This is a genomic window from Actinoplanes auranticolor (assembly GCF_018332655.1).
GTDB classification, from domain to species: Bacteria; Actinomycetota; Actinomycetes; order Mycobacteriales; family Micromonosporaceae; genus Actinoplanes; species Actinoplanes auranticolor.
Window position 1 is genome coordinate 1 of sequence record NZ_BOQL01000044.1, and the last position, 56,780, is coordinate 56,780.

At 72.5% G+C, this 56,780-nt stretch carries 49 protein-coding genes and 1 pseudogene (1 of these 50 running past the window's edge); 27 read left to right on the plus strand and 23 right to left on the minus strand.

What is annotated here, in order from left to right; translation table 11 throughout:
• Positions 1–20: 20 nt before the first annotated feature.
• Entirely contained in the window at positions 21–599 is a 579-nt protein-coding gene (locus Aau02nite_RS27320; protein WP_212991451.1) for a TetR/AcrR family transcriptional regulator, read from the minus strand.
• Positions 600–697: 98 nt separating this feature from the next.
• On the opposite strand from Aau02nite_RS27320, the gene Aau02nite_RS27325 reads away from it, so the two are divergent.
• Both Aau02nite_RS27325 and Aau02nite_RS27330 read left to right on the plus strand, forming a co-directional pair.
• A complete protein-coding gene (locus tag Aau02nite_RS27325; protein ID WP_212991452.1) occupies positions 698–1,906 on the plus strand; it encodes an FAD-dependent monooxygenase in 1,209 nt (402 codons plus the stop codon).
• A complete protein-coding gene (locus tag Aau02nite_RS27330) occupies positions 1,866–2,375 on the plus strand; it encodes a DUF309 domain-containing protein (protein WP_212991453.1) in 510 nt (169 codons plus the stop codon). The genes Aau02nite_RS27325 and Aau02nite_RS27330 overlap by 41 nt, the downstream gene beginning before the upstream one ends.
• A 12-nt stretch (positions 2,376–2,387) precedes the next feature.
• Here the strand turns inward: Aau02nite_RS27330 and Aau02nite_RS27335 are convergent, their stop codons facing one another.
• Complete coding sequence (locus Aau02nite_RS27335; protein WP_212991454.1) at positions 2,388–4,097, minus strand: methyl-accepting chemotaxis protein; 1,710 nt, start codon at positions 4,095–4,097, stop codon at positions 2,388–2,390.
• Positions 4,098–4,407: 310 nt separating this feature from the next.
• On the opposite strand from Aau02nite_RS27335, the gene Aau02nite_RS27340 reads away from it, so the two are divergent.
• The 9 genes from Aau02nite_RS27340 to Aau02nite_RS27380 all read left to right on the plus strand — a co-directional run bounded on the left by Aau02nite_RS27340 (position 4,408) and on the right by Aau02nite_RS27380 (position 11,628).
• The gene (locus tag Aau02nite_RS27340) at positions 4,408–4,974 is read left to right on the plus strand and encodes a chemotaxis protein CheW (RefSeq protein ID WP_246595474.1); all 567 of its coding nucleotides are present in this window, start codon (positions 4,408–4,410) and stop codon (positions 4,972–4,974) included.
• On the plus strand, positions 4,974–5,816 hold the full coding sequence (locus Aau02nite_RS27345) for a CheR family methyltransferase (protein ID WP_212991456.1): 843 nt from the start codon (positions 4,974–4,976) through the stop codon (positions 5,814–5,816). Before Aau02nite_RS27340 ends, Aau02nite_RS27345 begins: the two co-directional genes overlap by 1 nt.
• Positions 5,809–6,333, plus strand: coding sequence for a hypothetical protein (locus tag Aau02nite_RS27350; protein WP_212991457.1), 525 nt, complete (start codon positions 5,809–5,811; stop codon positions 6,331–6,333). The genes Aau02nite_RS27345 and Aau02nite_RS27350 overlap by 8 nt, the downstream gene beginning before the upstream one ends.
• A complete protein-coding gene (locus Aau02nite_RS27355) occupies positions 6,330–7,415 on the plus strand; it encodes a protein-glutamate methylesterase/protein-glutamine glutaminase (protein ID WP_212991458.1) in 1,086 nt (361 codons plus the stop codon). Before Aau02nite_RS27350 ends, Aau02nite_RS27355 begins: the two co-directional genes overlap by 4 nt.
• Positions 7,408–8,460, plus strand: coding sequence for a methyl-accepting chemotaxis protein (locus Aau02nite_RS47480; RefSeq protein WP_281421037.1), 1,053 nt, complete (start codon positions 7,408–7,410; stop codon positions 8,458–8,460). The genes Aau02nite_RS27355 and Aau02nite_RS47480 overlap by 8 nt, the downstream gene beginning before the upstream one ends.
• Positions 8,461–8,468: 8 nt before the next feature.
• Positions 8,469–8,837, plus strand: a complete 369-nt coding sequence (locus Aau02nite_RS27365; protein WP_212991459.1) for a response regulator — start codon at positions 8,469–8,471, stop codon at positions 8,835–8,837.
• Positions 8,834–9,115: an STAS domain-containing protein gene (locus Aau02nite_RS27370; protein ID WP_212991460.1), complete on the plus strand. Its 282-nt coding sequence runs from the start codon at positions 8,834–8,836 to the stop codon at positions 9,113–9,115. Before Aau02nite_RS27365 ends, Aau02nite_RS27370 begins: the two co-directional genes overlap by 4 nt.
• A complete protein-coding gene (locus tag Aau02nite_RS27375) occupies positions 9,115–11,259 on the plus strand; it encodes a chemotaxis protein CheA (RefSeq protein WP_212991461.1) in 2,145 nt (714 codons plus the stop codon). The genes Aau02nite_RS27370 and Aau02nite_RS27375 overlap by 1 nt, the downstream gene beginning before the upstream one ends.
• Before the next feature lie 90 nt (positions 11,260–11,349).
• Positions 11,350–11,628 carry a hypothetical protein gene (locus Aau02nite_RS27380; protein ID WP_212991462.1) on the plus strand — a complete coding sequence of 93 codons (279 nt, stop codon included), beginning with the start codon at positions 11,350–11,352 and terminating at the stop codon, positions 11,626–11,628.
• Positions 11,629–11,721: 93 nt separating this feature from the next.
• Here the strand turns inward: Aau02nite_RS27380 and Aau02nite_RS27385 are convergent, their stop codons facing one another.
• The 3 genes from Aau02nite_RS27385 to Aau02nite_RS27395 all read right to left on the minus strand — a co-directional run bounded on the left by Aau02nite_RS27385 (position 11,722) and on the right by Aau02nite_RS27395 (position 14,753).
• Entirely contained in the window at positions 11,722–12,732 is a 1,011-nt protein-coding gene (locus tag Aau02nite_RS27385; protein WP_212991463.1) for a polysaccharide deacetylase family protein, read from the minus strand.
• A gap of 280 nt (positions 12,733–13,012) precedes the next feature.
• The gene (locus Aau02nite_RS27390; RefSeq protein ID WP_212991464.1) at positions 13,013–13,378 is read right to left on the minus strand and encodes a hypothetical protein; all 366 of its coding nucleotides are present in this window, start codon (positions 13,376–13,378) and stop codon (positions 13,013–13,015) included.
• A 100-nt stretch (positions 13,379–13,478) separates the two neighbouring features.
• Positions 13,479–14,753 (minus strand): hypothetical protein, encoded by a 1,275-nt coding sequence (locus Aau02nite_RS27395; RefSeq protein WP_212991465.1) that lies wholly within the window; start codon positions 14,751–14,753, stop codon positions 13,479–13,481.
• Between the two features lie 233 nt (positions 14,754–14,986).
• Between Aau02nite_RS27395 and Aau02nite_RS27400 the strand changes: the two genes are divergently transcribed.
• The 3 genes from Aau02nite_RS27400 to Aau02nite_RS27410 are packed head-to-tail and all read left to right on the plus strand — an operon-like array spanning position 14,987 to position 21,022.
• Entirely contained in the window at positions 14,987–17,713 is a 2,727-nt protein-coding gene (locus Aau02nite_RS27400) for a helix-turn-helix transcriptional regulator (RefSeq protein WP_246595475.1), read from the plus strand.
• 7 nt (positions 17,714–17,720) lie between these two features.
• Positions 17,721–20,795, plus strand: coding sequence for an NACHT domain-containing protein (locus tag Aau02nite_RS27405; protein WP_246595476.1), 3,075 nt, complete (start codon positions 17,721–17,723; stop codon positions 20,793–20,795).
• Entirely contained in the window at positions 20,741–21,022 is a 282-nt protein-coding gene (locus tag Aau02nite_RS27410; RefSeq protein ID WP_212991467.1) for a hypothetical protein, read from the plus strand. Before Aau02nite_RS27405 ends, Aau02nite_RS27410 begins: the two co-directional genes overlap by 55 nt.
• Here Aau02nite_RS27410 and Aau02nite_RS27415 read toward each other — a convergent pair.
• The 3 genes from Aau02nite_RS27415 to Aau02nite_RS27425 all read right to left on the minus strand — a co-directional run bounded on the left by Aau02nite_RS27415 (position 21,008) and on the right by Aau02nite_RS27425 (position 23,032).
• On the minus strand, positions 21,008–21,586 hold the full coding sequence (locus Aau02nite_RS27415; protein WP_212991468.1) for a GNAT family N-acetyltransferase: 579 nt from the start codon (positions 21,584–21,586) through the stop codon (positions 21,008–21,010). The two genes, Aau02nite_RS27410 and Aau02nite_RS27415, sit on opposite strands and share 15 nt — an antisense overlap.
• 239 nt (positions 21,587–21,825) lie before the next feature.
• Positions 21,826–22,227, minus strand: a complete 402-nt coding sequence (locus tag Aau02nite_RS27420) for a nuclear transport factor 2 family protein (protein ID WP_212991469.1) — start codon at positions 22,225–22,227, stop codon at positions 21,826–21,828.
• Between the two features lie 22 nt (positions 22,228–22,249).
• Positions 22,250–23,032 carry an IclR family transcriptional regulator gene (locus Aau02nite_RS27425; RefSeq protein WP_212991470.1) on the minus strand — a complete coding sequence of 261 codons (783 nt, stop codon included), beginning with the start codon at positions 23,030–23,032 and terminating at the stop codon, positions 22,250–22,252.
• 105 nt (positions 23,033–23,137) lie between these two features.
• Between Aau02nite_RS27425 and Aau02nite_RS27430 the strand changes: the two genes are divergently transcribed.
• Both Aau02nite_RS27430 and Aau02nite_RS27435 read left to right on the plus strand, forming a co-directional pair.
• A complete protein-coding gene (locus Aau02nite_RS27430) occupies positions 23,138–24,010 on the plus strand; it encodes a shikimate dehydrogenase (protein WP_212991471.1) in 873 nt (290 codons plus the stop codon).
• Between the two features lie 33 nt (positions 24,011–24,043).
• On the plus strand, positions 24,044–25,468 hold the full coding sequence (locus Aau02nite_RS27435) for an Nramp family divalent metal transporter (protein ID WP_212991472.1): 1,425 nt from the start codon (positions 24,044–24,046) through the stop codon (positions 25,466–25,468).
• A gap of 7 nt (positions 25,469–25,475) precedes the next feature.
• Here the strand turns inward: Aau02nite_RS27435 and Aau02nite_RS27440 are convergent, their stop codons facing one another.
• Both Aau02nite_RS27440 and Aau02nite_RS27445 read right to left on the minus strand, forming a co-directional pair.
• Positions 25,476–27,323: a bifunctional sugar phosphate isomerase/epimerase/4-hydroxyphenylpyruvate dioxygenase family protein gene (locus Aau02nite_RS27440; RefSeq protein WP_246595477.1), complete on the minus strand. Its 1,848-nt coding sequence runs from the start codon at positions 27,321–27,323 to the stop codon at positions 25,476–25,478.
• A gap of 3 nt (positions 27,324–27,326) precedes the next feature.
• The gene (locus Aau02nite_RS27445) at positions 27,327–27,986 is read right to left on the minus strand and encodes a TetR/AcrR family transcriptional regulator (RefSeq protein WP_212991473.1); all 660 of its coding nucleotides are present in this window, start codon (positions 27,984–27,986) and stop codon (positions 27,327–27,329) included.
• A 125-nt stretch (positions 27,987–28,111) separates the two neighbouring features.
• Between Aau02nite_RS27445 and Aau02nite_RS27450 the strand changes: the two genes are divergently transcribed.
• Positions 28,112–28,591, plus strand: coding sequence for an SRPBCC family protein (locus Aau02nite_RS27450; RefSeq protein WP_212991474.1), 480 nt, complete (start codon positions 28,112–28,114; stop codon positions 28,589–28,591).
• A 384-nt stretch (positions 28,592–28,975) separates the two neighbouring features.
• On the opposite strand, the gene Aau02nite_RS27455 is transcribed toward Aau02nite_RS27450, so the two are convergent.
• Entirely contained in the window at positions 28,976–29,272 is a 297-nt protein-coding gene (locus Aau02nite_RS27455; protein WP_212991475.1) for a hypothetical protein, read from the minus strand.
• A 248-nt stretch (positions 29,273–29,520) separates the two neighbouring features.
• Between Aau02nite_RS27455 and Aau02nite_RS27460 the strand changes: the two genes are divergently transcribed.
• Entirely contained in the window at positions 29,521–30,474 is a 954-nt protein-coding gene (locus tag Aau02nite_RS27460) for a sensor histidine kinase (protein WP_212991476.1), read from the plus strand.
• A 538-nt stretch (positions 30,475–31,012) separates the two neighbouring features.
• On the opposite strand, the gene Aau02nite_RS27465 is transcribed toward Aau02nite_RS27460, so the two are convergent.
• From Aau02nite_RS27465 to Aau02nite_RS27500, 8 genes are all read right to left on the minus strand, one after another.
• Complete coding sequence (locus Aau02nite_RS27465) at positions 31,013–32,269, minus strand: PP2C family protein-serine/threonine phosphatase (RefSeq protein WP_212991586.1); 1,257 nt, start codon at positions 32,267–32,269, stop codon at positions 31,013–31,015.
• 43 nt (positions 32,270–32,312) lie between these two features.
• Positions 32,313–32,720, minus strand: a complete 408-nt coding sequence (locus Aau02nite_RS27470) for an SRPBCC family protein (RefSeq protein WP_212991477.1) — start codon at positions 32,718–32,720, stop codon at positions 32,313–32,315.
• Positions 32,721–33,072: 352 nt separating this feature from the next.
• Positions 33,073–33,297 (minus strand): hypothetical protein, encoded by a 225-nt coding sequence (locus tag Aau02nite_RS27475; RefSeq protein ID WP_212991478.1) that lies wholly within the window; start codon positions 33,295–33,297, stop codon positions 33,073–33,075.
• Between the two features lie 72 nt (positions 33,298–33,369).
• The gene (locus Aau02nite_RS27480; protein WP_212991479.1) at positions 33,370–33,873 is read right to left on the minus strand and encodes a GNAT family N-acetyltransferase; all 504 of its coding nucleotides are present in this window, start codon (positions 33,871–33,873) and stop codon (positions 33,370–33,372) included.
• A gap of 69 nt (positions 33,874–33,942) precedes the next feature.
• Entirely contained in the window at positions 33,943–35,085 is a 1,143-nt protein-coding gene (locus Aau02nite_RS27485; RefSeq protein ID WP_212991587.1) for an ABC transporter permease, read from the minus strand.
• 47 nt (positions 35,086–35,132) lie between these two features.
• Positions 35,133–35,789, minus strand: coding sequence for an ABC transporter ATP-binding protein (locus tag Aau02nite_RS27490; protein WP_212991480.1), 657 nt, complete (start codon positions 35,787–35,789; stop codon positions 35,133–35,135).
• On the minus strand, positions 35,786–36,826 hold the full coding sequence (locus Aau02nite_RS27495) for an efflux RND transporter periplasmic adaptor subunit (protein ID WP_212991481.1): 1,041 nt from the start codon (positions 36,824–36,826) through the stop codon (positions 35,786–35,788). Before Aau02nite_RS27495 ends, Aau02nite_RS27490 begins: the two co-directional genes overlap by 4 nt.
• Positions 36,823–37,488, minus strand: a complete 666-nt coding sequence (locus Aau02nite_RS27500) for a hypothetical protein (RefSeq protein ID WP_212991482.1) — start codon at positions 37,486–37,488, stop codon at positions 36,823–36,825. The genes Aau02nite_RS27495 and Aau02nite_RS27500 overlap by 4 nt, the downstream gene beginning before the upstream one ends.
• A 6-nt stretch (positions 37,489–37,494) precedes the next feature.
• Between Aau02nite_RS27500 and Aau02nite_RS27505 the strand changes: the two genes are divergently transcribed.
• From Aau02nite_RS27505 to Aau02nite_RS27520, 4 genes are all read left to right on the plus strand, one after another.
• The gene (locus Aau02nite_RS27505) at positions 37,495–38,151 is read left to right on the plus strand and encodes a response regulator transcription factor (RefSeq protein WP_212991483.1); all 657 of its coding nucleotides are present in this window, start codon (positions 37,495–37,497) and stop codon (positions 38,149–38,151) included.
• Positions 38,148–39,260 (plus strand): sensor histidine kinase, encoded by a 1,113-nt coding sequence (locus tag Aau02nite_RS27510; RefSeq protein ID WP_212991484.1) that lies wholly within the window; start codon positions 38,148–38,150, stop codon positions 39,258–39,260. Before Aau02nite_RS27505 ends, Aau02nite_RS27510 begins: the two co-directional genes overlap by 4 nt.
• A 138-nt stretch (positions 39,261–39,398) precedes the next feature.
• Positions 39,399–40,412, plus strand: coding sequence for a terpene synthase family protein (locus tag Aau02nite_RS27515; RefSeq protein ID WP_212991485.1), 1,014 nt, complete (start codon positions 39,399–39,401; stop codon positions 40,410–40,412).
• 185 nt (positions 40,413–40,597) lie between these two features.
• The gene (locus Aau02nite_RS27520) at positions 40,598–41,146 is read left to right on the plus strand and encodes a DUF1062 domain-containing protein (RefSeq protein WP_212991486.1); all 549 of its coding nucleotides are present in this window, start codon (positions 40,598–40,600) and stop codon (positions 41,144–41,146) included.
• Positions 41,147–41,210: 64 nt separating this feature from the next.
• Here Aau02nite_RS27520 and Aau02nite_RS27525 read toward each other — a convergent pair whose 3' ends face one another.
• Complete coding sequence (locus tag Aau02nite_RS27525; protein WP_212991487.1) at positions 41,211–46,697, minus strand: ATP-binding protein; 5,487 nt, start codon at positions 46,695–46,697, stop codon at positions 41,211–41,213.
• Between the two features lie 217 nt (positions 46,698–46,914).
• Here Aau02nite_RS27525 and Aau02nite_RS27530 point away from each other — a divergent pair, with 217 nt between their 5' ends.
• The gene (locus Aau02nite_RS27530) at positions 46,915–47,679 is read left to right on the plus strand and encodes an SAM-dependent methyltransferase (protein WP_212991488.1); all 765 of its coding nucleotides are present in this window, start codon (positions 46,915–46,917) and stop codon (positions 47,677–47,679) included.
• Between the two features lie 341 nt (positions 47,680–48,020).
• Here Aau02nite_RS27530 and Aau02nite_RS27535 read toward each other — a convergent pair.
• A pseudogene (locus Aau02nite_RS27535) lies at positions 48,021–48,155 on the minus strand (ATP-binding cassette domain-containing protein); the annotation flags it as partial.
• A 62-nt stretch (positions 48,156–48,217) separates the two neighbouring features.
• A complete protein-coding gene (locus tag Aau02nite_RS27540; RefSeq protein WP_212991489.1) occupies positions 48,218–50,839 on the minus strand; it encodes an ATP-binding protein in 2,622 nt (873 codons plus the stop codon).
• 206 nt (positions 50,840–51,045) lie between these two features.
• Here Aau02nite_RS27540 and Aau02nite_RS27545 point away from each other — a divergent pair, with 206 nt between their 5' ends.
• From Aau02nite_RS27545 to Aau02nite_RS27555, 3 genes are all read left to right on the plus strand, one after another.
• Positions 51,046–52,623, plus strand: a complete 1,578-nt coding sequence (locus Aau02nite_RS27545) for a HAMP domain-containing methyl-accepting chemotaxis protein (RefSeq protein ID WP_246595478.1) — start codon at positions 51,046–51,048, stop codon at positions 52,621–52,623.
• Between the two features lie 22 nt (positions 52,624–52,645).
• A complete protein-coding gene (locus tag Aau02nite_RS27550; RefSeq protein ID WP_212991491.1) occupies positions 52,646–53,206 on the plus strand; it encodes an AAA family ATPase in 561 nt (186 codons plus the stop codon).
• Positions 53,207–53,329: 123 nt separating this feature from the next.
• The gene (locus tag Aau02nite_RS27555) at positions 53,330–55,831 is read left to right on the plus strand and encodes a hypothetical protein (RefSeq protein WP_212991492.1); all 2,502 of its coding nucleotides are present in this window, start codon (positions 53,330–53,332) and stop codon (positions 55,829–55,831) included.
• A gap of 158 nt (positions 55,832–55,989) precedes the next feature.
• On the opposite strand, the gene Aau02nite_RS27560 is transcribed toward Aau02nite_RS27555, so the two are convergent.
• Positions 55,990–56,565 (minus strand): hypothetical protein, encoded by a 576-nt coding sequence (locus Aau02nite_RS27560; RefSeq protein ID WP_212991493.1) that lies wholly within the window; start codon positions 56,563–56,565, stop codon positions 55,990–55,992.
• Between the two features lie 160 nt (positions 56,566–56,725).
• On the opposite strand from Aau02nite_RS27560, the gene Aau02nite_RS27565 reads away from it, so the two are divergent.
• Positions 56,726–56,780, plus strand: the start of a protein-coding gene (locus Aau02nite_RS27565; protein ID WP_212991494.1) for a sensor histidine kinase. It continues 1,898 nt past the right edge of the window; the window shows 55 of its 1,953 coding nt (coding positions 1–55); the start codon lies at positions 56,726–56,728; its stop codon lies beyond the right edge, outside the window.

The window sequence follows — 56,780 nt, forward strand, 5'->3', positions numbered from 1 at the left end:
CAGTGCCGCCCAGCCGTACCTCACGGGACCTTCGGCCCCCCGGGTCGCGGGCCGAGCAGGTACTGCCGCACGGTCGGGGCGAGCCAGGAGATGAGGTCGGCCCGGTCCATCGCGACCACGGGCGGAAGCTCCAGCACGTACCGGCACAGCGCCAGCCCGAGCACCTGGCTCGCCACCAGTCCCGCCCGGGTGTGCGGCTCGTCCGGGGCCAGCCGCTCGGCCAGCGGCCCCAGCTGGGTCGCGAAGATCTGCCGCATGCGCTCGGCGGCCGCCGGGTTGGTCACGCCGGCGCGCAGCAAAGCCATCAGCGTCTCGTCGCCCTCCCAGCGGTCGAGGAAGTGCCCCACCAGCACGGCCGGGATCTCTTCCTCCGGTACGCCGGACAGCGCCGGCAGCCGCAGGTCGAACTCCGCTGCCGCGGCGAACAGGCGTTCCTTGTTGCCGTAGTAGCGCATCACCATCGACGGATCGATCTCCGCGTCCGCCGCGATCGCCCGGATGGTGGCCCGCTCGTACCCGTCGGCGGCGAACCGCTCCCGGGCCGCCCGCAGGATCGCCGCCCGGGTGCCGTCGGACCGCCGTGGCCGTTCTTCGCTCATGCCAACAAGTGTAGGCCAACACATGTTGACCCGCACGGCCCCGAGGGCTACCTTCAGGTCAACAGATGTTGGCAAACGAACGTTGGCAGGTGACTCCGATGCTCCCCGCTACCACCGATGTCCTGATCGTCGGCGCTGGACCCGTGGGCCTGGCCACGGCCGCCGCTCTCACCGGAGCCGGGGTCGGCGTCACGGTCGTCGACCGCGCCGCGACCGCCGCGCACACCAGCCGGGCCGCCGTCGTGCACGCCCACACTCTCGAGGTGCTCGACCGCATCGGCGCCGCGGCACCGCTGGCCGCCGCCGGTATCCCGGCGCCGCGCTTCACCATCCGCGACCGCGACCGCACCCTCGTCCCGATCGCGTTCGACGGCCTGCCCACCCGCTTCCCGTACGCGCTGATGGTGCCGCAGTCCACCACCGAGGCCGTGCTCCACGACCGGCTGGTGGCCGCCGGCGGCCGGGTCCTGCGCGGTTACGAGGCGGTCGGCCTCACCGGCGGCACGGTGACCTTCGCCAACGGCGAGAGCGTGACCGCCCGCTACGTGGTCGCCGCCGACGGCATGCACAGCACGATCCGCCGGCTGGCCGGCATCGGCTTCGGCGATCCGTCCACCGGCGGCGAGTCGTTCACCCTCGCCGACGTACGGGTCGACGGCGGACCGGCCCGCGACGAGGTAGTCCTGTACTTCTCCGGCTCCGGCATGCTCGTCTGGGCGCCGCTGCCCGACGGCACCGTGCGGATCGTGGCCGCCGTCGACGACGCCCCCGAGCATCCCGACATCGCCTACGCGCAGTCGCTGCTGGACCAGCGCGGGCCGGCCCGCTCCCCCGCGCACGTCACCGAGGTGGTCTGGGGCTCACGGTTCCGCGTCCATCACCGCGTCGCGGACAGCTTCCGCGCCGGCGCCGTGCTGCTCGCCGGCGACGCCGGCCACGTGCACAGCCCGGCCGGCGGCCAGGGCATGAACCTAGGGCTCAAGGACGGCCTCGCGCTGGCCGACGCCCTCACCGAGGCGTTGCGCTCCGGCTCCGAGGCACCCCTGGACCGGTACGCGGCCGAGCGCCGTCCCGTGGCCAGGGCCGTGGTCGGTTTCGCCTCGCAGCTGACCCGGCTGGCCACCGTGCCGGCACCGCTGCGCCCGGTGCGCAACGCGCTGCTGTCCACGCTCGCCCGCGTCCCGGCGTTCCGCCGCCGGCTGGCGTACCGGCTCTCCGGCCTCGACCAGCGCCGCGCCGGGCGGGCGGTTGGGGAACAATCGCAGCATGGAACCGAGCGAACCGGCCACCGAGCCGCACGCACGTGATCGGGACGCCGCCGGTCGGCCCCGCAACGCCCGGCCCCGCGACGGGCTGGGCCGGCCGCTGCCCAAGGGGATGCCCGGCGTGCCGACCACGCCCGACGACCTGATCCTGCCGCCCGACGAGGCGCTGCGCGAGGCCCAGCGCCTGCTCGACGCCGGGCGGCCGTTCCACGCCCACGAGGTGCTCGAGGGGGCCTGGAAGGCGTCCGGCCCGGCCGAGCGGGAGTTCTGGCGGGGCATGGCGCAGCTCGCCGTGGGTCTGACGCACGCCCGGCGCGGCAACACCGGGGGCGCGGCCCGGCTGCTGCGGCGATCGGCGGACCGGATCGAGCCCTACGCCGCGGCACCGCCGTACGGCGTACCCGTGGCGGCGCTGACCGCCTGGGCGCGCAGCACGGCGCAGCTCATCGACGGTGCCGGCGGCCTGTCCGAGCAGGCGCTGACGCCGGACCTGCTCGCCTCCGGCTCCTGACCGCCGCCCGGCTCAGAACCGCTCGAACTTGCTCTCCAGGTCGGGGACGCCGACCTCGCCCCGGTGGTGGCTGACCGCGGGCAGCTTGTTCTCGTTGTGCACGCCCCGCGCGTAGCTGTCATTGGTCCACCCACCGCCGCGCGCCGGCGCCTGCACGGTCCCGGTCATCACCGGCCGCCGGGCGGAGTCCGTGACGAAGAAGTCCATCAGCTGCTTGAGCTGGGCGGTCTGCGCGGACATCTGCTCGGCGGTGGCGGCCAGCTCCTCACTGGACGAGGCGGTCTGCTCGGTCACCTTGCCGATCTGCGTCATCGCGACGTTGATCTGGCGTACCCCGGTGGACTGCTCCCCGCTGGCCGCGGCGATCTCCTGCACCAGGTCGGACGTGCGGATGATGCTCGGGATGATGGTGTTGAGCAGCTCGCCGGCCCGCTCGGCGGTGTGCACGCTGCCCGTGGCGAGCTCGCTGATCTCCTGGGCCGCGACCTGGCTGCGCTCGGCGAGCTTGCCGACCTCGGTCGCCACCACCGCGAAGCCCTTGCCGTGCTCGCCGGCCCGGGCCGCCTCGATGGTGGCGTTGAGCGCCAGCATGTTGGTCTGGAAGGCGATGTCGTCGATGATGCCGATCTTACTGGTGATCTCCTTCATCGCGGCCACCGTGCGCTGAACGGCCTCGCCGCCCTCCTGGGCCTCGGCCGCGGCCTTGGCCGCGATGCCCTCGGTGGCGACCGCGTTCTCACTGTTCTGCGAGATGCCGGCGGTCATCTCCTGCATGCTGCTGGTGGTCTCCTCCACGCTGGCGGCCTGCTCGGTCGCCGCCTGCGACAGGCTCTGCGAGGCACCGCTGATCTGGTTGGACGCCGAGTTCAGCTGCGCGGCCGAGTCGACCACCGTGCTGACCGTCTCCCCCAGCCGGTTCATCGCGCTGTTGAGCGCGGTGCCCATCCGTCCGACCTCGTCGCGACCCCGGACCGTGAGCCGCTGGTCCAGCCGCCCGTCAGCCAGACCGGTGAGGACGTTCACGGTGTCCCGCAACGGCCGGGCGATCGCCGCGGTGATCAGCTGCACCACGACGAAGGTCACCAGGATCGCGATCACGATGAGGGCGATCAGCAGCATCCGGGACGTGTCGTACGCCGACCTCGAGGCGTCCAGAGACGCCTTGGCCTGGCTGTCCTCTTCGTCGGCCAGCCCGTTGATAGCCGTGTCGATGGCCGCCGAGACCGGCTCCACCTCGGTTCTGCTGACCCGGTTGAACCCGGCGAGGTCGCGCGCCGCGGCGGCCGGCTTCAGCTTCTCCGTCGCGACGGACTTGTACGAGTTCCACGAGGTCAGGAAGGTCTGCCCGAAGCCGCCGGCGGCGCTGGGCCGGCCCTGGGAGAAGGTGGTCCAGACGTCGTCGAGGGCCGCGACGGCGGTGTCCAGCGACCGGTTCGCGTCCGTGGTCTCGGCGGCGTTCTGCGCCATCGCCAGCTTGCGCATGTCGATCCGTACCTGCTTGAAGCCGGCGCTCACGTCGCCGAGGAGCCGCACGTCGTGCAGGTTGCTGTGGTACAGCTGGTTGAGCCGTTCCTGGGTGTTGCCGAGCCCCACGATGCCGACCAGCCCGACGGTGAGCAGCAGGACCCCGGAGACCAGCGCGAGGATGCGCAGTTTCCAGCCGATCGAGATATCGCGGAACGAGAATCCGCTGCGATGCCGCCGCGTTTCCGTCTCGGCCATTTCCAGGCTCCCTTTGTCCCCCGCCTCGCCGCGTGCGGAACTCGCCGCCCACAGCCCCATGACGGGGCCAGCCTATCGGCGCCTGACGAGGGAGAACGCGGAATGCGAAGCCCGCCGGAAATGGTTCGCCTAATGCGGACAACGGGCCGGGAAAGGGATGCTGGGAGCAGTCGGGCGCAAGTGCCTGAGCTGCTGCGCGGGCGAGGTGCGATCTGGTCGAATAGCACCCGTCAGACAGTTCGCTCAGGTGGGAGGACCGGCGGTGGCCAGCAATTCCGCGACGTCTGCGGCCGGAACGCGCGGTGCCGCCGTGGCCGCCGAAACGGCCCGCTACCTGACCTTCACGCTCAACGGCGAGTCGTACGCGCTCGACATCTTCCACGTCAAGGAGATCCTCGAGTACCGCAGCCTGACCGTGGTACCGATGATGCCCGACTTCATCCGCGGCGTGATCAACCTGCGCGGGCGCGCCGTGCCCGTCATCGACCTGGCGATCCGCTTCGCGCGCGGCACCACCACCGTCAAGCGCCGCACCACCATCATCATCGTGCACATCCGCGAGACGGCGCTGCCCGACAACGAGGACGGCACCCCCGCGCTCACCGAGTCCGGCGGCGGCCAGGACATCGGCATCCTGGTCGACGCGGTCAACAAGGTGGTCACCCTCGACGAGGGGGCGATGGAACCCGCCCCCGCGTTCGGCGCCGGCATCCGCGCCGACTACATCAGCGGCATGGCCCGCCGCGACGACGACTTCCTCATCGTGCTGGACGTCAGCCGGGTCCTGTCCATCAGCGACATGGTCAGCCTGGGCGACCTGGCCCGAGGTGAGACGCCCGCCGACGTCGATGCCGGCACCGTGCCGGAGCCGCGCTGATGCTGCCGCTCGCGGCCGTCCGCAAGCTCACCGGCGAACAGTTCCGCCAGCTCACCGGCCTCTTGCACGAGCACACCGGGATCGCGCTGACGCCGGGCAAGGAGGCACTGGTGGCCGGCCGGCTCGACAAGCGGATCCGGCAGCTGGGGCTGGGCGGCTACGGCGAGTACGTCGCCCTGCTGCGCGACGGCCGCGACGAGGTCGAGCTGCACCGGATGATCAACCTGCTCACCACGAACGAGACGTTCTTCTTCCGGGAGCCACGGCACTTCGAGTTCCTGAGCCGGACCGTCGTACCGGCCCGCAACTCCGGCCGGGCGCTGCGGATGTGGAGTGCGGCCAGCTCCACCGGCGAGGAGGCGTACACCGCCGCGATGGTGCTGGGCGACGCGCTGCCACCGGCGCAGTGGGAGATCGTCGGCAGCGACATCTCCACCGAGGTGGTGGAGACGGCCCGCAAGGCGCTCTACCCGATCGACGCCGCCGAGCGGATCCCGCCGCCGCTGCTGCGGCGGTACTGCCTGCGGGGCCGCGAGGAGTACCAGGGCCTGCTGACGATCTGCCGGGAGCTGCGGGCCCGCGTGGAGTTCCACTGCCTCAACCTCATGGAGGACTTCCGCCGGCTCGGCCGCTTCGACGTCATCTTCCTGCGCAACGTGATGATCTACTTCGACCTCGCGACCAAGCGCGACCTCGTGCGCCGGATGCAGGATGTGCTCCTGCCCGGCGGCTTCCTGGTCATCGGCAGCTCCGAGTCGCTCAACGCGATCCCGTCGGAGCTGCGGATGGTCGAACCGTCGATCTACCGGCTCGCCGGCCCGGCGGCGGTGGGCCGTGCGTGAGCCCGCCGACGTGCACCTGCATCCCGGCGACTTCCGCTTCGCCGGTAACGGCATCCGCATGCACACCCTGCTCGGCTCGTGCGTGGCGATCACCGTATGGCATCCGGACCGGCGGATCGGCGGGATGTGCCACTACCTGCTGCCGGGCCGGGACCCCGCCGGCGCCGGGCCCGGCCTGGACGGACGGTACGCCGAGGACGCCGTGGTCATGTTCCGCCGGGAGACGGACCGGCACCGCACCCACCCGGGCGAATACGTGGTCAAGGTCTTCGGCGGCGCGGACCAGTTCCCGGGCCTCGCCGGCCCGCAGCCCAGCATCGCGGACCAGAACGCCCGCGCGTGCCTGGCGCTGCTGGCCGCGCACGGTTTCACGGTGACCACCCGCCAGCTCGGCGGCCAGGGCTCCCGGCGGCTCATCTTCGAGCTCGCCACCGGCCACGTGTGGCTGCGTACCCTGCACGCCCTGGACGAGCGGGCCGGCGCGCACGCGGGCCCACGGCCGGCGGTGCGGTCATGACCGGCGCGCACGGTGCCGCGGCCGCCCGGACCCGGGTGCTGATCGTCGACGACTCGGCCGTGGTGCGCCAGGTGCTGGCCGCCCGGTTGCGCGACAGCCCCGGGATCGAGGTCATCGGCGCGGTGCCGGACCCGATCTTCGCGATGGAACACATGAACCGGTCCTGGCCGGACGTCGTGGTGCTGGACATCGAGATGCCCCGGATGGACGGGCTCACCTTCCTCCACAAGATCATGTCGGTGCGGCCCACGCCGGTGGTGATCTGCTCGACCCTGACCCGCCGGGGTGCCGAGACCACCATGGAGGCGCTCGCCGCCGGCGCCGCCGCGGTGATCGCCAAACCGGCCACCGGGCTGAAGAAGTTCATGGAGGACGACTCCGGCGCCCTCGTGGCCGCGATCCGGGCCGCCGCGGCCAGCAACGCGAGCCGGCTGCGGCCGGTGGCGCGCGTCCCGGCCTACACGGCTCCGCCGCCGGCTGTGGGCTCCGGCGTCGCCGCGGGAACCCCCGTGACCGGCACCGAGCGGGTGGTGGCGGTGGGTACGTCCACCGGCGGCACCCAGGCGCTCGAGGTGGTGCTGCCCGCCCTGCCGGCCGGCTGCCCCGGCATCGTGCTCGTGCAGCACATGCCGCCCAAGTTCACCGCCGCCTTCGCCGAGCGGCTCGACGCCATGTGCCGGGTCCGGATCCGCGAGGCCCAGGACGGCGATCCGGTGCTCCCCGGCCAGGTGCTGGTGGCACCCGGCGGGCGGCACATGGAGCTGCGCCGCCAGGACCCGGGCTACCGCGTACGGGTCTTCGACGGGCCGCCGGTCAACCGGCACATCCCCTCGGTGGACGTGCTGTTCCGGTCGGTGGCCAAGGTGGCCGGGCGCAACGCCGTCGGCGTCATCATGACCGGGATGGGCGACGACGGCGCCCGGGGCCTGCTGGAGATGCACCGGGCCGGGGCCTACACCGTCGCGCAGGACGAGGCCACCTGCGTCGTGCACGGCATGCCGCGCGAGGCCGTCCGGCTCGGGGCCGTCGACCGGGAGAGCCCGCTGGGCTCGATCGCGGAGGTGATCCACCATCATGGTTGAACTCATCGGCATCGTCGTGGCGCTGCTCGCCGGGGCCGCAGGCGGTTACGGGTACGCCCGCAGCCGCGGCGCGCAGCCCCCGGCCGGTGGCGGGTCACCGGAGCTGACGCCGGACGACCCGCTGCGGGGCATGACCGAGTTCGCCGGGGCGGTGGCACCGGTCTGGTCGGCCCAGATCGACTCCTCCCGCGTGCAGATGGAGTCGGCGGTCGGCCAGCTGGCCGAGAAGTTCGCCGGCATCGTCGACAACCTGGACTCGGTGCTGGCCACCTCGTCCGGTGCGCTGCACGACGAGAACGCGGTGGCCTTCGACCGCAGCCGCCGGCGCCTCGGCGAGGTCGTCGGCACGCTCAACCACGCCCTCACCGCCAAACGGGCGGCGCTGGAGGAGCTGCAGACCCTGCTGGAGCTCAACGACGAGCTGCGGCAGATGTCCGGCGAGGTCACCCGGATCGCCGCGCAGACCAACCTGCTGGCGCTCAACGCGGCCATCGAGGCCGCCCGGGTCGGCACGGCGGGCGCCGCCTTCGGCGTGGTGGCCCTGGAGGTCCGCGAGCTGGCCGAACGCTCGCACAGCACCAGCGAACGCATCTCGGCCAAGGTCGAGGGGGTCGCCTCGGCGATCGGCTCGGTGCTGGCCAGCGCCCGGGACAGCGCCGGACGCGAGGACCAGGCGGTGACCTACGCCAACGAGGAAGTGCAGGCGGTCCTGGAGGATCTGCGCACGGTGCTCTCGGGCCTGCAGGACTCCTCGGCCGAGCTGGAGCAGGCCGCGGTCGGCATCCGCACGGACATCGGCCAGTCGCTGGTCAACCTGCAGTTCCAGGACCGGGTCGGGCAGATCCTGGAGCACCTGCGGGACAGCATCGACCAGTTCCCCGGCGTCGTGGCCGAGGCCGGCGAACAGGCCGGGCAGGGCCGGCCGCTGGACCCGCAGGCGCTGCTGGACACGCTCGCGGCGAACTACACGATGGCCGAGGAACGCGAGGCCCACAAGTCCGGGGCGCTCGCGGCGCCGTCCGCATCCGAAATCACGTTCTTCTAGGGGAGACGATGGCCAAGACCATTCTGATCGTCGACGACTCGGCCTCGGTCCGGCAGGTCGTCAGCATCGCGCTCAAGGGCGCGGGCTACGACGTGATCGCGGGCGTCGACGGCAAGGACGCCCTGGCCAAACTCAACGGCCAGCGCATCCACCTGATCATCTCCGACGTCAACATGCCCAACATGGACGGGATCACGTTCGTCGCGGAGGCCCGCAAGCTGCCGGCGTACAAGTTCACGCCGATCATCATGCTGACCACCGAGTCGCAGGAGGAGAAGAAGCGCCAGGCGCAGGCCGCGGGGGCCCGGGCCTGGGTGACCAAGCCGTTCCAGCCCGAGCAGATGCTCAGCGCGGTGGCGAAGCTGATCGCGCCGTGACCACGCGTGAGCTGCGCCGGGTCGCCCTCGACGGGGAGCTGACCATCATGACGGCCGCCGAGAGCAAGGAACGGCTGCTCACGGCCCTGCCGGGCAGCGGCGGGCTGCGGGTGGACCTGGCCGGCGTGGAGGAGATCGACACCGCGGGGCTGCAGGTGCTGCTGCTGACCCGGCGGGAGGCCGAATCGATGAGCCTGCCCTTCGAGCTCACCGCGCCCGCCCCGGGCGTCGCCGCGGTGCTGGCGCTGGCCGGGCTGACCACCGCCGAGGAGCAGTGATGTCCGCCGACGACGACATGCGTGAAGCCCTCGACACGTTCGTGACCGAGGCCCGTGACCTGGTGCAGCAGCTCGAGGACGGCCTGCTCGAACTGGAGGCGCACCCGTCGGCGGCCGAGACGGTCAACACCGTGTTCCGCGCCGCGCACACGCTCAAGGGCTCGTCCGGCCTCTTCGGTCTGCGGCACCTGGTCCAGTTCACCCACGTGGTGGAGACGGTGCTGGGCTCCGTACGGGAAGGGGATCTGGGGGTGTCGCCCGGGCTGGTCAGCAGCCTGCTGCCGTGCGCCGACCACATCGGCGCGATGATCGAGGGCCTGGCCGCCGGACGGCTGGAGCCCGACGCCGCCCAGGCCGCCGAGGGCGCCCGGCTGCTCGCCGCGCTGGAGCCGTACCTGCCGGACGGGCAGGGTGCGCTCGCCACCGACGGCGCCGACCCGGCCGGCGGTGACCCGGCGCCGGAGCGGGCCTGGCGGCTGAGCCTGCGGTTCGGACCCGACAGCCTGCGCAACGGCATGGACCCGCTGTCGTTCCTGCGCTACCTGGCCAGCATCGGCACCGTCTCGCGGGTGAGCACCGACGCGGCGGCGCTGCCGGCCGCCGAGGAGATGGATCCCGAGACCTGTTACCTGGCCTTCGAGGTGGAGCTGCTCAGCGGCGCGCCGAAGGAGGAGATCGAGGCCGTCTTCGAGTTCGTGCGCGAGGACAGCGACATCCGGATCGTGCCGGCCGACCATCAGCTCGACGCGTACGTGTGGGCGATCCGGGCCATGCCGGAGAGCGACCGGGTCGGTGACGTGCTCATCGGCAGCGGCGTGGTGACCGAGCTGGAGATGACCGAGGCGCTGCGGATCCAGCAGGAGCAGGCGGCACGCAGCGGGACCCAGCCGGTGCCGATCGGCGAGATCCTGGTCGAGCACGGCATCGTGCCCCGCCCGATCGTGGACGCGGCACTCAACCGCCAGCGCAAGACCACCGAGTCGCGCTCTCAGGACACCACCACCATCCGGATCGACGCGGCCCGCCTGGACCGGCTCATCGACCTGGTCGGCGAGCTGGTCATCGCCCAGTCCAGCACCGGGCTGCGCGCGGGCGCCGGCGAGGCCCAGGGCGAGGTGATGCGCCTGGTCGACGAGGTCCGCCACAGCGCCCTCGCGCTGCGCATGGTGCCGATCGGGACCACCCTGCGCCGCTTCGAGCGGGTGGTCCGCGACGTGGGCGTGGAGCTGCACAAGGAGGTGTCGCTGGTGATCACCGGCGGCGACGCCGAGATGGACAAGGCGCTGGTGGAGAGGATCAGCGACCCGCTGCTGCACCTGGTCCGCAACTCGCTGGACCACGGTATCGAGGCGCCGGCCGAGCGGCAGCGGCACGGCAAGTCGGGGCAGGGCACGCTGCGGCTGAACGCGTACCACGACGCCGGCAGCATCGTGATCGAGGTGAGCGACGACGGCCGCGGCCTGGACCGCGAGCGCATCCTGGCCAAGGCGGTCGAGCGGGGCGTGGTCGCCGCCGGGGCCGTCCTGAGCGACCAGGAGGTCTACGACCTGATCTTCGAGCCGGGGTTCTCCACCGCGGAGACCGTCTCCAACCTGTCCGGCCGCGGCGTGGGCATGGACGTGGTACGCCGCAACGTCACCGCCCTGCGCGGCAGCATCGAGGTGGACACCGCCCGCGGGGTGGGCACCACCATCCGGATCCGGCTGCCGCTCACCCTGGCCATCATCGACGGCTTCCTGGTCGGCGTCGGCTCCGCGTCGTTCATCGTGCCGCTCGACCGGGTGACCGAGTGCGTGGAACTACCACCCGGCCCGCTCGGGCGCGACTGCATGAACCTGCGCGGCGAGGTCCTGCCGTTCATCCGGCTGCGGGAGCTGTTCGACATCCCCGGCGAGCCGGCCCGGCGGCAGAACGTGGTGATCGTGGAGCAGTCCGGGCAGCGGACCGGGCTGGTGGTGGACGCCCTGCTCGGCGAGCTGCAGACGGTGATCAAACCGCTGGGTGTGCTGTTCAGCAGGCTCAAGTGCATCAGCGGGTCGACCATCCTGGGCAGCGGCGAGATCGCCCTGATCCTGGACGTCGGGCCGCTGGTGGCCGACCACTCCGAACGCGAGCACCTGCTCCGCGCCCGGCCAGCGGCCTGAGACCGTGACGGCCCGGCACCCACCTTTAACCATCGTTCACCCACCATCCCGTGGGTACCGCAAATGCGGCGAGCCGCTACGGTTTACGACATGACGACCTACTCGGGTCCGGCAACGCTGATCCTCGCCGACGGCGCACGCGTCACCGGCATGGCCTCACTCGGTACCAACAACCGGGGGAACCTCAACGGCTGGAGCGGCACGTTCCGTCCCAACGAGGTCAGCACGGACATCCGCAACGCGACCGAAGGGCTGCAGCTGGAGCTGCCCTACGACCAGATCGGCGAGGTCGCCGTCACCGGCGTCCGCAAGCTGCTGGCCACCCAGGTGCTGATGTCACTGGTCGGACGCGGGCCCGCACCCTTCTGAGGCCGCCTGCGCGCCGGGCGGACAGCGTGGGCTGCGGGCCACGCAAGCCAATGGCGACGCAGCGGCTGGTGAGCCGCCGCGCCGCCACCGGGGTCACGCCACTCGACAGGAAACTGTCGGCCAGGTGGCGCTGCCGTTCTTCTGGATCGTCACGCCGAAGGAGTTGCCGCTGCCGTTCGGCCTGGCGACGAGCTGCTGGGCAGTCGGGAAACTCGCGGTGACGTTCCAGGTGGAGAGGACCTTCTCCGGGGCCGGGATGTCCATCGTCACGGTCCAGGTGCTCGACCCGCTGACGGCGACGTTCAGGTTGTACCGGTCATTCCAGTTCTGACCGGCCGACAGGGTGGCGGTGCAGTTGCCGCCGCCGGCCGGTGGCGGTGTCGCGGTGGCCGTCGGGCCCGGGTCGGTGCCACCGGTCGGGGCCACGGCCCGGCCGGTCGACGGTGAGATCATCCCGGCACACAGGTTGCGGCTGGCCAGGTTCTGGGCGATGCGCGGGATGGCCGCCAAGGTGTTGGCCGGCCAGTCGTGCATGAGGATCACCTGGCCGTTGGTCAGCCGCGCGTTGGCCGCCACGATGGCGTCGGCGCTCGCGTTGTTCCAGTCCTGCGAGTCGACATCCCAGATGATCTCGGTCAGGCCGTACTTCTGCTCGACCGCCCGCAGGGTCGCGTTGGTCTCGCCGTACGGCGGGCGGAACAGCTTGGGCGTGCCGCCGCCGGCGTTCGCGATCGCCGTCTGCGTACGGCTGATCTCCGAATCCATGCTCGCCTGGCTGCCCTGCGTCAGGTGCGCATGGGTGTAGCTGTGGTTGCCGACCCACATACCGGCGTCGACCTGGGCGCGGACCAGTCCCGGGTTCTGCGCGACCTTCTGGCCCTCGTTGAACATCGTGGCGCGCAGACCGTTCTGACGCAGCGCGTTCAGCAGAGCCTGGGTGTTGCCCGACGGCCCGTCGTCGAAGGTCAGTCCGACATAGCCGTTGCAGGCAGCCGCCTGCGACGGTGTGGCCTGGACAGTGATGGCGACGGCGCCCGCCGTGGCCAGAGCCGCGACGGCCAGGCCGGTCAGTGGCTTCCTCCACCGGCGTGATGGGGTTCGCATACGACGTGCCTCCCTCTCGGGACGGTGGGCCTCCGGCCCGGCGGACGTCCGCGGGTGATGGCGCGCCGACGCCCGTGCGGATCGGTCGATCGATGGCACGAGTATCGATGGCTGTCATTGCCGAAGTCAACAACTTCCGGAAACACCCCGGAATTACGCTCGGCGATTCAATACCGGCCACGACGCAGATCCGCAGTTCAGCGCCCTTCACTTCGGAGGCCAGAGCGCATCGACCAGCACCGGAAGCACCCATCAACAGGGGCCGGAAACTCCGAAAGTTTCAGGCACTCTCGTTGAGGCTGACGTACTGGGGCACGTCGTTGCGGAGCTGCTCGTGAATCGCCCGTGCCTCGTCGGCGGACACCCCGCGCAGGCAGGCCGGCAGGCCGCGCAGCACCTCCTCCAGCCCCAGCCCCCGGTTGGCGTTGTGGTGGTAGAAGCGCAGCTCGGCCAGGAAGTCGGCCATCAGCACGGTGGCCTTGGCCGGGTTCTCGCGCCACAGCCAGGCGAACACGGAGCCGAACGAGTCGCTGAGCACTGCCGCGGTGCCGGGCTCGGAGTGCTCCAGGGTCAGCTCCGCCTCGTGGAACACGACCCCGATCAGCAACTGATCGAGGATGTGCTCGGGTATCTCGCGAGTGTGCACATACGCATCCTCTCTGGTGCAGGCCACCCGTAGTGACCCGCCGCCCGGCGGTTGTTCTGTCGGATCACGGCACCGGGGCGATCTTCGGTCACCCGCACCGTCATCCGCCGGCCGTCACCGGCTCCGGCTCACGTCGGCGGGGAATCAGCGCGGCGGGTGTGCCGACCGGCTCCGGCACAACCGGCGGCTCCGGCCGGCGACTGACGGCCAGGGCCGCCGCGTAGCCGAGCGCAGCCGCGACGGGCAACCAGATCGGCGCCATCAGCCGGTCGTACTCGGTGCCGGCCGGATGAGCCAGCAGCATCATCACCCCGGTCAGGCCGGTGAAGATCCACAATGCTGCCACGGCACGCATCCGCAGCACGAGCACGGTGCCGGCGAACAGGAAGGCGGCGAAGGTCACCGGCTGGGCCAGCTCCAGGGCGAGCCGGTCCGGCCAGAAGCCGAGGTTGCGCTCGATCAGCCAGCCGATCGGATCAGCCACGTCCGGGCGGGCCTTGAAGTGGGAAGTCGCGAAGTCCTGGATCGTCTCGTACAGGCCCGGCAGGTGCAGCACCCGGCTGATCACCTGCCAGACCAGCACGGCCAGCATCCCTACGGCGCCGGTCACCAGGCCGGTCCGCCGGTGCTGCCGCCCGAGGGCGCTGAGCAGGCCCGCGGCGAACAGTGTCAGGGCCATCGCCATCCCGCTGGCCGACCGGACCGTGAACAGCCAGGCCAGCGCGACGACGATGATGATCAGTCCGGAACGGCGGCCCCGGACCAGCAAGGTGGCACCGAGCAGAACCGCGAGGTAGCCCGCGAAGACGCCACTCTCGGTGAGCATCCTGGTCATGGCGAACCCCGTCGGGAGCACGAAGAGCGCGGCGGCGGCCAGCACTCCGGCCAGGCGCAATCCACTGGCGAGCCACACGGCCAGATACGCCAGTACCGCCGCCAGCAATGCCAATATCAACGTGGCCGCCATCATGCCGGGCCACAATCCCAGCGTCACGACGAAAGGCGCGGCGAACAACGGATAACCCGGACGGCTGTGGAAGATCGCGGCGTAGCGCGGGGAGAATCCGGCAGTCGTGTATGTCCGGCAGCCCGCACGCTGGTTCTTCGCCCGCGCCGCGCGGTTCTGGTCGCGGCACACCTGCTCACCGGCCCGGAGCCGGGCCTCCTCCGGGTCCACCCCGGTGAAGATCAGAGCCTGGCGCATGTACCAGAAACTGTCTCCGGAGGCGACGCGCCGGGGGTCCTCGTAACGCGTGAGGAACAGCAGGGTGGCGAGGACGACGACGAGCAGCAGCCAGGCCGTCTCGGTCCGGCGGCGGCCGGCGCGGGACGCCGGTGGACGTGCCGCGGCGCGATCAGTGAATGCGGTTTCCACGTGTGCACCCGATCCCCGTGATTGAGCATGATGATCAGCGGTCGCGCGTTGTCCGCGACCGCATTCCACGGCCCGCCATCGGTGTTCGCGCCGCTATTGCATGGGACGCCGGAAAGGGCGCCGCCGGGCGACAGCAAGCGCGAAATCAATGCGCGTTTCCGATCCGGCCCCACGGCCCGTCGCGGCCGGACCGGCGGGCCGGCCCGGTGTAGCCTCCGGCCGGGAGGACAAACGTGCCGAGGAACGCCGAGAACCCCGCGCTGCTGGGCCGCCTGCGTGAGCGGGACCAGCTCGACGGGCTGCTGCGCGACGTCCGGGCGGGACACAGCCGAGTGCTGGTGCTGCGCGGGGAGGCCGGGGCCGGCAAGACCGCCCTGCTGGACTACCTGAGCGAACACCCCGGCGGTGGGCGGGTCGTCCGGGCGGCCGGAGTGGAGCCCGAGTCCGAGATCGCGTACTCCACGTTGCAGCAGCTGTGCGCTCCCCTGCTGGGGCACCTCGACCGGCTCGCCGAGCCGCAACGGGCCGCGCTGGCCACCGCCTTCGGGCTCAGCGCCGGCCAACCGCCGCAGGCTCTGCTGGTCGGACTGGCCGTGCTGGGGCTGTTCGCGGAGGCCGCCGCCGAGCAACCGCTGGTCTGCGTGGTGGACGACGTGCAGTGGCTGGACCGGATGTCCGAGGTGGTGCTCACCTTCGTCGCCCGCCGGCTGGAGGCCGAGTCCGTGGCGCTGATCTTCGCCGCCCGCCGGCCCGGTGACGAACAGCTGCTCCGGGGCCTGCCCGAGCTGAGCGTCGAGGGGCTGCCCGACGCGGAGGCCCGGGCGCTGCTGGACTCCGTACTGCCGGGACCGGTCGACGCCCGTGTCCGCGAGCGGATCGTCGCCGAGACGCACGGCAACCCGCTCGCCCTGCTGGAACTGCCGCGCGGTCTCACGCCGGCCGAGCTGGCCTTCGGCTTCGGTGCGCAGACGGCGATGCCGCTGGCCAGCCGGATGGAGGAAGGCTTCCAGCGCCGCATCGCCGCGTTGCCGCCGGACACCCGCCGGCTGCTGCTGGCCGCCGCGGTCGAGCCGGTCGGCGACGTGACGCTGCTGTGGCGCGCCCTGCAGCGGCTGGGCGTCGGCCCCGAGGCCGCCGCCCCCGCACAGGCCGCCGGACTGGTCGAGTTCGCCGCCCGCACCCGCTTCCGGCACCCGCTGGTCCGCTCGGCCTGCTGGCGGTCCGCCGACGCCGCCGACCTGCGCGACGTGCACCGGGCCCTGGCCGAGGTGACCGATCCGGCGCAGGAGCCCGATCGCCGGGCCTGGCACCGCGCACACGCCGCCGCCGGACCGGACGAGGAGGTCGCCGGCGAGCTGGAACGGTCGGCCGGCCGGGCCCTGTCGCGCGGCGGCCGGTCCGCGGCCGCGACGTTCCTCGAACGCGCCGCCGAGCTCAGCCCGGACCCCAAGCCCCGCGCCGAGCGGGCGCTGGCCGCGGCCCAGGCGCGCTTCGACGCCGGAGCGCCGGCCCGGGTGCCCGACCTGCTGGCCGCGGCCGAGCTGGGCCCGCTCGGCCCGCTGCAGCGGGCCCGGGTCGAGCGGCTGCGGGCCCAGGTCGCGTTCGCCCTCAGCCAGGGACGGGCCGCCGGGCCACCGCTGCTGGCCGCCGCCCGCCGCCTCGAGGAGCTGGACCTCGCCGCGGCGCGTGAGACCTACCTGTCGGCGCTGGGCGCCGCCGTGCACGCGGGACGGCTCGGCGGCGACGATCTGCGGCACGCGGCCGAGGCCGCCCGCGGTGTCCCGGCCGGGGAGGACGCGGCCGGTCTGCTGCTGACCGGCCTCACGACCTGGAGCCTGCAGGGGTACGCGACGGCCGTACCGCAGCTGCGCCGGGCCCTGGCCGCGCTGACCACCGAGGAGGACCCGCGCCTGCTGTGGCTGGCCGTACCGGCCGCGCAGCTGCTCTGGGACGACGCGGCCTGGCAGCGGCTCACCGAGCAGGCGATCCGGGCCGCCCGGGCGACCGGCGCGCTGGCGCTGCTCCCCACGGCGCTGGTCCTGCGCGCCGGTGCGCTGCTGCCGGCGGGCCGGTTCACCGACGCGTCGGACCTGCTCGACGAGGCCGCCGCCATCGGCCAGGCCACCGGGCTGCCCACGCCGCCCTCCGCCGCGCTCACCCTGGCGGCCTACCGGGGCCGCGAAGCCCCGGCGTCGGACCTGATCGCCGCCACCGTCCGGGACGCCGACGCGCGCGGCGAGGGCCAGCTGCACGGCCTGGCCCACTTCGCCACCGCGGTGCTTCGCAACGGATCCGGCCGGTACCAGGAGGCGATGCGGGCGGCGCGCCAGGTGATCGCGTACGAGGATCCGGGCGTGTTCGCCTGGGCCCTGGCCGAGCTCGTCGAGGCGGCCACCCGGGCCGGCGAGCCCGCGGTCGCCGCCGAGGCCCGCGAGCGCCTGGCCGAACGGACCGGGGTCGCCGCCACGCCCTGGGCCCTCGGCTCCCAGGCCGTCGCCGACGCGCTCGCGGGACCCGCGGGCAAGGCCGAGGACTGCTACCACGAGGCGATCGAACGCCTGACCGCCGCCGGGCAGGAGCTGCACCTGTCCCGCGCCCGCCTGCTGTACGGCGAATGGCTGCGCCGGGCGAACCGGCGTACCGACGCCCGCACCCAGCTGCGCACGGCCCACGAGTCCTTCACCGCGATGGGGGCGGAGGGCTTCGCCGAGCGGGCCGGGCGTGAGCTGGTCGCCACCGGCGAGACCGTCCGCAAGCGCAGCCCCGGCGTCCCCGCCGAGCTCACCGCGCAGGAGGCCCAGATCGCCCGCCTGGTCGCGGCCGGGCGCACCAATCCGGAGATCGGCACCGTGCTGTTCCTCAGCCCGCGCACCGTCGAGTGGCACCTGCGCAAGGTGTTCGCCAAGCTGGGCATCGGCTCCCGCCGGGACCTGGCCGCGGCCCTGCGCGATGGTCCATAGTGGGCGGGTGCCGCAGGGTCTGACGTATGCCAGCGCGGTCAAGCTGCTGGGCGGGTCGAGCCCGCTGGTCACCGTGGCCGACAACCTGCTCGGCGGGGCGCTGAGCCTGGCCACGGCCGGCGGCAGCGAGGTCGCGCTCAGCCTGTTCGACGCCAAGGCCGAGGCGATCCGGCTCGGCCATCTGGTGGCCGGCAAGCTGACCGAGACGGTACGGGGCCTGAGCCGCTACGACCGCAACCTGCGGCTCCAGGCGGCGCACGGCGTCCTGGTGGTCACGGCGTTCTTTGAAGCGCTCGACGACTGCCTCGGCACGGCCGGCATGCCGTCACCCGGCTTCACCCGCGACGAGCAGATCATGCTGGCCGCCGGCACCAAAGTGACCGGTGACTGGCCCGGCCGGCTGCTCGCCGGGACCATCCCGGTGCCGTCGCCGGACCGTACCTATGACGACCTGCTGAGCGACCTCCAGGACTGGTACGAAACGCTGGCCCTGAAGATGGTCGACCACCTCGGCCGTCTTGCGGTCTGGGACAACTCCGACGTGCGCACCCAGCGCCAGGTCGACATGCTGCTGCCCAGCGAGCTGCCGGACCGGGCTCTCGATCGCTACGAGGAGGCGGCCCGGCGGCTGTCCGGGGAGCTGCCGGAGTTCGCGATCTGGATGCGGCGGCTGGAGGACCGGGCGACGGCCCGGGGGCTGCAGGCCCTGGAAGAGGCACTGCTGCGGGTCACCTCCGGCCACGATCCCGTACGGCTGCGGGCCGCTCTCGCCGCCGCGTACCGGGCGGAGCTGGACCGGCCGATCCTCGGCGGTGACGCCGGCGACCTGACCATGCCGGCCCTGGGCGCCGCCTACGTCGATCCGCGCTTCCGGGTGCAGGCCGCCGGCCTCGGGTCGCGCCCGGCCGAGCAGGACTGGTGGCAGGCCGAACCGCGCGAGGACCTGGCCGGCTTCCTGGCCACCTATGTGACCACCCCGCAGGCGGCGGACGTGCCGATGCTGCTGCTCGGCCAGCCCGGTGCCGGCAAGTCGTCGCTGACCCGGGTCCTGGCCGCCCGGCTGCCGGCCGCGGACTTCCTCGTCGTCCGGGTCGCGCTGCGCGACGTGCGCGCCGAGGCCGAGATCCAGGACCAGGTGGAGCAGGCGCTGCGCGACACCGTCGGCGAGACCGTGGCGTGGGCCGAGCTGACCCGCGCGGCCGGCGGCGCGATGCCGGTCATCCTGCTCGACGGCTTCGACGAGCTGCTCCAGGCGACCGGCATCCACCAGTCCGACTACCTGCAGCGGGTGGCGGCCTTCCAGCAGCGCGAGGCCGTGCTCGGCCGGCCGGTGGCGGTGCTGGTGACGACCCGGGAGGCGGTGGCCGACCGGGCCCGGTTGCCCGCCGGTGGCCTGGTGGTGCGGCTGGAGCCGTTCGCGGAGCCGCAGCTCGAACGGTGGCTGGCGGTCTGGAACGGCACGAACGCCGACCGGCTGGCCGCGGCGGGCCGGCGACCGCTGCCGCTGGCGGTGCTGCGCCGCTTCCCCGACCTGGCCTCCCAGCCGTTGCTGCTGCTGATGCTGGCGCTGTACGACGCCACGGGCAACGCCCTGCAGAGCGACGAGGAGACCTTCGACACCGGCCAGCTCTACGAGCGGCTGCTCAGCGAGTTCGCCGACCGGGAGGTCCGCCGGGTGCACGCCGGGCGCCCGGAGACCGCGATGCCCGAGCTGGTCGAGGCGGAGCTGCTGCGGCTGTCCGTCGTCGCCTTCGCGATGTTCCACCGCCTGCGGTTGTGGGCCACCACCGAGGAGCTCGATGCCGACCTGGCCGGGCTGGGCCTACGGGCGTCACGGGAGGCCGGCAGCGAGGGCTTCCGGGCACCGATCACGGCCGGGCAGGAGATGGTCGGGCGGTTCTTCTTCATCCAGCGGGCCCAGGCCCACCAGGACGACCGGACCCGCCAGACGTACGAGTTCCTGCACGCCACCTTCGGCGAGTACCTCGTGGCCCGGCTCGTCGTGCAGGCACTGCGCGACGCCGCCGCCCGGGCCCGGGCCCGTACCCTGCAGCTCGGCCCGTCCGACGAGGACGATCTGCTGCAGTCGCTGCTCGGTTTCACGCCGCTGAGCGCCCGCACCACCGTCCTGCCGTTCGCCACCGACCTGCTGCGCGGCCCGGACAGCGCGCAGATCCGGGAGTGGCTGGTGGAACGCCTACGCACGGCGGTCACCCGCCCGCAGTACGTCCCGCGCCGTTACCAGCCGGTGGACAAGCGCGTCGACCACTGGATGGCGACGTACTCGTTCAACCTGATGCTGCTCACGCTGGCCTGCGGTGGGACCGTGCGGGCGTCCGAGCTCTTCCGGCGGGCCAAGGACCCGGCGGACTGGCTGCGCGACTCGGCCCTGCAGTGGCGGGCCGCCGTCCCGGCGAGCATGTTCCTCGACGCGCTGGAGCCGCTGGCGGTCACCCGGGGCTGGGCGGCCGACGGGCGCCGCGACCTGATCCTGGAGCACTCACCCGGAGCCGGCGTCGACGACGTCGATCCGTTCTGGTCGCACGGCTTCGGCCCGGACTGGTTCCTCCGCGACTCGGAACCTGGCAGCAGCTTCCACGACGGCTTCCCCCTGCGTGCCGCACTCAAGTCGATGCAGCTCAGCAACGCGATCAGCGACGACACCTTCCGGCACGCCCTCGAGCCCCTGCTCGACCACCTTCCGGAGGCGGTGGTGACCTTCGCACTGCACGGACGCGACGACACGGATTCGTTCGCCCGCATGCTCGTCCAGGTGTGGGTGACCTCGGCCCTGAGCGAAGAACCGGCACGCCTGCTGCCCGTGTACGACCGCGTCGCCTCCGCGCTGGCTGCTACGGGCTGGGGCCGGCCGGCACTGCCAACAGCTCGCCGGGTCGCGCCATCCGCATGGTGTTGCGCTCTCTCGCCGCGGACGCGCACCGGCTCCCCTCCGCCGACGTGGTCCGTCTGGCGCTGCAGCTGCGGTCGAGTGAATGGTTCGACTACACCGAGCACCTGCTGCCGTTGGTGGAGTGCCTGCTCGCGGACCCGACACCAATCGACGACGAGCGCGAGGCGCTGATCGCCGAGATGGTGCACGTCCTCGACGCCCAGGTCGACGAAATGGCGCCGGAGGACTGCCTACGCCTGCTGATCGCCTTGTCGGGCGCCCGGTTCGAGCCGTCGCTGGGTACGGTGGCCGCGATCGACGAGCGCCTGGCCACACCGTCGGTCCGGGAACGGATGCGGGCCACTCCGGACCTCTTCGCCCGCCTGATGGAAGCCCGCCGGCGGCTACCCCGCCCCTGACGCACTCTCGGCCTGGTCGTGCGCCGCTTCGCGGAGCCCGACGCAGTCGTACTCCCAGAACGTAGAGGGGTAGACGAACGTGCCGGTCATCCAGGGCTCGTAGGCCGACAACCGCACGACCTGGAAAGCCGCGTCGGGGATGCGCAGCGAGGGCTTGCCGAAGCCGTGTTCCCCGGCCGGGCGGAAGCCGTGACGCGAGTAGTAGCGGGGATCGCCCTCCAGGAACACCAGCGGGACGCCGCGCTCGTTGAGGTGCAGCAAAGCGGCGCGGATCAGCGCGGCGCCGAGGCCGCGGCGCTGGAACTGCGGCCGGACGGCGAGCGGGCTCAGCGACTGCACGTCGACCAGCCGCCGCGGGGCGTCGAGCCAGGCCCGGCTGACCATGACGTGTCCCACGACGTCGCCGGCCTCTTCGTCGGCGACCAGGGAGAGCGCCGAGGGGTCATCGCGGCGCAGGGCTTCGACCAGCCGGACCACCGTGTCCCCGTGGTCCGCGCCGAACGCACTGCGATGGACGGACGCCACCGCGGCATGGTCACGCGGCTGCTCACTACGAAGGGACATGGCGGCAAGTTAACGACACCGGGCAGAGCCGCCAAACGATTAACCGCGCACCGCCCGTCGCCGTAGGCTGCCGGCCATGGTCCACACCCATGAGCTGGTGTCTGCCCGGGGCCGGCTGACGAAGCGGTACACATCGTGGGCGCGGGGCGAGCATCTGCGGGAGTGCTCGGTGCTGCGGCGGACCGCCAGGCCGACCGGAGCCTGCACCTGCTGAGCCGCTGAACGGTCCTCGCCGACGTTCAGGGGTGCAGGGGCCGGCGGCGGGGACGGACCACCCGGTGGGAGATCCGCCAGCCGGCGGCCGTGCGCTCGACGGTGTCGTCGTAGGTGACGCTGCCGGCCGACCCGTCCGCCATGATGCCGAGGCCCTTGGAGGTGGCGTGGACGGTTCCGTCGGTCACCTCGTGGAGCACGATGTTGGTGACGTGGTGTGCGACCGGGTTGCCGTCGCCCAGGGCAAGGGCGGCCTCGTGGATCGCCGCCGGGCCGGCCAGCACGCCGCCGCCCAGGGCGGTCACGTCGTAGGGGGCGTCCTCGGTGAACACGGCGGCCAGGCCGGCGAAGTCGCCGCGGTCGATCAGGTGACCGTGCTGGTTGATCAGGTCGGTGATGGCGAACCGGTCGTCGGCGGTCAGGGCCATGCCGGCACGGTACCGCAGCCGGTCATCGGCACCGGCGGCAGTGGGCGCTCGTCGACGGGCAGAATTCGCGGCCGACGGCCAGGGCCACGGTGCGTACGGCCGGGCCGAGCGCGCGCGGGTTGAGCCGGCCCGACCAGCCCGTGACCGCGACGGCCGCGACCGGGCGCCCGTCGGCGTGCAGGATCGCGCAGGCGACGCCGCCGACTCCCGGGCCGGACTCCTCGCTCTCGTAGGCCAGGCCGGATTCGCGCACCAGGTTCAGCTGCCGGCGCAGCGACGCCGGGGTCAGCACCGTGCGCGGACCGATCGCGGTCAGCGGCCGGGCACACACCAGCGCGACGGCCGCCTCGTCGCTGCATGCCAGCAGAGCTTTGCCGGGCGCGCACGCGTGCGCGGGCAACCGGCCGCCGGCCGCAAGCGGCTCCGGGGTGTTCGGGCCGCGCAGGATCTCCAGGAGTACGACGTCAGTCCCGTCCAGAACCGCCAGCTGCACCGACTGCCTCGTCGCCTCCCGCAGGTCGACCAGGTACGGCAGCGCGACCGCCCGCAGATCACGGCGGCCCATGCCCAGCCGCCCGAGCTCGGACAGCCGCCGGCCCAGGTGCAGGAGCGTGCCGCTGCGCTCCAGGAAGCCGTAGACCACCAGCCCGGCCACCAGCCGGGACGTCGTCGACTTGGGCAGCCCGCACCGGCGGCTGATCTCGCTGAGCCGCAGCTCCCGATGGTCCGCGTCGAACGCGCCGAGCACCGCCGACACGCGGGCGACGGCCACGTCGGGGATGTTCCGCTCAGCGGCACGTTCCATCGCAGCTCCCTTGACAGGCCCGCACCCTCGTCGCTTACTAACGTACCAGTTCGTACATCGAGATTCGCAGATCAGCGTGCGCGCGACGACGGGAGCTTCACGCCCATGAAACCTTGCCGGTACGGCCTGATCGGTGCGGGGATCGGGGCTTCGCTGTCACCGTCGCTGCACGAGACCGAGGGCCGGCGACACGGGCTCGACCTGTCGTACCAGCTGATCGACATCGCCGAGCCCGGTACCCCGGACGACCTCGGCCACCTGCTGGCCCGCGCCCAGGCCGGCGGCTTCGCCGGCGTCAACATCACCCACCCGTTCAAGCAGCGGGTGGTCGGCCTGCTCGACGAGCTCTCCCCGCAGGCGCGCGACATCGGCGCGGTCAACACGGTGGTCTTCCGGCACGGCCGGCGGCTGGGTTTCAACACGGACGCGTACGGCTTCGACGAGTCGTTCCGCCGCGGCTTGCCCGGCGCGGCGGTCGGCCGGGTGGTGCAGCTCGGCGCCGGCGGCGCCGGGGCGGCCTGCGCGTTCGCCCAGCTCGGCGCGGGTGTCGAGCACCTCACCGTGGTCGATCCGGACGCCGACCAGCGGGGGCTGCTGGCCGAGGCGCTGAGCATGCGGTTCGAGGTCGAGCGCATCGCGGTGGCCGCACCCGACGAACTACCCGAGGCCACGGCGACCGCCGACGGCCTGGTCAACGCCAGCCCGGTCGGCATGCACGCCAGTCCCGGGCTGCCGCTGCCGGTCGCGCTGCTGCACCCGGACATGTGGGTGGTGGACATCATCTACCTGCCCGTCGAGACCCGGCTGCTGCGCGCGGCGCGGGCCAAGGGCCTGCGCGCCATCGGGGGCGCCGCGATGTGCGTGTTCCAGGCCGCCGCCGCGTTCGAGTTGTTCACCGGCCGTACCCCCGACACCGGCCGGATGCTCGCCCACCTCAACCGGCTGCTGCAAGGCAGCGGGCGCCACATCCACGCCTGATCCGTCCCCGCCCCCACACCGCTGGAGTCACCGATGAGCAGACCGACGAAGCGAGCAGACCGAGCCGTGCCACCCGACGGGCACCTCACCACCAGGAACCTTCCCGAGCCGATGTCGTTGCGCCGGATGGTCGGCCCCGGCGTGGTGGCGGTCGGCATCGGCATGGCGGCCGGGGAGATCATCCTGTGGCCGTACCTCACCGCGATCGGCGGGCTGGGCCTGCTCTGGCTGGCCTTCGCCACTCTGGCCGTCCAGTTCGTCATCAACATGGAGATCGAGCGCTACACGCTGGCCACCGGGCAGACCGCGGTCGCCGGATTCTCCCGGTGGTGGAAGGGCTGGGGCATCGTCATCTGCCTGGCGGGCGCCTTCCAGTACGTCTGGCCGGGCTGGGCCACCAGCGGCTCCACCGTGTTCACCTATCTCGTCGGCGGCGGCGACCCGGTCTGGATCACCGTGGCCGTGCTGGCCGCCATCGGTGTCCTGCTGTCGGTCTCGAAGGTCATCTACAAGACCGTGGAGCGGGTCGAGATCGTCAAGGTCGGCCTGACGCTGTTCTTCCTCGCCGTGGTCGTGGTCTTCGTGATCTCCCTGGCCACGTGGGGTGAGGGTGCCCGGGAGAGCGTCACCGGCTTCGGGCAGATCCCCGAGGGCATCACCTTCACCCTGCTGCTCAGCGCCATCGGTGCGGCGGGCGCCGGTGGCGTGCACAACCTGGTGCTCAGCAACTGGATCCGCGACAAGCGGTACGGCATGGGCGCGCACGTCCCCCGCCTGATCTCGCCCATCACCGGCCAGGAGGAAGCCGCCGGCAGCGACCGGTACACGTTCCCCCAGGACGACGAGAACCTGGCCCGCTGGCGGGTCTGGTGGAAGCGCGCCAACATCGAGCACTTCTTCGCGTTCCTGCTGGTCTGCTTCCTGACCATCACGATCATGAGTCTGCTCGCCTACGAGACGCTGTTCGGCCGCGACGACCTCAAGTCCGACCCGTCGTTCCTGCGGATCGAAGGTGACGTGCTCGCGAGCGAGGTCGGCGGCTGGCTGAAGCTGCTGTTCTTCGCGGTCGCCGCGGTCTCGCTGTGGGCCGCCGCGATGGGACTGCTCGACGTCATCGGCCGGGTGGCCAGCGACTTCGTCCGCCGCAACTACCTCGCCGGCTCCGCCCGCTGGACCGAGGCCCGGCTCTACCTGGCCGTCGTGTGGGGCGAGATCGTCCTGGGCTCGCTGATCCTGCTGGCCGGCTTCACCCAGCCGCTGGGCCTGCTGATCGTGTCCACCTGCGCCGCCTCGGTCGTGACCCTGCTGTACTCGGTGCTGCTCGTGCGGCTCAACCGCAAGGACCTGCCGGCGGCCATCCGGATCGGCGGCTGGCGGCTGGGTGGGCTGCTGGCGGCGATCGGCTTCTACGGCTTCTTCGCCGTGGCCATGGTGGTGACCCAGCTGCAGAAACTCTGAGGACCGATCAGCTCGCCGACAGCCGCAGGTGGCGGTGGGCGGCCATCCGTACGGGTGCGTTGGCTTCGCCGAAGCCGTCGTAACCACCCCGGCGCTGCAGGATCTCGAAGAAGACCCGCCCGCCGTAGACCGGGGTGTACAGGTGGAACAGCTCACCGCCGTGCTGGTCCCGGTCGTAGAGGATGCCGTGGCGGCGCAGCCGCTCGACGAGGTCCCCGGGCAGAGCGAACCGCGCGACCAGGTCGGCGTAGTAGTTGTCCGGCACCTGCATCGCCGGGCCGCCCAGCCGGTCGACGGCCGCGGCGGTGGCGAAGATGTCGGCGGTGGCGAAGGCGACGTGCTGCGGATCCACCACGGCGGGCGCCCACTCGCCGCGGCGCAGCAGCGCCACGGTCAGGGCCAGCCGGACCGTACGCTGCGGGGTGCTGAACGCCCGCGAGCGCATGAGCCCGAACGGTGCCGCGTACTCCTCGGTGGTCAGCTGGGTCAGGCCGAGCACCGAGTGGTAGAAAAGCCCGGCCTCGTCGAAGTGGTCGAAGGGCTGGGCCAGTCCGAGGTGATCGGTGCCGAGCAGCCCGGTGTCGCCCGCTGGCTGCTCACCGGTGGCCAGGAAGTCCGCCCGCCAGTCGTTGTCGTCGGCGCTGAAGAACACCGAGGTGCCGTCCGGGGCGGCCACGGCGGCGAGGTCCGCCTCCCGCGACCCCCGGGTACGCGGAAGGGCCGGCGCGAGCAGCGCCTCGGCTCGCGCCCGCGACCGTCGCGGGTCGGCGCTGGTGAGCGCGAAGGTGCTGAGGGCAGCGGTGCCGGGAGTCTGGGGCCGGGTGACCGCGCTGTTGAGCACGACCCGGCAGGCGCCCTGCTCCCACAGCTCGACCGGCTTGGACCGGTGCTGGCCGGTGTGGGCGAACCCGAGCCCGCGCAGCGCGTCCTGCAGGACCGGTCCGGACCGGCCGTCCACCGTGAACTCGCTGAAGGCGTGCACGGACAGCGGCGGCGCGGCCGGCAGCCGGCGCAGCTCGATCGCCGGCTGCGCCGGGAGGCCGTCCTCCAGGCTGATCAGCGACCGCATGGCGTCGATCGCCGTCCGCCGCGGGTCGGCCTGCCGGAAGACGTCGTTGAACACCTCCAGCGACAGCGGACCGGTGTAGCCGGCGGCGAGCACCCCGGCGACGAAGCCGGTGAGGTCGAACGTGCCCTGGCCGGGGAAGAGCCGGTGGTGCCGGCTCCACTGCAGGACGTCCATGCGCAGATACGGCGCGTCGGCCAGCTGCAGGAAGAAGATCTTGCCCGGGGTGATGCGCGCGATGTCGTCAGTGCCGGCCTCACGCGACAGGACGTGGAAGGAATCCAGGCACAGTCCGAGCGCGGGGTGGTCGGCCTGCCGCACGATCCGCCACGAGTGGTCCCAGGTGGACACGTGCCGTCCCCAGGCCAGCGCCTCGTAGGCGATCCGCATCCCCCGGGCCTGGGCCCGGTCGGCCAGCAGAGCCAGCTGCTCGGCGGCGAGACCGTCGTCGTCGATCGCGGCCGGGGAGACCGACGAGCACACCAGGACGGTGTCGGCGCCCAGCTCGGCCATGACGTCGAACTTGTGCTCGGCGCGGGCCAGGTTGGCCGCCAGCAGCGGTGCCGGGACGGCCTCGAAGTCGCGCAACGGCTGGTACAGCTCGATGCCCAGCCCGAGGTCGGCGCACCGCGCCCGTACCTCGGCCGGCGACCAGGGCGCCACCACCAGGTCGTTCTCGAACAGCTCGATGCCGTCGAAGCCGGCCGCGGCGGCCGCGGCGATCTTGTCGTCGAGCGTCCCGGAGACACACACCGTCGCGATCGAGCGGCGCAGGCGGCCCGCGGTCACGGCTCAGCTCCCGGCCCGGCCGAGGTAGCCGACGACCATGTCGGCCAGCATGGTCCGGTACCGGTCGCGGGCCGCCGGATCGAGCAGGTCGCGGCCGAACAGGGCGCCGAAGGTGTGCCGGTTGGCCACCCGGAAGAAGCAGAAGGCGCTGATCATCATGTGCACGTCCAGCGCGTCGACGTCCGCGCGGAACGTCCCGTCGCGCTGGCCGCGGGAGAGCGCGTCCTGCAGGACGCCGATCGCCGAGCTGTTCAGGTCGACCAGCCGCGCGACCTGGGACATGTTCCTGGCCTGCTGGGAGTTCTCGACCCCGACCAGCTTGATGAACGTGGGGTGGGCCTCGTGGTGGTCGAAGGTGACCTCGGCGATGCGGCGGATCGCCGCCACCGGCGCCAGGTGCTCGACGTCGACGGTGCGCTCGGCCGCCCGGATCTCGGCGTACGCGCGCTCCAGCACGGCCAGGTAGAGCTGCTCCTTGCCGCCGAAGTAGTAGTAGATCATCCGTTTAGTGGTGCGCGTCCGCGCCGCGATCTCGTCCACCCGGGCACCGCTGTAGCCCTGGTCGGCGAACTCGCGGGTGGCGACGTCGAGGATGTCCGTACGGGTACGCCCGGCATCACGCCGGCGGTCGACATCGGGTTCTGGTGCCGCTCCCCGGCTCATCACACTCCTTGTATACGAACTAGTCCGTACATCATGCCTCATGAATCCGCGAACTGCGGCCGGGCGCCGGCGTACCGTGAAAGAGCGTGCGACGGCCCGGCCGGCGACGCAGAGAGGTCTTCCTCATGGCCCGCTTCGACGTGTCCCTCGACGTCCACGCTCCGGCATCGCGGGTCTGGGCCGAGCTGGTGGACTGGCGCAAGCACGCCGACTGGGCGCCGCTGACGAGCGTCCGCATCACCAGTGCCCGTCCCGACGGGGTGGGCGCCGTCTTCGTGGCCCGCACCGGGATCGGCCCGCTCAGCTTCGACGACCCGATGACGGTGGTCCGCTGGGAGCCACCCGCCGGTGACGCCCCGGACGACGCACCCGGGCGATGCGACGTGGAGAAGCACGGCCGGGTCGTGCACGGCCGGGCCTGGTTCGTGGTCACCCCGCTGCCGGGCGGCCGCAGCCGGGTGGTGTGGAGCGAGGACATCACGGTCAGCCCGCACCGGCTGACCCGGCTGACCGCTCCCCTGCTGTCCGTCGTCGGCAAGGCCGGTTTCGCCCGGGTCCTGCGCTCGATGGCGCGCGAGGCCGAGCGTCCCCTCGGCCGGGCCTGACGCCGGCGACGTCAGCCGCGCTGAAGCCAGCGGTCCAGCCAGGCGAACGCCTCGTCCTGCATCTCGCGGACGAAGACGTGACCCAGACCCGGCCACACCTTGGTGCTCAGGCGGTGCCCGGCCAGGCCGACACGGTCGCCGAGATGTCGTCGGACAGCCGGGCCCGCGCCGACTCCCGGCGGCCCGGCGCTGCCAGGCCCGGAAGCCCAGCTTGCGGTGGTTGCACCAGGCCGGCGGGAAATCGAGTCCGGCCTTGAGCTGCTCGACGAAGACGGGCACGGCGCCCTCGACCACCACGGGACTCTCGAACTGCGGTGCGGCGCCGTCAACGCTCGCCGCGGCGGCGGGCACGAACACCGCGCCCGCCGCCCGCTGCGTGCCGGATCAGTGGGTGCGCGGGTCCACGTCGTTGCTGCGGCTGCCGGCCTTGGCCAGGCCCCGGCTGACGAGGTAACCGATGGTCAGCAGGGTGATGTACCACCACGCCTTGTCCGCGGCGAAGTAGTCGCTGCCGTCGTTGGCTGCTCCGTCACCCACCGTGTAGGAGGCGATCAGCACGCCGGCGACAGCGGCGAGGTAGACGAACAGCTCGGTGGTCTTGTACGACGGCTTGGTCTCCTCGCCGCGGGTCCGGACGTGCTTGACGTCGAGACCGTCGTGCGCGTGGGTCGTGGTAGCCATGAAATATCACTCCAGGGGGTCATATGTCGGGCCGCCGGATGGCGGCAAGCGCCGGAGTACCCGCCGCTCGGCCGGCCAATCAGTGACTTCCCAGCTAGTTGCCAGACCGTTACCAGGCTCGGATGGACGCCTACACCGAAGCGCTCGCGGCCCGATGGACGGCAGGAAAACTCTTCGCGTACGGGTGTACCGTTGCGTCCTGGTACCACCCGCTCCCGGATGCCCAGTTGATCATGGTGAAGTGACCGATGCCCCTCCCCGCCACGCTGACCCATGACGCCATGTTCTACGGCAGTGACGACGAGTTCGCCGCGGCGCTCGCACCGTTCGCCCGCGAAGGGCTGGAGCGGGACGAAGCGCTGGTCGCAGCGGTGACCCCGGGCAACATAGCCCTCCTGCGGGACGCGCTCGGCGCGGACGCCACCGCAGTGACGTTCATCGACCGCGACGAGTGGTACCGCCGGCCCGCGACGACGGTGGCCGGGTGGCAACGCCTGCTCACCGAGGCCCTGGCCCGCGGGCACAAGAGGATGCGCCTGATCGGTGAGGTCGCTTTCGGCGCCCGCCCCCACCACCCCACCTGGACCCGGTACGAGGCCGCGCTCAACGACGTGTTCGCGCAGGCGCCGGCCTGGATCGTCTGCCCGTACGACACCCGGAAACTCCCGCCGGCACTGCTGGACGATGCCCGGCGTACCCATCCGGCGACCTTTCCGTGGCGGTCGCCCAGCGCCGGTTACCTGACCCCCGAGCAGTTCCTCCGCAGCGTGCCCGAGCCGATGCCGCCGGTCAGCGGGCCGCCGGCCCTGAGCATGGACGTCACCGGCGGCGTCGCGTCCGCCCGCACTGCCGTGTCCACCCTGCTCGCGGCGGCGGGCTGGGCCGGCCTGGATCGCGGCGACGATCTGATCCTGGCGATGTGCGAGATCGTCACCAACAGCATCCGCCACGGCCATGGGCGGCGGGAGCTGCGGGTGTGGACCCACGACGGCACCGTGACCTGCGAGGTCACCGACGACGGCCACGGCATGGCCGACCCGCTCATCGGCTATCGCCCGCCCGCGCAGGACCTGGCCGGCGGCCGTGGCGTGTGGATCGCCCAGCAGTTGTGCGACGCGCTGTCGATCGTCCGGCGCGATGCCGCCACTGTCGTCCGGTTTGCTGTCACCGTGCGCGAGCCCCTGCGGCTGCCCACCGGCTGATCACCGCCCTTGCGGCGATGACGAGGGCCCCGGCGCTCGCGCGCCGGGGCCCGGGGCTATGGACCAGAAACACCATCTACCGGCGGTGACGCCGGCTTGTCTTTTCCGCACCGGCGCTCAGTGAGAGCAACGGGTGCGAGGATCGCGTCAGCGTGACCGGAGACCACCTCTCGTGCGATGGATACTGCGGTGTCCGCGTCGGGCCCGTGACTGCGGCCGCCGGCGGGCGATCCAACGGTGTGCGACCCTCCCTTTCCTCTGCTTGCCGTGCACTTCCCTGTTGCTGTCGCCGGCTGGTGGCGGAACCCCACGCGACTTCCTGGCCCCGGCCACGTACAGCCTGCGTCCTGCTCTTGCCGAGCGGAGCCCTGAAGGTGCATCGGCCCTGCTCGTTGCCTTGTTTCTGCGCCCGGTGACGGGCGGTTGCGTCTGCGTCTTCGTCGTTGCCCGCTCTTGACCCGAGAAACGTTAACGGGACCCTGCCAGAAAGTCTAGCCGCCACCACATAGATTTTCTGCCGCGTCACCCTGAGGGTGGGTCAGGCCGCGGAGTCGCTGGCCCGCCGCAAGTCGGCACCGGCGTCGGTGCTGCGGGTGTCGCCGTGGCCGCCGTGCCAGTCGAGGACCAGCATGCAGGCGTCGTCGGGCAGGGTGCCGTGCGGGCCGGCGACCTCCAGGACCAGGTCGCCGAGCACCCGGACGAGCTCCCGGGGGTGCAGCTCGCTCAGGTCCTGCAGGCGGCTGTGCAGGTCCAGCGCCGCAGCGCCGCGTTCCAGCATGCCGTCGGTGAGCATGACCAGCCGGTCCCCCTCCTGCAGCTCGAGCTCGGTGTCCTGGTAGGCCCGGGCGCTCCGGACGCCGAACGGCCGGTTCACCGGCAGCGCGACGGCCTGCGCGACACCGCCGCGCACCAGCAGCGGGGCGGGATGCCCGGCGTTGACGACCGCGAGCGATCCGGTACGCAGGTCCAGCCGGCCGAGGATGCCGGTGACGAAGGCGGCCCCGTCCGGGGCGTTGTCGAGCAGCGCCTGGTGTGCGGCCTCCGCCTGCTCGATCAGGGAGTGCCCGCGCCGGCGGGCGTTGCGCAGCCCCGCGACGCAGAGGGTGGCGGTGAGCGCGCTGTGCACGCCGTGCCCGACGGCGTCGGAGATGCTGAGGTGCAGCAGGTCACGAGCGAGGCTGTAGTCGAACGTGTCACCGCCGATGCTCGCGGCCGGCTCCAGCCAGGCCGCCAGGGTGAACGAGTCGGCCTCGCAGGTGAACGACGACGGCAGCAGACGCCGCTGGATCTCGGCAGCCAGGGTGAACGGCGTGGTCCGCTGGCCCCACTCGAACAGGTCGGTGTGCCGGCGGTTGGCGATCACCACGAAGGCCAGGGTGTGCGCCACCTGCGACACCCGCCGCACGGCGTCCTCGCCCGGCGCGGCGGTCAAGGCGATCTCCAGCAGGCCGATCGCCTCCCCGCGCTGGGTCACGGGCGCCCGCACGACGAACCGGTCACCGGTCTGCTCGACGAGCACCCGCTGGGTGCGCAGCGCCTGCTCCTGCGGGCCACCGTCGAACGGCTGCACCAGGGCGACGTCCTCGTCCTGCCGGCGTTCGCCCGACACAGCGCCGAACGGCAGGTGGATCAGCCGGACCAGAGCACGGCCGCTCATGTCGGCCACCAGGAACGAAACCCACACCGCGCCGAGGCTCATCCCGATCTTGCGGGTCACCGCCCGTACGGCGTCGACCGGGGCCGCCCGCTCGGCGTCGAGCAGCACGTCGTCGAGATCCATACCGCCCATACCCATGGTCACGGGACGGAGCATAGACGCGCAGACGTTCGCCCCGCGTTCAGCGCACCAGACGGCGCAACGCCCACCAGGCCATCGGGAGGTATCCGGCTACGGCCGGCGCGAACCCGACGACCGTCAGGCCGGTCCGCGTACCGGCGGGTGCGGCCTCGACGGTGTGCAGCAGGGTCAGTTTCACGCCGGCGGCCGACGCGGTCCACGACCAGGTCCGCACCGGACCCGCGGCGTCCACGCCGATGATCTGGAAGGGCACGGGGAGGCCGGCCGGCCCGTGCACGACACCGGTGGTGCCGGGCGCGAGCAGCTCACCGGGGTAGTCGACCGATCGGATCTGGGGTGACCACTCGGGCCAGCGCTGAGGGCGGACATAGCGGTCCCAGACGTCGTCGGGGGCCCGCGGACCCACGACGGTGATCTCCCGGCGCAGAGCCGGTAAGGCGAATCTCACCCACCCATGGTGCGGCACGGCGATCTTCGTCGCGCGGGCAGCGATGAATTCGGGGGCCGGCGCCGGTCCTATCCCCATGGCCGCCCATTTCGCCGTCGGCACGACGGTCACCCGCGCGGACATCCCCGGCGGCCCGGCAAGCGATCAGTTCGCGCCGCGGGCCCGGTCTACCCCGAGATCCTGCAGCAGCAGGGCCAGGTGAACGCCGCGGCGGCCGGCTGGGCGGGTCCCGGCCCAAGGGCGGGCACGCGCTGGCCGTCCTGCCCGGACTCACCCACTACAACCTGTTCCTGTCCCCGCTGTTCGCCGCGGTCACCCTGGCCTTCCTCGACCAGGCGGAGTGAGCGCCGGGTCAGTCGCCGGGGTCGGCGCGGGGCTGAGCCGGCCCGGCCCCGGACCGCAGAAGGTCCTCCATGGCCGCCACGTCCCGTCGGTCCGCCCGCTGTTCCCGCTGGTCGGCGAGGCGGTCCCGGGCCTCGTGGCCGGCGTTGCGTCGCTCCTCGAGGCGGTCCAGCCGGCGTTCGCGATCGTCGAGGCGCGCGGCGCGGGCCGCCTCCTGCCGGGAGTCTGCGTCCATACCGGTGACTATCCGCCGGAAGTGCGCCGACCACCACGGCACCGGCCGCCGGTGTCACCCGGCCGGGGTGCCTCAGCTCCGAGTCGGTTCTCCGGGCCGCACGGTGAGGATGGTGGCCTGCTCGCCGTTGTCCCGGTCGAGTACCTCAGCGACTGTCCAGCCGCACCGGCGGTAGAACTCGACGGCCGGTCCGCCGGTCGCGACCCACAGCCGGCTGATCCCGGATACGGCGGCCCACTGCTGCAGTGCCGACATCAGGGCTCCGCCGATTCCGCTGCCACGACGATCGGCCTGCACGATCATCCCGACGACCCAGGGGCTGAGAGCAGGTCGCTCAGGCAGGTCGGCCGGGGCGATGCTGACGGCTCCGACCGCTTCGTCCGCCTCGCTGACAGCCACGAAAGCGACGTGCGGTGCGGTGCGGCCCGCTTCGCTACCGGTGACGTCGATCCACCATCGCAGGTCTTGCCGGCCCGGTTCGGTACCCCACTCCTGCCAGCGCAGACGGGCGACCGGGACCACCAGATCGGGTCGGTCGGCGAGCAGGTGGACGGCGACGGTCGGGCTGTCACACATGACCTCAATCTAGGCCGCCCGCCGGCACGACGAACGCTCGCGGCGTCCGCGGCCGGCGGGCAGCCGACCTCAGGAGGAGGCCAGCGCCTCCGTCGGCGCCAGCCGGGCAGCCCGGATCGCCGGGTACAGGCCCGCCACCGCCCCGATCACCACGGTCGCGGCCACCCCGCCCAGCAGCACCCACACCGGGACCACCGTCGGCCACGACTGCGTCGTCGCGTAGAGCGCTGTGACCGCGAAACCCAGCAGCACTCCCCCGGCCCCGCCGGCCAGCGACAGCAGCAACGACTCCGCCACGAACTGCACGCGGATCTGGCCCCGGGTCGCCCCGAGCGAGCGGCGCAGCCCGATCTCCGCGCGGCGTTCCAGCACCGAGATCACCATCGTGTTGGCCACCCCGATCCCCCCGACCAGCAGCGCCACCGCGCCCAGCCCCAGCAGCAGCTGGGTGAAGGTCCGATTGGTGGCCTGCCGGGCCTGCAGCGCGTCCGAGGGCCGGGAGACCTTGACCTCGTCCGGGTTCTCCGGGTTCGCCGTCGCCGCCAGCACGTCCCGCACGGCGGTGACCTGGGCGTCGTCGGACCGGGTGTAGACGGTCGTGGGGTGCCCGTCGAAGCCCAGGTACGACGCCGCCGCCGGCCAGCCGAGCAGGACCGCCGAGTCGAGCTCCGGCGCCAGCGGCACCGGCGCCAGCACCCCGGTGACGGTGAACCACCGTCCGCCCAGGTAGACCGACGGCACGGATCCCAGCCGCCGCGCCGCCGTGGCCCCCAGCACGACAGCCGGATACCGCGCGGTCGCCGCGTTGAGCCACGACCCCGAGGTGAGCCTGGCGCCCACGGTCGAGGGCAGGTCGAGCTGGGCCGCGGCCACCGAGATGCCGCCGGTCTGGGCCGCCGGGATCCGGTCGGTCCGGTACACCGCCGTGTCCGGGACCGTGCCCGTCGCGGCCACCGCGTGCACCGGCCCGATGCGCTCGATCATCGACACGGACTCGTCCGGCAGCGTCGCGTCGTCGCCGAACATGGTGTTGCCCGGGCCGACCGTGAGCAGGTTGGTGCCCAGGGCGGCCAGGGCCCGGTCCAGGTCGGCGCGGCTGGACGACGAGATGCCGACCACCGCGGTCATCGCCGCGATGCCGATCGCGATGCCCAGCGAGGAGAGCACCGCGCGCAGCGGCCGGGCCCGCAGGCCCGACAGGCCGACCCGCATCAGGTCGGAGAGCCGCAGCCGGGCCGGTGTCAGCAGGGCGCCCACGGTCAGCTCACCCGCCCGTCGCGCATCGAGATCTGCCGGGGCAGACCGGCGGCCAGTTCCCGGTCGTGGGTGATCACCACGACGGTCGTGCCCGCCGCGTGCAACTCGCGCAGCAGCTCCACCACCCCGGCCCCGGCGACCGAGTCCAGATTGCCGGTCGGCTCGTCCGCCAGCAGCAGGGCCGGATCCCCGGCCACGGCCCGGGCCATCGCGACCCGCTGCCGCTCCCCGCCCGAGAGCTGGTGCGGGCGGTGCCCGAGCCGGGCACCGAGACCGACCCGGTGCAGCGCGGCCTCGGCGCGCCGCTCCCGCTCCTTGCGGGGTACGCCCGCATACAGCAGGCCGTCGGCCACGTTCGCCACCGCGGTACGGCCGGGAGCCAGGTGGAACTGCTGGAACACGAAGCCGATCCGGCGCGCCCGCAACGCCGACAGTTGCCGGTCGGAGAGCCGGGACACGTCGTGCCCGTCGATCCGTACCGTGCCCGCCGACGGCCGGTCGAGGGTGCCGATGAGGTGCAGCATCGTCGACTTGCCGGAGCCGGACGGGCCGACCACCGCGGCCAGTTCGCCGTACTCGACGCTCAGGTCAACCCCGTCCAGCGCGGTGACGCCGCCGGGGTAGGACTTCGTCGCGCCGGACAGTTCGATCACCGTCATGACGGCATGCCCACCGTCGTGCCGGCCGCGATGCCGCCGCCGGAGACCTCGACCCGGCCGGCGGCGAACAGGCCGGTCTCCGCCGCGGTGATGCTGCCGGCGCCGCCGTCGACGACCTCCAGCCCGTACCCGCCCTCGGCCAGCGCGAGCAGCGCCGCGACCGGGACCGTCAGCACGCCGGGCCGCTTCGCGGCGGTGAACTCGACGCTGACCGACGCCTGGTCCAGACCGGCCGGAGCCCGGGCGAAACCGATGGTCACCGACAGGCTCGTCGACGCCTCCTGCTGGCCCTCCGCCGGCGTCACCACGGTCTCGACACCCTTGATCGTGCCGGCGACCTCCTTGCCGTCCGGCAGGGTCACCCGCACGGCCGCGCCCTTGCGGGCGAGCCGCTGATCCGAGATGTCGAGCTCCACAGTGGCGACCCGGCCGGTGCCGGTCGTCTCCAGCAGATCGGTGCCGGGCTGTACGACGTCACCCGGCTCGGCCGCGCGGCTGTCGACCCGGACCGCGCCGCTCGCATAGACGATCCGGGCCGGGTCGACCGTCCCGGTCTCGGCCAGCCCGAGGTCCTCCTGCCAGTCCCGTACGGCCGAGGCGGTCGCCGACGAGTACGTCCGGTCCACTGTGAAGCCGCGGTAGCCCAGGGCCCACAGGTTCTGCTCGAACTGCTTGACGTCCCTGCCCGTGTCCCCCGATGACAACGTCCGATACGCGGGCAGGGATCCGTACAGCAGCACGACCGGGTCGTCGTCGATCCGGTACAGAGCTTTGCCGCGGGTCACCGTCGCGCCCTCGGCAGCGAGTGCGGTGACGGTGCCCGAGACCCGGCAGGCGTGCGCGGTCGGGTCGCCGTACCCCAGCTCGCCGTCCGTGGTCTCGGTGTCGACCAGCGTCTCCTTCTTCACCACCGCCGTGGCCGCCGGCGCGGACGCCTCGGCCTGCTCCTGCGCGTCCGGCAGGGCGACCACGACGGCGGCCGCGGCACCCGCCGTCAGCGCCACAGCCGCGGCGGCGTAGACCGTCCGCCGGCTCATCCCGCGCTCCTTTCCTCGGTCCGGGGACCACCGGGACCGCTCGGCCGGAACTTCGAGCACGCCTCGTCGGCCTTGTCGAAGGCCGGGTCGCCGGGTCCCGAGCCGATCTTGTCCCCGTCGAGCCGGATGCTGCCGTCGGCCTGCGGGTCGGGGAAGTTCGGCACCCCGTTGTCGCGCATGCACTGCGCCAGCTGCCGGCCCTGCTCGAGCCGCTCCGGATCCGCCTTGCCCCGGTCGCCGCCGTCGGGCGCCCACTGCTTGCAGGCCGCCATCGCCGCGTCGACCTTCGCTTTGTCCGTACCCTTGGGAATCTTGATCTGGAGCCCGCCGCCCGGATTCGGGTCGGGGAACCAGCTCATGCCCTGCTCGCGCATGCACTGGGAGAACTTCAGGGGCGCGTCCTCGTCCCCGGTGGCCGTGGCGCCGGCGCTCGCCTTCGGCGCACCGCCCGCCGAGGCGACCTGGTCGCCGTCTGTCGCCTTCCCGCACCCGGCCGCCGCCATGGTCAGCAGCAGGCCGAGAGCCAGGATCCTGGTGGTCCGCATCGTCGTCTCCTCGTCGGCGGCCGGGCGGCCGCCACGGGAAGCAGTGAAGTCCCCGGCGGGTTTCCCGGCCGTCACGCCGAACCGTGACGCCCAGGTGACGTGACCTTGCGTCACCATGGAGGCATGCGCATCCTGGTGGTCGAGGACGAGCCGCTGCTGGCCGACACCGTCGCGGCGGGTCTGCGCCACGACACCCACGCGGTCGACGTGGTCTACGACGGCGCCGCCGCGCTGGAACGAGCCGGGGTCAACGACTACGACGTGGTGATCCTCGACCGGGACCTGCCGGGCGTGCACGGCGACGAGGTCTGCCGGCAGCTCGCCGGGCGTGACGCCACCCCGCGGATCATCATGCTGACCGCGGCGGCCGACATCGACGACCGCGTCGAGGGGCTGGCCCTGGGCGCCGACGACTACCTGCCCAAGCCGTTCGCCTTCCGCGAGCTGGCCGCCCGGGTCGCGGCGCTGGGCCGCCGGTCGCGGCCGGCCGCGCCGCCGGTGCTGCGCCGGGCCGGGATCAGCCTGGACCCGCACCGGCGCGAGGTCTTCCGCGACGGACGGTACGTGCCGCTGTCCCGCAAGGAGTTCGCCGTGCTGGCCGAGCTGCTGCGTGCCGACGGTACGGCGGTCTCGGCCGAGCAGTTGCTGGAGAAGGCCTGGGACGAGAACGCGGATCCGTTCACCCACGCCGTACGGATGACGATCCTGAAGTTGCGCCGCAAGCTCGGCAATCCGCCGGTGCTGCTCACCGAGCCGGGAGTGGGGTATCGGATCGGATGAAGCTCACCGTGCGGGGCCGGCTGACCCTGGTGTACGGCGGCCTGTTCCTGGCCGCCGGCGTCGTCCTGCTGGGCTTCACCTACGTCCTGGTGAAGCAGCAGCTACCGGCCAAGGCCCTCATCACCGGCGGCAGCATGGCCGGGCAGCCACCACCGCCGGAGCTGGCCCGACCGGACGTGATCTTCCAGCGGGTCGTCGAGGACACCCGCGACGACGCGCTGTCCGCGCTGATCACCCAGGGCGGCATCGCGCTGCTGGTGGTCGGGGCGGCCGCGATCGCGCTGGGCTGGCTCATCGCCGGGCGGATGCTGCAGCCGCTGCACCGGATCACCGACGCCGCGCGGCGCATCGCCGAGTCCCCGGCAGCCGACCGCGGCCTGCACGAGCGCATCGCCCTGGCCGGCCCGGACGACGAGATCAAGCAGCTGGCCGACACCTTCGACCTGATGCTGACCCGGCTGGACCGCTCGTTCGACGGCCAGCGGCGGTTCATCGCCAACGCGTCGCACGAGCTGCGCACCCCGCTCACCCTCAACCGGACCCTGCTGGAGGTGGCCCTGCACCAGGAGCCGGCGTCACCGGAGGTACGGCAGCTCGGCACCACCCTGCTGGCGATCAACGACCGGCACGGCCGGCTCATCGACGGGCTGCTCCTGCTGGCCCGCTCGGAGCGCGAGCTGACCGAGCGCGCGTACGTGGACCTCGCCGACATCGCCTCGCACGTCAGCGGGCCCGACATCAAGGCCGAGCTGGCCGAGGCGGCCACGGTCGGCGACCCGGTGCTGCTGGAACGGCTGGTGCAGAACCTCGTCGAGAACGGGGTCCGGCACAACGTGCCCGGCGGCTGGGTGCGGGTGGCCACGTACGCCAGGAACGGGCTGGCGACCCTGGAGGTCAGCAACACCGGGCCGGTGGTGCCGCGCTACGAGGTGGAAGGTCTGTTCGAGCCGTTCCGCCGGCTCGGCACCGACCGGCTCGCCGGGCCCGGCGTCGGGCTGGGCCTGTCGATCGTGCGCGCGGTGGCCCGGGCGCACGACGGGGACGTGCGGGCGGTGCCCCGCGACGAGGGCGGCCTCGTCGTGACGGTGACCCTGCCGGCGGCGTCCTAGCGTCCGCCCGCGGATGGCCGGAAAGGCTCGATGTGGTGCCCGTTCGAGACCCCGGCCCGCAGACCGTCCGCTGCTCCCGCAGTGCGTGCCCTAATGTCGCGAATGTATCGAGACCGGCTCACCGACAGAGGAGTACCCGTGCCTCGAACCAGCGATCTCCATTCTCGGTGGCAACGCGAATCCGAGGAATTGCATGCGCTCATGCCGTGGGCGCGGGCCCGGCTGGATGCGCTCTTCCCCGTCCCTGACGTCCCACGGCATCACCCGTTCGATATGGAAGTCTTCGATCGGGTGCTGAAGGTGGGCCTCTTCGACGGGAGTACTCGACAGGAACTCGCCGCGCTCGAGTGCGGCCGGGGTGTCCGGCTGTGCGCGCCCGACGGCGACCCGGAACTGTGGCTTCCGCTGGCCATGCTCTTCGCCTTCGTGACCGCGGCCGACGACGGCGTCGCGGAACAGGGATCCTCGCTCCACGAGATAGGGCTCACCGCCGACCGGATCCTGCGCCGGCAGCAGGGCCCCCGGCCGGACCAGTCCGCGACGGCCCGATGCTTCGACGTCGTGCGGGAGCAGATCGAGAAACTGGACGCCACCGGCTGCCTCCCCCTGGTCGCGGACCAGGTCGCCGCCAGTTTGCGAAGCATGGCGCGCCAGCAGCGGTACCTGCGTGAGGATCGGCTACCGGACCCCTCCGCCTATCTGGCCCTGCGCCAGGACGGAAACAGCATCGGACCGATGATCGCGCTGCACCAGTGGGTGACGGGAGGTCCGGTCGACCTGCTCCTGCGTGAGACAGCATCTCTGGTCTCTCTCATCAGCGGCCTGGACAACGACATCCTCGGCGCGCCGAAAGATCTGGCCTGCGCCAATCAGTTCGACCTCTGCAATTTCGTCTTCGTGCTGGCCGCCCACCATGAGATTCCCCTGACTGCGGCTCTCCGATCAGCCGTTACCGTCGTCGAGGCCTATGCGTACCGGCTCCACTCCCTCGTCGAGGAAGTGGAGCGTACCGAGCCCGGTTTCAGCCCGCTGCGGCGCCAGATGCGCGCCACCGCGGGCTGGGCGGCCGGTACGCACGTGTTCTTCCGCACCGCGGGCCGCTATACCGAGGCGGACAGCATCAACGCCTTGCACGGAGCACAGTCCTTGTGAGCTTGCGGAAAACCGGTGGAGGCGCGCTCCCGTACGCCGATACCGTGCTCCCGCCCCTGTCTCCCCGGTGAGGACATGCCGTTGTACGTCCTGTGAGACCTCCTGAGCGCTGATACATCGCGCGTCGCCGCTGTGCGACGTGCGCCTTTTCGCTGCGGACTTCTCACTGGGACCGGTGTATCTCCATGTCCAGAAACTGGGTGGTCATGCCCACCCGTCTGCCCCTCGTCATCCGCCGTTGCCACAGGTGTGCCTCCGGGCGCTTTCGGGCCAGCGGCAGATTCCGCGTCAACGCCAACCACAAGCTCATCGACGTCTGGCTCCTCGCGCTGTGCACCGGCTGCGGGGACACCACCAAGCTCACCGTGCTGGAACGGGCAACCGTGCGTTCCGTACGCCCGGAGATCCTGGACCGGCTGCACGACAACGATGCGGGTCTGACAGCCGAGCTGCTGCTGGATCCGCTCGTGTGGCGCCGCAATCGCATCGCCCTCGACTGGGACGGCGCCTGGCGCCTCGACACCGGCGGGCCGGATCAGCCCGACGGCGAAGCGATCGAGGTCGCGGTCCGTTTCACGGCGCCGATCCCGGTCCGGCCGGTGCGCCTGATCGCCGAGGGCTTCGGTTTCACCCGGGCCGAGGTGGCCGGACTGATCGCCGAGGGCAGTCTCGTCTCGGCGGTCCGGCTGAGCGGCAGGCTCTCCGGCGACTTCACCTTCACGCTCAAGCGCTGAGCCGCCGGCCCAGGGCCTGACGAACCGGCCGCGGACCGAGAGGTCCGCGGCCGGTTCACCTGCCTCAGCGCTTCATGCCGTGCTCGATGGCCTCGATGATGCGGGGCCGCAGCTCGGCCGCCTTGATGATCGCGTCGACCGAGCCGACCTCGACCGCGCGCTGGATGCTGTGTACCCGGTCGAACTCCGCCGCCACCTGGCCCAGCTTCTCCGAGCGCACCGCCGACTGCACCTCGCCCAGCTGCGCGTTCAGCGCCGCCCGCTCGGCACCGGTGGCCGCCGCGATCCGGGCCTGCAGCTCGGTCACCCGCGGGTCGTTCGCGGTACGGGTGTTCACCTCACCGGAGAACACCACGGCCGCCGCCGGGGCGCCGCCGAGCACCGAGGCGAACGAGCCCTCCAGCGCCAGCACCGTCATGGTCGGGTTCAGGGCCTTGGAGAACACCACGAACGCGCCGCCGTGGTAGCGGGAGATCACGCAGAACACGATGGGGCCGTCGAAGTTGACGATCGCCCGGCCGATCTCGGCGCCGTACTCCAGCTGCAGCTTGCGCATCGACTCCGGGGAGCCGTCGAAGCCGGACAGGTTGGCCAGCACCACCACCGGCCGGTTGCCGGACGCCGCGTTGATCGCCCGGGCCGTCTTCTTCGACGAGCGCGGGAACAGCGTGCCCGCCGTGTAGGTGTCCGGGCCGTCGGTGGGCGGGAAACCGCGCCGCGGCACCGAGCGGGACTCGATGCCGATCAGGCAGACCGGCCACCCGCCGAGGTGCACGTCCTGCACCGCCGAGGTCTCCGCGTCGGCCATGCCGGCCCAGCGTTCCAGCACCAGGTGGTCCTGGTCGGCCAGGGCGCGCATCACCGTACGGATGTCGAACGGCTTCTTGCGGTCCGGGTTGTGCTCGGTGGAGAAGATCTGCCCGACGGTGGCGAAGTCGCTGCCGGGGTAGGTGTGCGGGAACGAGGACACGTCGCGGTCGACCGGGTCGTCGGTGCGCGCCTTGCGGGGCCCGCTCTCGCCGGGCACGACGTAGGTGTGGTCGTAGTGCGTCATCAGCACGTCGCGGGCCGCCGGCAGGCTGGGTGCCCAGTACTGGGCCTGACCGTTCGGGCCCATCACCCGGTCGTAGCCGCCGATGCCGAAGTTGTCCTCGGCCGACACGCCGCCGGAGAAGTCCAGCGACTGCTTTCCGGTGAGCACCATCGCCGAGTCCGGCGTCATCACCAGGATGCCCTTGGTGTGCATGAGCATCGTCGCCTCGGCGTTCCAGTACGGCTGGGCGCCGACGTTGATGCCCGCGACGACGATGTTGATCTCGCCGCCCTGCTGGGTGAACGTGACGATCCGCTTGAGCGCGGCGGCGACCCAGTCCATGTTCTCGGTGCCCGAGGTCATCGAGATGCGCGCGCCGGCCGACAGCGCGAACCACTCCAGCGGCACCCGCATCCGCTCGGCCAGGTCCAGCGCGGCGATCACCCGCGAGCACTCCGGCTCCGACAGCGCGCCCAGGGCCTTGGTCGGGTCGCCGAGCAGCACGACCCGGGTGACGCCTTCGGCGTACCGCTCGGTCGGGGTGGTCACGACGCCCGCGACGATCGCCGCGGAGTTACGGCCCTTGGGCCGCTCCACCGGCACGAGCGCGCCGCTCGCGTCGAGGTCGTGCTCGACGAAGCTGCCCTGCGGCCCGGCGAGCAGGCCGGTCAGCTCGTACGGGTAGACGTTGCCGCGCCGGGCCGCGCGCAGCACCTTCTGGCGGTAGTCGTCCAGCGGCTGCACCGGCTCGGTCGACGGCTTGTCCACGTGCAGCTGCGCGCCGTGGCCGGGGTCCAGCGTGATCCGTACGGCGACCTCGGCCAGCTCGCCGGCGGCGTTGCTCTGCCGGGCCACGAACTGGACCTCCTCCAGCCCCGCCCCCGCCGAGGTCGGCAGTATGCGCTGGACCAGGGCGTTCAGCTCGTCGCTGGTGAGCTCGGTGGCCGGCCAGACGTACATCATGATCCGGTTGGTGTCGAACCGCTTGTTCGCCGGGCGCTGCGCCTGGATGTTGCGGATCGCGTCCAGTCCGGCCGTGATCGCGTCCTCCACCGCGGGCAGCGCGACCAGCCGGCCGTCGGACTCGCGCAGCGGCGTCAGGTCGCGGACCTGACCCATCGCGAACAGCCGCTCGTCGGCCGGATTGCTCTTGGCGACCGCCTTGAACAGGTAGATCTCCTCGTCGGCCGAGGGCAGCCGGGTGAGGTCGAACTCGCGCAGCCGCTGCAGTTGCAGGCGCCGCGCGATCTGCGGGTGCAGGCCGCGGATCAGCCTGTCCTCGGCGAAGCCGGCACCGTCGGGCCGGAAGGTGAAGTGGTGGTGCATCACCGCGCCGCTGGTGCCGGCGACGGTGGTGGTGATCCGGCGGACACCGGCCGGCAGGGGACGGTCGGTGAGCAGCTCACCCAGCCGCACCGCCATCGCGTCGGCGTCGGGCTGGCCCTCCCAGGTGACGTAGAGGTCGGCGACCAGGCCGCGCTCCGCGACATCGGCGGCCAGTGTGCCGACCGCGCCGAGGGCGTCGGGCAGCGCGGAGATGTCCACGGCGGTGGTGACCACGCGGGTCACGCGCTCGGAGCCGGTGTGCACGGCCGTGACGAACCGGCAGCCCGCGATGTCCCGGGCGGTCACCTCGGAGAGGCCGCGGTTGCCGTAGTAGCGGCGGGTCAGCACCTCCAGCAGCACGGCGTGGTCGCGGCCGGACCGGCCCATCCGCTGGCCGATCAGCCGCACCAGCGGTTCCGCGCTGGCCACCATGGCCTGGATGCGCTCGGCACGGTCGGCTGCGTCCGGGTGGTCGTCCAGATAGCGCAGATCCCCGCGGACCGCGGCGTAGACCTTGGCGCGGTTGCGGCGCAGCAGCGGCTGGACGAACCAGCGGAACACCACCCCGCGGGCCAGGTCGGCCACCGCGGGGAAGCGCACCTGGGTGGCCTCGACGATGTGCTCCAGGGTGAGCCCGGCCCGCTCGCTCAGCGACTCGGCCGGCGGCGGCCCGGTCAGCCACTGACGCAGCAGCTCCGAGACCACGGCGACGTCGGTCGACATGCGCTGCTGGGCCAGGAAGATGCGGAAGACCGCGGCCTCCAGCTCGGGCGTACGGTCCAGGTCGCCGACGCCGTAGTGCCCGAGCATCTGCCGGAGCCTGACCTGGAACGTCTCCGGGACACCGGCGCGCTCGACGTCGAGGCTCTGCAGGTAGCTGTGGAAGTACTCGCGGGGGCTGTGCACCGGGCTGCCCGGCTCGACCTCCACGTCACCGGCCGGCTTGTTGCGGCTCAGCTCGGACAGGTCGGCGAAGACGCCGAGCACGGTGAGCTCGCCCGCCAGCGGCTGGTCGCCGAGCTCGGCCCGGGCGGCCAGATAGCCGGTCAGCAGGCGCTTGCGGTTCTGCGGGTCGGCGTCGAAGCCGAGCAGCAGGCTGCGCAGATCCTGCAGGCCACGCTCGACGCGGTCGGCGGCGGACACGTGCGCGGGCTCGCCCGGCAGGTCCACCTCGACGGTGTCGCCGGCCCCCGCGGCCTGCTCCTCGGCGCCTTCCTCGGCCAGCGGCTCCAGGCGCATCAGCGGGGTACCGGTCTCGACCTGGCTGCCGACCGACACCGGGCACTCGCGGACCCGGGCCCGGAACGGCGCCCGCAGCACCGTCTCCATCTTCATGCTCTCCAGCACCAGGATCGGCGCGCCGGCCTCGACCTCGTCCCCGACCGCCAGCGGCGTGGCGACCACCAGCGCGGGCGCGGGCGAACGCACGACGCCGCCCTCGTCGCGGCTGACCCGGTGGGTGACCCCGTCGACCTCGACCAGGTGGATCGGGCCGTGGGTGGCCGACACCAGCCGGAACCGGTGCCCGTTGACCACGACCCGGCCGCTGTGCGCGTCGAAGCGTTCCACCTCGACGTCGGCCGGGCGCATGTCGCCGCCGCCGGAGACGCCGACCCGGAAACGCTGCCGGCCCACCCGGGCGACACTCACCCGGTACGAGGCGCCGCGCAGCTTGAGGTCCAGCGGACGGGCGATCTCGTGCTGCACCTGCGGCCGGCCGCCGTGCGCGGTGGCCAGCAGGCGCTGCCGGCTGACCTCCTCCTCGTCCTGGTAGGCCTCGATCGCGGCCACCGCCAGGGCGATCGCGGAGTGCCGGTGGCTGACCAGGCGGCCCTCGGCGCGGACCCGGTCGATCCAGCCGGTGTCGGCGCTGGCGTCGATCACCTCGGGCTGGTCCAGCAGGTCCAGCACGAAGCTCTTGTTGGTGGTGCCGCCGTCGATGATCACGGTGGTCTCGGCCATCGCGCGGCGCAGCCGGCCCAGCGCCTCGTCGCGGTCACGGCCGTACGCGATGATCTTGGCAATCATCGAGTCGAAGTCGGCCGGGATGGTGTCGCCCTCGCTGACCCCGGTGTCCACCCGGATGCCGGGACCGGCCGGCAGCACCAGCCGGGCGATGCGGCCCGGGGACGGGGCGAAGTCGCGGTCCGGGTCCTCGGCGTTCAGCCGGGCCTCGACGGCGTGGCCCGACTCGGCCGGCTGCGGACCGGTCAGCCGGCCGCCCCCGGCCACGTGCAGCTGCAGCCGGACCAGGTCGGTGCCGGTGGTGATCTCGGTGATCGGGTGCTCGACCTGGAGCCGGGTGTTGACCTCGAGGAAGGCGAACAGCTTCTCGCCCGGGTGGTAGAGGAACTCGACCGTGCAGGCGCCGCGGTAACCGACGGCCACGGCGAGCCGCTCGGCCGACGCCTTCAGCTCGGCGGTCTGGTCCGGCGAGAGCACCGGGGAGGCCGACTCCTCGATGACCTTCTGGTTGCGCCGCTGCACGGAGCAGTCACGGACGCCCAGCGCCCACGCGGTGCCCTGCCCGTCGGCGATGACCTGCACCTCGACGTGGCGGGCCCCGGTGACCAGGCGTTCCAGGAAGACGACACCGGAGCCGAACGCGCGCAGGGCTTCCTGGCTCGTGCGCTCGTACGCCTCAGCCAGATCCTCACCCGAGGCGACCATCCGGATGCCGCGCCCGCCGCCACCCGCGGTGGCCTTGAGCATCAGCGGGTAACCGATCCGGTCACCGGCGCGCAGCGCGTCCTCGAGCGTGGCGACCTCGCCGCGGCTCCACGGCGCGACCGGGACGCCGACCTCCTCGGCGATCAGCTTCGCGCCGATCTTGTCGCCGAGCTTGCGCATCGCCTCCGCGCTGGGCCCGACGAAGGTGACCCCGACCTTCTCGCAGAGCTCGGCGAACGCCGGGTCCTCGGCGACGAAGCCCCAGCCGACCCACGCCGCGTCGGCCCGGGTCTCCACCAGCGCCCGCTCCAGCACGGCGAGGTCGAGGTACGGGCGCGCGGCGGCCGGCCCGAGCAGGTAGGCCTCGTCGGCCTCCCGGACGAACGTCGCGGTGCGGTCCGAATCGGTGTACAGGGCGATCGTCTCGATCCGCGTCCCGGTTTCCGCCGAAAGGTCCCGGACAGCATGGATGAGCCGCATCGCGGCCTCTCCACGGTTGACGATGGCGACACGACTGAACACCGGCTGAGCCTCCCAAGCACAACGCACAGAAGGCGACGTCCGGGTCCCGGAGCGCCGCCTCCACCTGATCTCTACCTTCCTTGATTACCGGCGGGTACAACAATGCCGGGATCGCGCATGCCGGAGCCCGGCTTTTGTGGGAATCCCACAAAAGCGCTTGGAATCCGTCACGGAACGGGGTTGTCCGGCCTGGCGCCGGCCGCGAGAATCACTGACGATGGCCGATGAACCGGACGAACCTCAGACCGCGCGAATCTGGAACTACTGGCTGGGCGGGACGGAGAACTTCGCCGTCGACCGGCAGGTGGGCGACCAGATCCGCCAGGCGTTCCCGCAGATCGTCGAGAACGCCCGCGCGTCGCGCGCCTTCCTGGTGCGCGCGGTCAGCCATGTGACCACCGAAGCCGGGATCCGGCAATTCCTGGACGTCGGCTCCGGCCTGCCGGCCGCCGACAACGTCCACCAGGTGGCCCAACGGCTGGCGCCGGAGTCCCGGGTCGTCTACGTCGACGTCGACCCGCTGGTGCAGGCGCGCGCCCGGGCACTGCTCACCAGCACACCGCAGGGCGCCACCCGCTACGTCCACGCCGACGGCCGGCAATCAGCGACGGTGCTGGCCGAGGCGGCCGGCACAGTGGACCTGGACCGGCCGGTCGCGCTGATCATGTCCGGCATCCTGGGCCACGTCGTGGACGACGACGAGGCGGTCACGATGGTCGGCGACTACCTCGCCGCCCTGGCCCCGGGCAGCTACCTCATCGCCCTCGACGGATCCCGCAGCGAGCAGCACGGCGCGGCGGAGAAGATCTGGAACGAACAGGCCAACCCGCCGTACGTGTTACGCGGCCGGGACCAGTTCGCCCGGTTCTTCGCCGGGCTGGAGCTGGTCGAGCCCGGAGTGACCTCCGCGCCGCTGTGGCGGCCGGACGCCGATGAAGCCCGGCCCCTCGACGTGCTGTGCGGGGTCGGCCGCAAGCCCTGAGTGTCACAGGGTGCGGAGAGCCTCCACCGGGGACAGCCGGGCCGCCGGATAGAGCCCGGCGGTCGAGGTAGCGGCCGAGCAGCAGCCGTGCCGAGACGGCCGCCGGCAGCGAGGGCTGGGCGGCGAGCACGTTCATGCCGCCGGTCTGCACCGCCGGGATGGCTCGGCTGCGCCGTACGGTCACGTTGCGGACACTGCCCACGGCCGTGACCGTCCGGACCGGCGGGATGCGCGCGATCATCGGCGCGGCCGTGACCGGCAGCGGCACCTCGCGGCCGTTGATCGACTGCCCGGACGCCACGGTCAGCAGGTTGCCCTGCTCGCCGAGCTGGTCGATCCGGGTCGAGGTTGCCGGTCGGTTCGTCGGCCGACGGCACCGCCGGCCGGCCCACGACGGCACGGGCGATCGCGACCCGTTGCCGTTCGCCGCCGGACAGCTGTCCCGCGCGGTGCCGGATCCGGCCGGCCGGCCCGACTCAGCATGATCGACTTGCCGGCACGCGGATAGACCTCCGACACGCCAGGTGCCGTTGCAGTACTAACGCCCGTCGGCGACCGCAGCGGGCGCCGTCCGGCCGGTCCTCAGCTCGCGGGCGATGACCGACAGCAGATGCTGCGCGCTGACCGGCTTCTGCAACAGAACCGCCCCGGTCGGCAGCGTGCCCCGCGCCGCCAGGATGCTCTCCGCGTATCCCGACATGTAGACCACCCGCAGGCCCGGCAGCTCCCGGTGCACGGCGGCGACCATGTCCGGCCCGTGCATGTCGGGCAGCACCACGTCGGTCAGCAGCAGGTCCGGGACGTCGGCCGTGGTGGCGAGCGCGAGCGCGTCGGCGGCGGTACGGGCCGACCGGACCCGGTACCCGTTGCGGTCCAGCACCCGTTCGGTCAGGGCGCGCAGTCCCTCGTCGTCCTCGACCAGCAGGATCGTCTCGCCGGCTCCCGGCCGTACCGTCAGGGAGGTGCGCGCCGCCGTCACCGCGGTCTGCTCAGTGACCGGCAGCAACGCGGCGATGGTCGTGCCGTGGCCCAGTTCCGAGTAGAGCTGGGCGTGCCCGCCCGCCTGGGCGATGATGCCGTAGATCGTGGCCAGGCCCAGGCCGGTGCCCTGGCCCTTGGGCTTGGTGGTGAAGAACGGTTCGAAGGCCCGGTCGAGGGTCTCCTTGTCCATGCCGGTGCCGGTGTCGCTCACCGCCAGGCGCATGTACTGCCCGGTCCTGACGCCCGGATGCTGCGCCGCGTAGTGCTCGTCCACCGTGACGGCGTCGGTGTCGATGGTCAGGGTGCCGCCGCCGGGCATCGCGTCGCGGGCGTTGACGGCCACGTTGACCAGCACCTGTTCCAGCCGGCCCACGTCGGCCAGCACCGGCGAGGAGTCCTCGGTGAGCCGGGTGACCAGCGTGATGTCCTCGCCGAGCGTGCGGCGCAGCAGCTTCTCCACATCCGCCACCACGCTGTTGAGGTCCAGCGCGGTCAGCTCGGCGACCGTGTCCGCCCGGGCGAAGGCCAGCAGCTGACGGGTGAGGCCGGCGGCCCGGTCGCCGGCCGCGACGATCTGCAGCAGGTCGTCGTGCAGCCGCGCCCACATGGGGTCGCGGTCCGCCAGGTCCTCGACGTCGGTGGCGGACATGCCCGCGTAGCCGTTGATGATGCCCAGCAGGTTGTTGAAGTCGTGGGCGATGCCGCCGGCCAGCTGCCCGAGGCTCTCCAGCCGTTCCGACTGGCGCAGCCGCTGGCGCAGCTGGTGCCGTTCGGTGACGTCGTCGATCACGGCGCACCGCACGGTGCGCCCGGCGAAGGTGGTCAGGTGCGAGGTCACCTCGACGTCGGTCACCCTGCCGTCGTGCTTGCGGTGCCGCCGGGCCCGGCAGCGTTCGACCGGCGGGGCCGCGGCCAGTTCTTCCCGTACGGTCGCAGCGTCATCAGCCGGGCAGAGGTCGGTGACCACGGTCTCGAGCAGGGCCTCCCGGTCCTGGCCGAAGTAGTGCACCGCGGCGTCGTTCACCGCCACGACGGCCAGCGTCTCGACGTCGAAGAGGTAGATCGGATACGGGTTCGCGTCGAACAGCTGCCGGTAGTTGCGTTCGTGTTCGCGGGTCAGTTCCTCGGCCCGGCGCCGCTCCCCCAGCTCCCGGTCGACCGCGGCGAGCAGGCCGGCGAACTCGGCCCCGAGGTCGCTGACCTCACGCGGACCGTTGACGGTGACCGCCGGCTCCAGGTGCCCGCTGGTCGCGGCGGCGCGGACCGCGGTGCGCAGGCGGCCGATCGGCCGGGTGATCCGCCGGTACACCAGCAGGGTCGCCAGCAGTCCGGCGAGCAGCCCCACCGCGGTGATCCCGGCCTGGCGGCGGGCGAGCCGGTGCGCGGCGGCCAGGGCGGCGGACCGGTCGGCGCCCGCGTACACCCGCCAGCCGGGGCCGGGCACGGTGCCGGACCCGTACACCCGGGGCAGACCGGCCACGTCGGAGCCGGCGCCGGACCGGCCGGCGCCGGTGAAACGGCTGGCGCTGACGGCGGTGCCCGCCCAGCGGGCGGCGTCGGGCCACCGGGTGACGATGGTGGCGCCGTCGCCGGAGGTCAGCAGGAACTCGAGGCCCCGGGCCCCGCCGAAGGTGCCACCGGTCGCCGCGGCCAGCCCGATCAGGTCGACGAAGGCCACCACCATGCCCTGTCCGGCCATGGGCGTGGACAGCAGCATCGCCGGCCGGCCGGTGCGTCCGTCGGTCACCGGGCCGGCGGTGCCGGGGGTACGGGACGCGGCGGCGATCCACGAGGCGCCCTGGTACGCGACCGCCTCGTCCTCGCCCGGCGGTTGCGAGGAGCACACCACCGTGCCGTCGCGGCGCAGCACATCGAGGTGGCCGTCCTGCGGGCCGCCCAGCGAGAACGACAGCCGGCAGGCCGCGGGTTCCGTGAACACCGCGGCGGCTCCCGGGCTCGACGCGACCGCGTCCACGCTCGAGCGGACCGAAGCCAGCCTGCGCCCGAGCTGCTCGGCGGCCTTACCGGCGCCGAACGCCGCGTCGGCCCGGGCGGCGGCCAGGCTGTCCCGCTCGGCGCTCTCCCAGCCGAAGCCCAGGGCGACGGTGGCGGCCAGCACGAACAGCGCGAGCAGCGCGCCGAGGTACGACCGCAGCGGCATCGGGCTTCTCGTCAGCATCCGGGGCACCGCTGCCTCGACTTCCCGGCCCGCGACGGCGGCACCACCACCGAATGACGAAAGGGACATTACTCCCCGCCCCGGCGCCCGGCCGGGACTCGGCGAGATTGCTCGCGCTTCCGGCACGAGCGGCGACTTGCCCCAAGCGCCCCCCTCGTCCGCTTCCGGGTGATTCCATGGGAGGACATCGCCACGAGGAGACAGACGTGCGTTCTCTGAGCATGCGGACCAGCCTGCTGGCCGCCGCGGCAGTCGCTCTGCTGGTGGCCCTGATCGTCGGGGCCGTCGGGATCCTGCGGACCACCAGCACCGCCGACCGGGCCGAGGCCATCTACACCGAGGCCCTGCTGCCCCTGGCCACGGTCAAGGACATCCAGCAGATCATCTGGCATGCGCGGTGGGCGAGCCTGTCGAACCTGACGGCCACGGACGCGGCCAAGGCCACCGCGTACGGGCAGGAGGCCACGGCCCACTACGACCTGGTCACGACCAGGCTCCAGGAGTACGAGAGGCTGACCGTCTCGGGCGAGGAACGCGCCGCGATGGCGACCTTCCAGGCCACCTGGTCGACCTACCTCGACCTGCGCAAGCAGTCCAGCGCGCTGAAGAACGCCGGCAAGGTCCAGGAGTGGGAGCAGTTCCGCAGCACCACGCTCAACCCCGCCACCGCTCAGGCCCTCGAGGACCTCGACGCCCTGGTGGCCCTCTCCCAGCGACAGGCCACCGCGAGCGCGGCCGCCGCCCGGTCCGCGGCCGACCAGGCCCGGATCACGATCGGCGTCGTGCTGGCCGTCGGCGTCCTGCTCGCCGCCGCGTTCGCGCTGCTGGTGGCCCGGGTCCTGAACCGGCGCCTGCACGCGCTGCGCGAGGTGGTGTCGGCGATGGCCGACGGTGACCTCACCGAACGGCAACCCGACACCGGCGCGAACGAGATCGGGGAGATGTCGCGTTCGGTGCACCGCGCGGCCGGCCAGCTGCGCACCACGATGCAGACCCTCGCGGGCATGAGCTCCGGGCTGTCCCAGCGCTCCACCGAGCTGCAGCAGGCCAGCCGCAGCCTCAGCGGCAGCACCGACCGGGCCTCCGTACGGGTCGGCGCGATCGACACGGCGGCCGGCGAGGTCAGCGCCGGCGTACAGGCCGTGGCGAGCGGCGCCGAGGAGATGGGCGCCGCCATCCGCGAGATCGCCATGAGCGCCACCGAAGCGGCCCAGGTGGCGGCCGGGGCGGTCGCGACCGCCTCGCACGCCGGGCAGCTCATGTCCAAACTGGACGCCTCCTCGGCCGAGATCGACAGCGTGGTCAAGGCCATCACCGCCATCGCCGAGCAGACCAACCTGCTCGCCCTCAACGCGACCATCGAGGCGGCCCGGGCCGGGGAGACCGGCAAGGGTTTCGCGGTGGTCGCGGGCGAGGTCAAGGATCTGGCCCAGGAGACGGCGAAGGCGACCGAGGAGATCAGCCGGCGTACCGAGGTCATCCAGGCCGACACCCGCGCGGCGGTGGAGGCGATCGCCGGCATCGGGGCGGTGATCGAGAAGATCAACGACTACCAGAACACCATCGCCTCGGCCGTCGAGGAGCAGAGCGCCACGACCAACGGCATGACCGGCGACCTCAACCGTGCCGCCGGCGGCACGTCCGAGATCAGCGGACAGCTCGCCGAGGTCGTCCAGGTGACCACCGCGACACGGGACGCCGCCCAGGCCACCGAGACGACGGCGGCCGAGCTCGCCGACATCTCCGGCCGGCTGAACACCATGGTCGCCGTCTTCCGGTACTAGCTATGTCGTAACGTTCGGTGGCATGGCCCCTCCGAGCCCCCGGCGGTACGTGATCACCGGCGCGCCGGGCGCCGGCAAGTCGACGATCCTGGCCGTCCTGCGCGAGCGCGGTTACGCCGTGGTCGACGAAGCGGCCACCGATGTCATCGCCCGCGAACAGGCGAGGGGCGACTCCGAGCCGTGGCGCGCGGAGACCTTCGTCGAGGCGGTGACCCGACTGCAGCAGGAACGCCGACAGCGACCGGTGCCCACCGGCGCCACGGTCCAGGTGTTCGACCGGTCGCCGCTGTGCACGCTCGCGCTGGCCCACTACGGCGAACGGCCGGTGCCGCCGCTGCTGGAGAGCGAGGTCGCCCGGATCGTCGCGGAGGGGATCTACCGGCCCCGCGTGTTCTTCGTCCGGCTGCTCGGCTTCATCACGCCGACGGCGGCCCGGCGGATCAGCTACGCGCACTCGGTGCGGTTCGAGCGCTTCCACGAGCAGGCGTACCGCGACCACGGTTTCGAGCTGGCCGACGTGCCGGCCGGCCCGCCTGAGCAGCGGGCGGACCTGATCGAGCGGGCCATCGCGGCAGACGACTGAGCCGCTTGTCCGCAGTTGTCCACAGGCCCCGGAAAGCGGGGTCGCGGCGGCTCCTGATCAAGCCGTATGGTGTGGCTCCCTCGACCGCGCCGGACGCGGTCGTGCCGGTGGAAGGACCTCAACATGGCTCGGTGGTCTCGGTCGAGGCTGCGCAATATCGGTGTCGCCGCGGTCGCGCTGCTCGGCGGTTCGCTGCTCATCATCCCGGCGGTGTCACAGGCCGGCGAGGAGCCGCCCCGGCGGCCGGCGACGGCCCAGGCGCCCGCGTCGGAGCCCGACCGGATCACCATGCTGCCCGGCGCCGAGGGCCGCTCGGCGTTCCAGTTCGAGCCCGGCTCCGGCGACACCCGGGCGCCGTACGCCTTCGTCTCCACCGGCGGCACCGTGCGAGCCCAGCAGCTCGGCGGCAGCGTCACCCCGGTCGCGCAGGCCAGGACCGGTGCCCCGCAGCGCCCGGCCCAAGCCGCCGCAGCCGCCGCCGCCTACAAGACCACGCTGACCGTGGACTCGCAGAACTGGACAGCCTGGAACAAGTTCATCAGCCTCTGGAACCGCGACACCTGGACGTGGGTCCCGGTGACCAACCCGCAGAATTCGCTGAGCGCGACGGCCAGCCTGCCCCCGGGCAACTACTTCGTCGCGGTGATGTACGGCATCTACAACGTGGACAGCTACCTGCTGACCAGGTCCTTCACCGTGAAGAGCGCGGCGCAGACCGTGAAGCTGGAGGAGAAGTCGGCCAAGCGGGTGGGCTTCACCGTCGACGACACCACCGCGCAGTCCGACTCCAGCACGGTCTGGATCACGCTGCCCAACGGCGACCTCGTGGGCTTCGCGGGCGGGCCGAAGACCCGCAACTACGTGACGACGGCCTCGCTGCCCGGCACGACGCTGCGGGTGCACGACGTGCTGACCAAGGCCGGCTCCACCGCCCTGCGGCCGAGCCCCTACCGGTACGACCTCGTCCGCTACTGGCCGCACCCGTTCCCGGCGTCCCCGGTCAAGGCGGTCAAGACCGCAACACTGGCCAAGACCAGCCTGGCGATCCGCGGGCAGGGCACCAGCACCGACGGGTCGTACGCGACGGTGCCGATGACCGGCGAGTGGACCGGCGCGTACGTGCCGACCTCGATGCGACTCCCGGCGAACCTCACCGAATACGTGACGCCGGGGGTGAACATGGGCCGCCTGGTCGACTACGGCGGCGGCCAGTCGCTCGACCTGGGCTACCGCACCCTGTCCGCGGGCACCGCGCCCGGCGAGACGGTGGGTGCAGGCCCGCTGAGCCCGGTCCGGCGGTCCGGCGACCACGACTCGCGGCGTGAGGGCAGCCGGCTGGCGATCAATGAGAACTCCACCCTCGGTGACGCGGCGGGCCACCGGGGCGGCGACAGCTCCGGCACCCACTCGATGACCCTGAGCAGCGGCGGCGCGGTGCTGAAGGCGTCGACGACGACCAGCCTGACCGCTGCCGTGCCGCAGGGCGAGCAGACGTACCAGCTGGATCACACGATGACCCGCAAGGTGCCGTGGTCCCAGCTGTCCACGAAGATCCGAAGCGAGTGGACGTTCGCCTCGCAGTGGAACCCGGGGTCCACCGACGTCCCGCTGATCGACCTCCGCCTGTCCGCCTCCGGGCTGGACCAGCGCAACCGGGCCGCGGCCGGGCCGGTGCCGCTGGCCATCGAGGCGTCGACCCGCGCGGGCTCGGCCCGGACCACCGTCGACAAGGTCGAGTGGTCGCTCGACGACGGCGCCACCTGGACGGAGCTGCCGTCGACCACCTCCGGCGGCGGGGTCGAGGCGACGGGGGACATACCGGCCGGCGCCGCGTTCGCATCGCTGCGGGTGACCGCCGGCAACGAGCAGGGCGGCACGCTGCGCCGCACCGTCCTGCGGGCGCTGGCCGGGCCGGCCACCCCGGGCGACGAGTCCGCCGGCACCACGACGATCTCCAACGTGAAGATCAACGGCGGAAAGGCGCTGCTGCCCGGCGTGGACAGCGGCCAGATCGAGATCTCGTCGACCTTCACGGCGAGCGACCCGTCCGGCATCGCCGACGCCGGTCTCTACCTCTGGCACGGCAGCTACAACGCACCGGACGGACTGCTGATGGCAGGCACGGAGTGCACCCCGGTCAACGCGACCACCGTGAACTGCACGGCGCTGGCCCACATGTACGACGTGCGGTACTCGCTGGGCATCAACGGGCTGGCCGGGGCCTGGAACGCCGAGGTGTGGGCGTCGGCCGAGGACGGCACCGGCTTCATCAACCGCAAGAAGGCGGGCACCCTGACCATCAAGCGGTCGACACGGGTGACGGCGGACGCCACTCCGGAGCCGGTGTCGAAGGGTCGCACGATCACCGTGACGGGCGCGCTGACCCGGCTCGACTTCTACTCCAACTGGACGTACCGGGCCTTCCCGGCGCAGAAGGTGAACCTGCAGTGGCGCAAGGCCGGCACGACCACGTGGACCACGGTCAAGACGGTCACCTCGGACGCGAGCGGCAAGCTCAAGGCCACCGCCAAGGCGGGATCGGACGGCTCGTACCGGTACAACTACGCCGGTGACGCGACGTCCTGGACGTCGTCCAGCTCGGCGGACTACGTCGACGTGAAGTGACACCGGACCTGACGTGAGACGCAGCGGGCCGGCATGCTCCCCCTCGAGCTGCCGGCCCGCGGTGTCCCCGCACCCCGGCGCGGGCCGCACTCGGAGCGACCCCGCCCCTGCGCAAGCCGGACCCTGTGCAGGCCGCACCCGGCGCGGGCCGGACCGGATCAGGCCGGCCGGGTGACCGGGTGGGCGGCGGCCGGGGTCCGCCGGGTGGCCGCCCAGGCCATCGCGCCGAAGGCCCCGACCAGGGCGGCGTTCACCAGCACCGCCAGCCAGGCGACGTTCGCGATGTGGGCGACCGGCCACGCCATCCCCGCCACGGCCAGCACCGCCACCACCCAGAGCGGCTGCACGTGCCGCAGGGCGAACGCCGCCAGGAGCAGCGTCAGCGGGAAGCACAACCCGAGCGGCTTGATCAGCGCCGCCGCGCCCGTCGCGTCGACCAGGTCCGTGTCCCCCAGCGACACGTGGATCGTGTTGAATCCGTAGGCGACGTTTCCGGCCACCCCGAGTACCCCGACGGCCAGCAGCACCGCCGCCGTCACCCCGCTGCTCCAGGTCACCACCCGGAGCAGGACGAACGCGTAACCGACGGCACCCAGCACGTGCACGACGGCGGCGGCCGGGTCGTCCCAGCCGCGGGTCGCGTACAGCGCGTCGGCGACCAGATAGAGCACCGGGCCCAGCAGCAGAGAGGCGGTGAGCAAGCGGTCGATCGGCGATCCGGGCAGGGATCTCATGGCGGCTCCTTCGAGCTCGGGCGGCGGGAACACTGCTCACCGTCGTCCGTGCGCCGGCCGGCGGCATCGGGGCCGGCCCTGCGATGTCACCGGGTCAGCCCTGCGAAATCACCGGGTCAGCCCTGATCCCGGCCGGGGTTCGCGCTGGCACGATGATGCGGTGACCCGTACCGCGAAGCTCAGCTCGGCGGCCGGTGCCGCCGTGGCCGTACTGG

Coding starts and splice junctions, on each gene's coding strand:
- Aau02nite_RS27465 (WP_212991586.1), bottom strand. CDS start 32,269: ATGGGTATGGGCGGTATGGATCTCGACGACGTGCTGCTCGACGCCGAG.
- Aau02nite_RS27495 (WP_212991481.1), bottom strand. CDS start 36,826: ATGAGCCGGCGGACGGTCTACGCCGCCGCGGCTGTGGCGCTGACGGCG.
- Aau02nite_RS27445 (WP_212991473.1), bottom strand. CDS start 27,986: ATGAGCCGGGGAGCGGCACCAGAACCCGATGTCGACCGCCGGCGTGAT.
- Aau02nite_RS27560 (WP_212991493.1), bottom strand. CDS start 56,565: ATGAGATCCCTGCCCGGATCGCCGATCGACCGCTTGCTCACCGCCTCT.
- Aau02nite_RS27555 (WP_212991492.1), top strand. CDS start 53,330: ATGGCTCGGTGGTCTCGGTCGAGGCTGCGCAATATCGGTGTCGCCGCG.
- Aau02nite_RS27430 (WP_212991471.1), top strand. CDS start 23,138: ATGAAACCTTGCCGGTACGGCCTGATCGGTGCGGGGATCGGGGCTTCG.
- Aau02nite_RS27510 (WP_212991484.1), top strand. CDS start 38,148: ATGAAGCTCACCGTGCGGGGCCGGCTGACCCTGGTGTACGGCGGCCTG.
- Aau02nite_RS27520 (WP_212991486.1), top strand. CDS start 40,598: ATGTCCAGAAACTGGGTGGTCATGCCCACCCGTCTGCCCCTCGTCATC.
- Aau02nite_RS27540 (WP_212991489.1), bottom strand. CDS start 50,839: ATGCTGACGAGAAGCCCGATGCCGCTGCGGTCGTACCTCGGCGCGCTG.
- Aau02nite_RS27325 (WP_212991452.1), top strand. CDS start 698: ATGCTCCCCGCTACCACCGATGTCCTGATCGTCGGCGCTGGACCCGTG.
- Aau02nite_RS27335 (WP_212991454.1), bottom strand. CDS start 4,097: ATGGCCGAGACGGAAACGCGGCGGCATCGCAGCGGATTCTCGTTCCGC.
- Aau02nite_RS27455 (WP_212991475.1), bottom strand. CDS start 29,272: ATGGCTACCACGACCCACGCGCACGACGGTCTCGACGTCAAGCACGTC.
- Aau02nite_RS27490 (WP_212991480.1), bottom strand. CDS start 35,789: ATGACGGTGATCGAACTGTCCGGCGCGACGAAGTCCTACCCCGGCGGC.
- Aau02nite_RS27505 (WP_212991483.1), top strand. CDS start 37,495: ATGCGCATCCTGGTGGTCGAGGACGAGCCGCTGCTGGCCGACACCGTC.
- Aau02nite_RS27320 (WP_212991451.1), bottom strand. CDS start 599: ATGAGCGAAGAACGGCCACGGCGGTCCGACGGCACCCGGGCGGCGATC.
- Aau02nite_RS27365 (WP_212991459.1), top strand. CDS start 8,469: ATGGCCAAGACCATTCTGATCGTCGACGACTCGGCCTCGGTCCGGCAG.
- Aau02nite_RS27500 (WP_212991482.1), bottom strand. CDS start 37,488: ATGGTGACGCAAGGTCACGTCACCTGGGCGTCACGGTTCGGCGTGACG.
- Aau02nite_RS27425 (WP_212991470.1), bottom strand. CDS start 23,032: ATGGAACGTGCCGCTGAGCGGAACATCCCCGACGTGGCCGTCGCCCGC.
- Aau02nite_RS27355 (WP_212991458.1), top strand. CDS start 6,330: ATGACCGGCGCGCACGGTGCCGCGGCCGCCCGGACCCGGGTGCTGATC.
- Aau02nite_RS27380 (WP_212991462.1), top strand. CDS start 11,350: ATGACGACCTACTCGGGTCCGGCAACGCTGATCCTCGCCGACGGCGCA.
- Aau02nite_RS27530 (WP_212991488.1), top strand. CDS start 46,915: ATGGCCGATGAACCGGACGAACCTCAGACCGCGCGAATCTGGAACTAC.
- Aau02nite_RS27475 (WP_212991478.1), bottom strand. CDS start 33,297: ATGGACGCAGACTCCCGGCAGGAGGCGGCCCGCGCCGCGCGCCTCGAC.
- Aau02nite_RS27480 (WP_212991479.1), bottom strand. CDS start 33,873: ATGTGTGACAGCCCGACCGTCGCCGTCCACCTGCTCGCCGACCGACCC.
- Aau02nite_RS27450 (WP_212991474.1), top strand. CDS start 28,112: ATGGCCCGCTTCGACGTGTCCCTCGACGTCCACGCTCCGGCATCGCGG.
- Aau02nite_RS27485 (WP_212991587.1), bottom strand. CDS start 35,085: ATGCGGGTCGGCCTGTCGGGCCTGCGGGCCCGGCCGCTGCGCGCGGTG.
- Aau02nite_RS27345 (WP_212991456.1), top strand. CDS start 4,974: ATGCTGCCGCTCGCGGCCGTCCGCAAGCTCACCGGCGAACAGTTCCGC.
- Aau02nite_RS27460 (WP_212991476.1), top strand. CDS start 29,521: ATGCCCCTCCCCGCCACGCTGACCCATGACGCCATGTTCTACGGCAGT.
- Aau02nite_RS27435 (WP_212991472.1), top strand. CDS start 24,044: ATGAGCAGACCGACGAAGCGAGCAGACCGAGCCGTGCCACCCGACGGG.
- Aau02nite_RS27385 (WP_212991463.1), bottom strand. CDS start 12,732: ATGCGAACCCCATCACGCCGGTGGAGGAAGCCACTGACCGGCCTGGCC.
- Aau02nite_RS27420 (WP_212991469.1), bottom strand. CDS start 22,227: ATGGCCCTGACCGCCGACGACCGGTTCGCCATCACCGACCTGATCAAC.
- Aau02nite_RS27415 (WP_212991468.1), bottom strand. CDS start 21,586: ATGTCCCTTCGTAGTGAGCAGCCGCGTGACCATGCCGCGGTGGCGTCC.
- Aau02nite_RS47480 (WP_281421037.1), top strand. CDS start 7,408: ATGGTTGAACTCATCGGCATCGTCGTGGCGCTGCTCGCCGGGGCCGCA.
- Aau02nite_RS27550 (WP_212991491.1), top strand. CDS start 52,646: ATGGCCCCTCCGAGCCCCCGGCGGTACGTGATCACCGGCGCGCCGGGC.
- Aau02nite_RS27330 (WP_212991453.1), top strand. CDS start 1,866: ATGGAACCGAGCGAACCGGCCACCGAGCCGCACGCACGTGATCGGGAC.
- Aau02nite_RS27375 (WP_212991461.1), top strand. CDS start 9,115: ATGTCCGCCGACGACGACATGCGTGAAGCCCTCGACACGTTCGTGACC.